This is a genomic window from Streptomyces sp. NPDC089915 (assembly GCF_040684675.1).
In the GTDB taxonomy this organism is placed as follows: Bacteria; Actinomycetota; Actinomycetes; order Streptomycetales; family Streptomycetaceae; genus Streptomyces.
This window is the reverse complement of the sequence record NZ_JBFBGN010000013.1, coordinates 1-56,104: the sequence shown is the minus strand read 5'-3', so window position 1 is coordinate 56,104 and position 56,104 is coordinate 1. Positions and strand designations below refer to the sequence as shown.

The 56,104-nt window shown below is 72.2% G+C and carries 54 protein-coding genes and 1 riboswitch (1 of these 55 cut by a window edge); of the genes, 29 read left to right on the top strand and 25 right to left on the bottom strand.

Going from position 1 to position 56,104, the window contains the following annotated elements:
* The 3 genes from AB0O29_RS06675 to def all read left to right on the top strand — a co-directional run.
* Positions 1-549: the 3' portion of an HD domain-containing protein gene (locus AB0O29_RS06675; protein ID WP_365147113.1), read on the top strand. 717 nt of this gene lie to the left of the window's left edge; the window shows 549 of its 1,266 coding nt (coding positions 718-1,266); its start codon lies off the left edge, out of view; its stop codon occupies positions 547-549.
* 105 nt (positions 550-654) lie between these two features.
* A complete protein-coding gene (locus tag AB0O29_RS06670; RefSeq protein WP_365147110.1) occupies positions 655-1,650 on the top strand; it encodes a hypothetical protein in 996 nt (331 codons plus the stop codon).
* Positions 1,651-1,708: 58 nt separating this feature from the next.
* Entirely contained in the window at positions 1,709-2,344 is a 636-nt protein-coding gene (def, locus tag AB0O29_RS06665) for a peptide deformylase (protein WP_365147107.1), read from the top strand.
* A gap of 206 nt (positions 2,345-2,550) precedes the next feature.
* On the opposite strand, the gene AB0O29_RS06660 is transcribed toward def, so the two are convergent.
* The 6 genes from AB0O29_RS06660 to AB0O29_RS06635 form a co-directional block, all read right to left on the bottom strand.
* A complete protein-coding gene (locus AB0O29_RS06660; protein WP_358899304.1) occupies positions 2,551-3,567 on the bottom strand; it encodes a ribonucleotide-diphosphate reductase subunit beta in 1,017 nt (338 codons plus the stop codon).
* Positions 3,567-5,960 (bottom strand): ribonucleoside-diphosphate reductase subunit alpha, encoded by a 2,394-nt coding sequence (locus tag AB0O29_RS06655; protein WP_365147103.1) that lies wholly within the window; start codon positions 5,958-5,960, stop codon positions 3,567-3,569. The genes AB0O29_RS06660 and AB0O29_RS06655 overlap by 1 nt, the downstream gene beginning before the upstream one ends.
* 146 nt (positions 5,961-6,106) lie before the next feature.
* A riboswitch (cobalamin riboswitch) is annotated at positions 6,107-6,241 on the bottom strand.
* Positions 6,242-6,296: 55 nt separating this feature from the next.
* Entirely contained in the window at positions 6,297-6,794 is a 498-nt protein-coding gene (locus AB0O29_RS06650; protein ID WP_365147100.1) for a GNAT family N-acetyltransferase, read from the bottom strand.
* A gap of 91 nt (positions 6,795-6,885) precedes the next feature.
* On the bottom strand, positions 6,886-7,083 hold the full coding sequence (locus AB0O29_RS06645) for a YbdD/YjiX family protein (RefSeq protein WP_365147097.1): 198 nt from the start codon (positions 7,081-7,083) through the stop codon (positions 6,886-6,888).
* Entirely contained in the window at positions 7,080-9,281 is a 2,202-nt protein-coding gene (locus tag AB0O29_RS06640) for a carbon starvation CstA family protein (protein WP_365147194.1), read from the bottom strand. The genes AB0O29_RS06645 and AB0O29_RS06640 overlap by 4 nt, the downstream gene beginning before the upstream one ends.
* Positions 9,282-9,410: 129 nt before the next feature.
* A complete protein-coding gene (locus tag AB0O29_RS06635) occupies positions 9,411-10,175 on the bottom strand; it encodes a GntR family transcriptional regulator (protein ID WP_045945891.1) in 765 nt (254 codons plus the stop codon).
* 297 nt (positions 10,176-10,472) lie between these two features.
* Here AB0O29_RS06635 and AB0O29_RS06630 point away from each other — a divergent pair, with 297 nt between their 5' ends.
* From AB0O29_RS06630 to AB0O29_RS06615, 4 genes are all read left to right on the top strand, one after another.
* Positions 10,473-11,759 carry an extracellular solute-binding protein gene (locus AB0O29_RS06630; protein ID WP_365147093.1) on the top strand — a complete coding sequence of 429 codons (1,287 nt, stop codon included), beginning with the start codon at positions 10,473-10,475 and terminating at the stop codon, positions 11,757-11,759.
* Positions 11,760-11,888: 129 nt separating this feature from the next.
* The gene (locus AB0O29_RS06625) at positions 11,889-12,908 is read left to right on the top strand and encodes a sugar ABC transporter permease (RefSeq protein WP_365147090.1); all 1,020 of its coding nucleotides are present in this window, start codon (positions 11,889-11,891) and stop codon (positions 12,906-12,908) included.
* Positions 12,909-12,943: 35 nt separating this feature from the next.
* Positions 12,944-13,780 carry a carbohydrate ABC transporter permease gene (locus tag AB0O29_RS06620; RefSeq protein ID WP_365147191.1) on the top strand — a complete coding sequence of 279 codons (837 nt, stop codon included), beginning with the start codon at positions 12,944-12,946 and terminating at the stop codon, positions 13,778-13,780.
* 5 nt (positions 13,781-13,785) lie between these two features.
* Entirely contained in the window at positions 13,786-15,270 is a 1,485-nt protein-coding gene (locus tag AB0O29_RS06615; RefSeq protein ID WP_365147087.1) for a glycoside hydrolase family 3 protein, read from the top strand.
* 63 nt (positions 15,271-15,333) lie between these two features.
* On the opposite strand, the gene nagB is transcribed toward AB0O29_RS06615, so the two are convergent.
* Together nagB and AB0O29_RS06605 are read right to left on the bottom strand one after the other, a co-directional pair.
* Positions 15,334-16,119 (bottom strand): glucosamine-6-phosphate deaminase, encoded by a 786-nt coding sequence (nagB, locus tag AB0O29_RS06610; protein ID WP_365147084.1) that lies wholly within the window; start codon positions 16,117-16,119, stop codon positions 15,334-15,336.
* Between the two features lie 226 nt (positions 16,120-16,345).
* On the bottom strand, positions 16,346-17,107 hold the full coding sequence (locus AB0O29_RS06605; protein ID WP_365147081.1) for an SDR family oxidoreductase: 762 nt from the start codon (positions 17,105-17,107) through the stop codon (positions 16,346-16,348).
* Between the two features lie 86 nt (positions 17,108-17,193).
* Between AB0O29_RS06605 and AB0O29_RS06600 the strand changes: the two genes are divergently transcribed.
* Entirely contained in the window at positions 17,194-17,787 is a 594-nt protein-coding gene (locus tag AB0O29_RS06600; RefSeq protein ID WP_365147078.1) for a TetR/AcrR family transcriptional regulator, read from the top strand.
* A gap of 433 nt (positions 17,788-18,220) precedes the next feature.
* Positions 18,221-19,690: a PAS domain-containing sensor histidine kinase gene (locus tag AB0O29_RS06595; protein WP_365147075.1), complete on the top strand. Its 1,470-nt coding sequence runs from the start codon at positions 18,221-18,223 to the stop codon at positions 19,688-19,690.
* 138 nt (positions 19,691-19,828) lie between these two features.
* On the opposite strand, the gene AB0O29_RS06590 is transcribed toward AB0O29_RS06595, so the two are convergent.
* Together AB0O29_RS06590 and AB0O29_RS06585 are read right to left on the bottom strand one after the other, a co-directional pair.
* Positions 19,829-20,086, bottom strand: coding sequence for a WhiB family transcriptional regulator (locus AB0O29_RS06590; RefSeq protein WP_003953983.1), 258 nt, complete (start codon positions 20,084-20,086; stop codon positions 19,829-19,831).
* A 319-nt stretch (positions 20,087-20,405) separates the two neighbouring features.
* On the bottom strand, positions 20,406-21,371 hold the full coding sequence (locus tag AB0O29_RS06585) for a diacylglycerol kinase family protein (RefSeq protein WP_365147072.1): 966 nt from the start codon (positions 21,369-21,371) through the stop codon (positions 20,406-20,408).
* A 175-nt stretch (positions 21,372-21,546) separates the two neighbouring features.
* Between AB0O29_RS06585 and AB0O29_RS06580 the strand changes: the two genes are divergently transcribed.
* Positions 21,547-21,939, top strand: coding sequence for a hypothetical protein (locus AB0O29_RS06580; RefSeq protein WP_365147188.1), 393 nt, complete (start codon positions 21,547-21,549; stop codon positions 21,937-21,939).
* Positions 21,940-21,969: 30 nt separating this feature from the next.
* On the opposite strand, the gene AB0O29_RS06575 is transcribed toward AB0O29_RS06580, so the two are convergent.
* From AB0O29_RS06575 to AB0O29_RS06565, 3 genes are all read right to left on the bottom strand, one after another.
* Positions 21,970-22,950, bottom strand: coding sequence for an RNA polymerase sigma factor SigF (locus AB0O29_RS06575; RefSeq protein ID WP_365147185.1), 981 nt, complete (start codon positions 22,948-22,950; stop codon positions 21,970-21,972).
* Positions 22,951-22,961: 11 nt separating this feature from the next.
* Complete coding sequence (locus tag AB0O29_RS06570; RefSeq protein ID WP_042816094.1) at positions 22,962-23,375, bottom strand: anti-sigma regulatory factor; 414 nt, start codon at positions 23,373-23,375, stop codon at positions 22,962-22,964.
* A 224-nt stretch (positions 23,376-23,599) separates the two neighbouring features.
* Positions 23,600-23,860, bottom strand: coding sequence for a UBP-type zinc finger domain-containing protein (locus AB0O29_RS06565; RefSeq protein WP_365147069.1), 261 nt, complete (start codon positions 23,858-23,860; stop codon positions 23,600-23,602).
* 65 nt (positions 23,861-23,925) lie between these two features.
* Between AB0O29_RS06565 and AB0O29_RS06560 the strand changes: the two genes are divergently transcribed.
* The gene (locus tag AB0O29_RS06560; protein WP_365147066.1) at positions 23,926-25,509 is read left to right on the top strand and encodes a Na+/H+ antiporter; all 1,584 of its coding nucleotides are present in this window, start codon (positions 23,926-23,928) and stop codon (positions 25,507-25,509) included.
* Between the two features lie 9 nt (positions 25,510-25,518).
* On the opposite strand, the gene AB0O29_RS06555 is transcribed toward AB0O29_RS06560, so the two are convergent.
* The 4 genes from AB0O29_RS06555 to AB0O29_RS06540 all read right to left on the bottom strand — a co-directional run bounded on the left by AB0O29_RS06555 (position 25,519) and on the right by AB0O29_RS06540 (position 28,859).
* Entirely contained in the window at positions 25,519-26,412 is an 894-nt protein-coding gene (locus AB0O29_RS06555) for a pyridoxal-phosphate dependent enzyme (protein WP_365147063.1), read from the bottom strand.
* A 10-nt stretch (positions 26,413-26,422) separates the two neighbouring features.
* Entirely contained in the window at positions 26,423-27,013 is a 591-nt protein-coding gene (locus AB0O29_RS06550; protein ID WP_365147060.1) for an N-acetylmuramoyl-L-alanine amidase, read from the bottom strand.
* Positions 27,014-27,104: 91 nt separating this feature from the next.
* Positions 27,105-28,295 (bottom strand): globin domain-containing protein, encoded by a 1,191-nt coding sequence (locus AB0O29_RS06545; RefSeq protein WP_365147057.1) that lies wholly within the window; start codon positions 28,293-28,295, stop codon positions 27,105-27,107.
* A 114-nt stretch (positions 28,296-28,409) separates the two neighbouring features.
* Complete coding sequence (locus AB0O29_RS06540) at positions 28,410-28,859, bottom strand: Rrf2 family transcriptional regulator (RefSeq protein ID WP_365147054.1); 450 nt, start codon at positions 28,857-28,859, stop codon at positions 28,410-28,412.
* Positions 28,860-29,048: 189 nt separating this feature from the next.
* Here AB0O29_RS06540 and AB0O29_RS06535 point away from each other — a divergent pair, with 189 nt between their 5' ends.
* The 4 genes from AB0O29_RS06535 to AB0O29_RS06520 all read left to right on the top strand — a co-directional run bounded on the left by AB0O29_RS06535 (position 29,049) and on the right by AB0O29_RS06520 (position 32,906).
* A complete protein-coding gene (locus tag AB0O29_RS06535; protein WP_365147051.1) occupies positions 29,049-30,455 on the top strand; it encodes a family 2B encapsulin nanocompartment shell protein in 1,407 nt (468 codons plus the stop codon).
* A complete protein-coding gene (locus AB0O29_RS06530) occupies positions 30,455-31,504 on the top strand; it encodes a family 2 encapsulin nanocompartment cargo protein polyprenyl transferase (RefSeq protein WP_365147048.1) in 1,050 nt (349 codons plus the stop codon). The genes AB0O29_RS06535 and AB0O29_RS06530 overlap by 1 nt, the downstream gene beginning before the upstream one ends.
* Before the next feature lie 128 nt (positions 31,505-31,632).
* Entirely contained in the window at positions 31,633-32,247 is a 615-nt protein-coding gene (locus AB0O29_RS06525) for a GNAT family N-acetyltransferase (RefSeq protein WP_365147045.1), read from the top strand.
* Between the two features lie 74 nt (positions 32,248-32,321).
* On the top strand, positions 32,322-32,906 hold the full coding sequence (locus AB0O29_RS06520) for a dihydrofolate reductase family protein (RefSeq protein ID WP_365147042.1): 585 nt from the start codon (positions 32,322-32,324) through the stop codon (positions 32,904-32,906).
* A gap of 59 nt (positions 32,907-32,965) precedes the next feature.
* Here AB0O29_RS06520 and snpA read toward each other — a convergent pair whose 3' ends face one another.
* On the bottom strand, positions 32,966-33,631 hold the full coding sequence (snpA, locus tag AB0O29_RS06515; protein ID WP_365147039.1) for a snapalysin: 666 nt from the start codon (positions 33,629-33,631) through the stop codon (positions 32,966-32,968).
* 227 nt (positions 33,632-33,858) lie between these two features.
* Here snpA and AB0O29_RS06510 point away from each other — a divergent pair, with 227 nt between their 5' ends.
* From AB0O29_RS06510 to AB0O29_RS06500, 3 genes are all read left to right on the top strand, one after another.
* Positions 33,859-34,791, top strand: coding sequence for a LysR family transcriptional regulator (locus AB0O29_RS06510; protein WP_365147036.1), 933 nt, complete (start codon positions 33,859-33,861; stop codon positions 34,789-34,791).
* A 203-nt stretch (positions 34,792-34,994) separates the two neighbouring features.
* Positions 34,995-35,918 (top strand): DUF4097 family beta strand repeat-containing protein, encoded by a 924-nt coding sequence (locus AB0O29_RS06505; RefSeq protein ID WP_365147033.1) that lies wholly within the window; start codon positions 34,995-34,997, stop codon positions 35,916-35,918.
* A gap of 1 nt (position 35,919) precedes the next feature.
* Positions 35,920-36,807 carry a helix-turn-helix transcriptional regulator gene (locus tag AB0O29_RS06500; RefSeq protein WP_365147030.1) on the top strand — a complete coding sequence of 296 codons (888 nt, stop codon included), beginning with the start codon at positions 35,920-35,922 and terminating at the stop codon, positions 36,805-36,807.
* An 8-nt stretch (positions 36,808-36,815) separates the two neighbouring features.
* Here the strand turns inward: AB0O29_RS06500 and AB0O29_RS06495 are convergent, their stop codons facing one another.
* The 4 genes from AB0O29_RS06495 to AB0O29_RS06480 form a co-directional block, all read right to left on the bottom strand.
* The gene (locus AB0O29_RS06495) at positions 36,816-37,376 is read right to left on the bottom strand and encodes a Clp protease N-terminal domain-containing protein (RefSeq protein ID WP_365147027.1); all 561 of its coding nucleotides are present in this window, start codon (positions 37,374-37,376) and stop codon (positions 36,816-36,818) included.
* Complete coding sequence (locus AB0O29_RS06490) at positions 37,376-37,585, bottom strand: helix-turn-helix domain-containing protein (protein ID WP_365147024.1); 210 nt, start codon at positions 37,583-37,585, stop codon at positions 37,376-37,378. Before AB0O29_RS06490 ends, AB0O29_RS06495 begins: the two co-directional genes overlap by 1 nt.
* Positions 37,586-37,655: 70 nt before the next feature.
* Positions 37,656-38,618, bottom strand: coding sequence for a zinc-binding dehydrogenase (locus AB0O29_RS06485; RefSeq protein WP_344164921.1), 963 nt, complete (start codon positions 38,616-38,618; stop codon positions 37,656-37,658).
* 479 nt (positions 38,619-39,097) lie between these two features.
* Positions 39,098-40,288, bottom strand: a complete 1,191-nt coding sequence (locus tag AB0O29_RS06480) for an NADP-dependent malic enzyme (protein WP_365147182.1) — start codon at positions 40,286-40,288, stop codon at positions 39,098-39,100.
* Between the two features lie 539 nt (positions 40,289-40,827).
* On the opposite strand from AB0O29_RS06480, the gene AB0O29_RS06475 reads away from it, so the two are divergent.
* The 3 genes from AB0O29_RS06475 to AB0O29_RS06465 are packed head-to-tail and all read left to right on the top strand — an operon-like array spanning position 40,828 to position 43,525.
* Complete coding sequence (locus tag AB0O29_RS06475; RefSeq protein ID WP_365147021.1) at positions 40,828-41,775, top strand: ABC transporter substrate-binding protein; 948 nt, start codon at positions 40,828-40,830, stop codon at positions 41,773-41,775.
* 32 nt (positions 41,776-41,807) lie between these two features.
* The gene (locus AB0O29_RS06470; protein ID WP_365147018.1) at positions 41,808-42,761 is read left to right on the top strand and encodes an amino acid ABC transporter permease; all 954 of its coding nucleotides are present in this window, start codon (positions 41,808-41,810) and stop codon (positions 42,759-42,761) included.
* Between the two features lie 11 nt (positions 42,762-42,772).
* Positions 42,773-43,525: an amino acid ABC transporter ATP-binding protein gene (locus AB0O29_RS06465; RefSeq protein WP_079431951.1), complete on the top strand. Its 753-nt coding sequence runs from the start codon at positions 42,773-42,775 to the stop codon at positions 43,523-43,525.
* Positions 43,526-43,595: 70 nt separating this feature from the next.
* On the opposite strand, the gene AB0O29_RS06460 is transcribed toward AB0O29_RS06465, so the two are convergent.
* Positions 43,596-44,369 carry a class I SAM-dependent methyltransferase gene (locus AB0O29_RS06460; protein WP_365147015.1) on the bottom strand — a complete coding sequence of 258 codons (774 nt, stop codon included), beginning with the start codon at positions 44,367-44,369 and terminating at the stop codon, positions 43,596-43,598.
* A 94-nt stretch (positions 44,370-44,463) separates the two neighbouring features.
* Between AB0O29_RS06460 and AB0O29_RS06455 the strand changes: the two genes are divergently transcribed.
* Complete coding sequence (locus AB0O29_RS06455) at positions 44,464-45,093, top strand: CGNR zinc finger domain-containing protein (protein ID WP_365147012.1); 630 nt, start codon at positions 44,464-44,466, stop codon at positions 45,091-45,093.
* Here the strand turns inward: AB0O29_RS06455 and sodX are convergent.
* Entirely contained in the window at positions 44,997-45,416 is a 420-nt protein-coding gene (gene sodX, locus AB0O29_RS06450) for a nickel-type superoxide dismutase maturation protease (RefSeq protein ID WP_365147009.1), read from the bottom strand. The two genes, AB0O29_RS06455 and sodX, sit on opposite strands and share 97 nt — an antisense overlap.
* Before the next feature lie 173 nt (positions 45,417-45,589).
* On the opposite strand from sodX, the gene sodN reads away from it, so the two are divergent.
* From sodN to AB0O29_RS06430, 4 genes are all read left to right on the top strand, one after another.
* Complete coding sequence (gene sodN, locus AB0O29_RS06445) at positions 45,590-45,985, top strand: superoxide dismutase, Ni (protein ID WP_007266490.1); 396 nt, start codon at positions 45,590-45,592, stop codon at positions 45,983-45,985.
* 181 nt (positions 45,986-46,166) lie between these two features.
* A complete protein-coding gene (locus AB0O29_RS06440) occupies positions 46,167-47,534 on the top strand; it encodes a helix-turn-helix domain-containing protein (RefSeq protein WP_365147006.1) in 1,368 nt (455 codons plus the stop codon).
* Positions 47,535-47,762: 228 nt separating this feature from the next.
* Positions 47,763-48,587: a hypothetical protein gene (locus AB0O29_RS06435; protein WP_365147003.1), complete on the top strand. Its 825-nt coding sequence runs from the start codon at positions 47,763-47,765 to the stop codon at positions 48,585-48,587.
* A gap of 208 nt (positions 48,588-48,795) precedes the next feature.
* A complete protein-coding gene (locus AB0O29_RS06430; protein ID WP_365147000.1) occupies positions 48,796-49,899 on the top strand; it encodes a methyltransferase domain-containing protein in 1,104 nt (367 codons plus the stop codon).
* Positions 49,900-50,051: 152 nt separating this feature from the next.
* Here the strand turns inward: AB0O29_RS06430 and AB0O29_RS06425 are convergent, their stop codons facing one another.
* Complete coding sequence (locus tag AB0O29_RS06425; RefSeq protein ID WP_010061466.1) at positions 50,052-50,237, bottom strand: DUF6104 family protein; 186 nt, start codon at positions 50,235-50,237, stop codon at positions 50,052-50,054.
* 134 nt (positions 50,238-50,371) lie between these two features.
* Here AB0O29_RS06425 and AB0O29_RS06420 point away from each other — a divergent pair, with 134 nt between their 5' ends.
* The 3 genes from AB0O29_RS06420 to AB0O29_RS06410 all read left to right on the top strand — a co-directional run.
* Positions 50,372-52,435 (top strand): trypsin-like peptidase domain-containing protein, encoded by a 2,064-nt coding sequence (locus AB0O29_RS06420; protein ID WP_365146997.1) that lies wholly within the window; start codon positions 50,372-50,374, stop codon positions 52,433-52,435.
* An 88-nt stretch (positions 52,436-52,523) separates the two neighbouring features.
* Positions 52,524-53,534 (top strand): MoxR family ATPase, encoded by a 1,011-nt coding sequence (locus AB0O29_RS06415; RefSeq protein ID WP_365146994.1) that lies wholly within the window; start codon positions 52,524-52,526, stop codon positions 53,532-53,534.
* A gap of 6 nt (positions 53,535-53,540) precedes the next feature.
* Positions 53,541-56,104, top strand: a 2,564-nt coding sequence (locus AB0O29_RS06410) for an SAV_2336 N-terminal domain-related protein (RefSeq protein WP_365146991.1), incomplete at its 3' end; no start/stop codon positions are given.

Below are 56,104 nucleotides of genomic sequence, written 5' to 3'. Positions count from 1 at the left end.
CGCACCACCTACCGCCAGACCATCACCTCCCTGGCCCGGGCCACCGAGATCGCCGGCTGCACCGCCCCCGGCCACGCCCGCCGGGTCGCCGCCCTCAGCTGCGCCGTCGGCCGGGAGCTGGGGCTCTCGCAGCGGGAGCTCACGGTGCTGGAGTACGCGGCCCTGATGCACGACATCGGCCAGCTCTCCCTCGTCGACCCCGTCCCCGGCGGGGCCACCGCCGAGCTGCCCCCGGACGAGGCCCGCCGGATCGCCGGGCTCGGCGGCGAGGTGGCCCGGCGGACCGGGGTGCCGGCGGAGGTCGCCGTGATCGTGGAACGCCAGGCTGACCCCTACCGCGAGCAGCCCGTCGCGGCCCGGATCGTGCGCGCGGTCAACGCCTACGACGACCTGGCCGGAGCGGGCCGTCACCCGGGTGGCCCACTGGCCGCCCTCGAACGGCTGCGCCTGGGCACCGGGCACGACTACCAGCCGGAGGTCGTGGAGTCCTTGGCGAGGGTTCTGGCCAGGGGTGGACGCGGCAGAGTCGTTCCCGTTCCGCCGGGGTAACCCATGGGTAATGAGCGGTCGTCCGAGCGGGCATGGTTGGATGCAGTAAGGGGTGTCCGTGAGGGTGTCCGCAAGGCTGAACCGTTGGAGCGGCAGGCGGGAATCGTGAGGATCTTCGGGAAGGTACGGCATCGGCCCTCCGCCTCGTGGCGGCAGGCCACCGACCGCGCGTTCACGCTGATCGGCGACGGTCGGTACGAGGACGCGGGTGCGCTGCTGACCAGGGCGGCGGACCTGGAGCCCTGGCTGTCCGAGTCCTGGTTCAACCTGGCCCTTCTCCACAAGTTCCGGCACGACTGGGAGCAGGCGCGGGCCGCCGGCCTGCGCGCCGTGGCCCTGCTGGACCGTGAGACCGGCGCCCCCGACTGGTGGAACGTGGGCATCGCCGCGACCGCCCTCCAGGACTGGCCGCTGGCCCGCCGGGCCTGGCAGGCGTACGGGCTGAAGGTGCCCGGAGACCCGCACAGCACGGCCGGGACGGGCGAGCCGGTGGGCATGGAGCTGGGCAGCGCGGCCGTCCGGCTCTCGCCCGAGGGCGAGGCCGAGGTCGTGTGGGGCCGCAGGCTCGATCCAGCCCGCATGGAGGTGCTGTCCATCCCGCTGCCCTCCTCGGGACGCCGCTGGGGCGAGGTCGTCCTGCACGACGGCGTCCCGCACGGCGAGCGGGTCACGGCCGCCGGGCCCTCGTACCCGGTGTTCGACGAGATCGAGCTGTGGGCACCCTCCCCGGTGCCGACCTGGGTGGTGCTGCTGGAGGCCGCCACCGAGGCCGACCGCGACGCCCTGGAGCAGCTGGCCTCGGACGCGGGCTTCGCCGCCGAGGACTGGTCCTCGTCGGTACGGCTGCTCTGCCGGACCTGTTCGGAGAGCTCGATGCCCAGCGGCGAGAACAACGGCGACCACCTCGACCCGCACGACCACAGCGAGCCCGGCCACCCCGGCCCGCTCGGCCACCGCACGGCCGGCTCCGGCGCGCTGTGGGTGCCCGAGCGCGAGTGCGGCATCGCGGCCCCGGCCGGCCTGGTGCGCGGACTGCTCGACGGCTGGGTCGCGGACAGCCCCGACAGCAGGGAGTGGCGGGATCTCGAAGAAGTCTGCTGACCCCGGGCCGTAGGCTGTACGGGCACACCACGGACTTGAGGGAAGGCGTACGGCGGACATGGCGCAGCAGGAGAACCAGGTGACCCCGATCGACGACGAGGGCTACGTCGTGGACACCGAGGACTGTGAGGCGCGCGAGCTCGCCCACCGCGAGCGCGGTACCTCCCGCCCGATCACGGTGGTCGGCAACCCGGTGCTGCACCGCGAGTGCAAGGACGTCACCGAGTTCGGCGACGAGCTGGCGCAGCTGATCGACGACATGTTCGCCAGCCAGAAGACCGCAGAGGGCGTGGGCCTGGCCGCCAACCAGATCGGCGTGGACGCCAAGGTCTTCGTCTACGACTGCCCCGACGACGACGGCAAGCGCCACACCGGCTACGTGATCAACCCGAAGCTGGTGGAACTGCCGGCCGCCGGCCGGGTCCTGGACGACTCCAACGAGGGCTGCCTCTCCGTCCCGACCGCCTACGCCCCCCTCGCCCGCCCGGACTACGCCGAGGTGACCGGCCAGGACGCCCAGGGCAACCCGATCAAGGTCCGCGGCACCGGCTACTTCGCCCGCTGCCTCCAGCACGAGACCGACCACCTGTACGGCTACCTGTACATCGACCGCCTCTCCAAGCGCGAGCGCAAGGACGCCCTGCGGCAGATGGAAGAGGGCACCCCGCGCTACCCGGTCGTCCCGAACGACTGACCCGGCCCCGCACCCGCACGAAGGCCCCGCTCCGGAACACTCCCGGAGCGGGGCCTTCGTTTGTGGGGGGTCGTCCGCGTGGGTCGCGCGGTGCGGCGTACCCGGATCACACCACCGCCGGTGAGCGACGGTCAGACCCCCACGTCCTGAATGTCAAGTCGTGGGCGATTACCGGCCGTTGCTTCCTGTGGAACACGACCGGATGACTAGAAGTCCTCGTCCAGGTCGACGGTGCCCTCGACGGCCACCTGGTAGGCCGACGGGCGGCGCTCGAAGAAGTTCGTCAGCTCCTGGACGCCCTGGAGCTCCATGAACGAGAACGGGTTCTGCGAGCCGTACACCGGCGGGAAGCCGAGGCGCACCAGGCGCTGGTCGGCGACGCACTCCAGGTACTCGCGCATCGAGTCGGTGTTCATGCCCGGCAGGCCGTCACCGCACAGGTCACGGCCGAACTGCAGCTCCGCCTCCACGGCCTCCTTCAGCATGTCGGTGACCTGCTGCTGGAGGGCGTCGTCGAAGAGCTCCGGCTCCTCCTTGCGGACCGTGTCCACGACCTCGAAGGCGAAGTTCATGTGCATGGTCTCGTCGCGGAACACCCAGTTGGTGCCCGTCGCCAGCCCGTGCAGCAGGCCGCGCGAGCGGAACCAGTACACGTACGCGAAGGCGCCGTAGAAGAACAGGCCCTCGATGCACGCGGCGAAGCAGATCAGGTTCAGCAGGAAGCGGCGGCGGTCGGCGGCCGTCTCCAGCCGCTCGATCTTCTCGACCGAGTCCATCCACTTGAAGCAGAACTGCGCCTTCTCGCGGATCGACGGGATCTCCTCGACCGCGTCGAAGGCGGCCGCGCGGTCGTCCGGGTCGGGCAGGTAGGTGTCGAGCAGCGTCAGGTAGAACTGGACGTGCACGGCCTCCTCGAACAGCTGGCGCGACAGGTACAGGCGCGCCTCCGGGGAGTTGATGTGCTTGTACAGCGTCAGGACCAGGTTGTTCGAGACGATCGAGTCGCCCGTCGCGAAGAACGCGACCAGACGGCCGATCATGTGCTGCTCGGCCGGCGTCAGCTTCGCCAGGTCCGCGACGTCGGAGTGGAGGTCGACCTCCTCCACCGTCCAGGTGTTCTTGATCGCGTCCCGGTAGCGCTCGTAGAAGTCCGGGTAGCGCATCGGGCGGAGCGTGAGCTCGAAGCCCGGGTCGAGGAGGTTCTTCTTCTCGGTGGAGCTCATTACTGGCAGGCCTCGCAGGACTCGGGGTTCTCAAGGGAGCAGGCCAGCGCCTCGGCGTCCATGGCCTGCGGCAGCTGGGTGGGGGCGGCGGCGGGAGCCGGGACGGCCGCGCCGGAGGCCGCGCGGGCGATCTTCGTCGCCGGGCGCGAGCGCAGGTAGTACGTGGTCTTCAGGCCCTGCTTCCAGGCGTACGCGTACATCGAGCTGAGCTTGCCGATGGTGGGCGTCTCCAGGAACAGGTTCAGCGACTGGCTCTGGTCCAGGTACGGCGTACGGGCCGCCGCCATGTCGATCAGGCCGCGCTGCGGGATCTCCCAGGCCGTGCGGTACAGCTCGCGGACCTCCTCGGGGATCCAGCCGAAGCCCTGGACGGAGCCGGAGGACTCGCGCAGCGCCTCGCGGGTCTGCGCGTCCCACACGCCCAGCTTCTTGAGGTCCTCCACCAGGTAGCCGTTGACCTGGAGGAACTCACCGCTGAGGGTCTCGCGCTTGAAGAGGTTGGAGACCTGCGGCTCGATGCACTCGTACACGCCCGCGATGGAGGCGATCGTCGCCGTCGGGGCGATGGCGAGGAGCAGGGAGTTGCGCATGCCGGACTCGGCGACCCGGGCGCGCAGGGCGTCCCAGCGCTCGGGCCAGTGGCGCTCGGTGTCGTAGTGGTCCGGGTGCAGGACGCCCTGGGCGGTACGGGTCTCGGCCCAGGCCGGGAGCGGGCCGGAGCGCTCGGCGAGGTCGCAGGAGGCCTCGTACGCGGCGAGCATGATCCGCTCGGCGATCTTCGTGGACAGCGCCTTGGCCGCGGCGGAGTCGAAGGGCAGGCGCAGCTTGAAGAAGACGTCCTGGAGGCCCATCGCGCCCAGGCCCACCGGACGCCACTTGGCGTTCGAGCGGCCGGCCTGCTCGGTCGGGTAGAAGTTGATGTCCACGACGCGGTCGAGGAAGGTCACGGCCGTGCGGACGGTCTCGTCCAGGCGCTCCCAGTCCATGTCCCCGTCGGCGACGAACGCGCCGAGGTTGACGGAGCCGAGGTTGCAGACGGCCGTCTCGCCGTCGTTGGTGACCTCGATGATCTCGGTGCAGAGGTTGGAGGAGTGGACCACCGTGCCCGGGAGCGCGGTCTGGTTCGCCGTCCGGTTGGAGGCGTCCTTGAAGGTCATCCAGCCCTGGCCGGTCTGTGCGAGGGTGCGCATCATGCGGCCGTACAGGTCGCGGGCCGGCATCGTCTTCTTGGCGAGCCCGGAGGCCTCGGCCTTGACGTAGGCGGCGTCGAACTCGTCGCCGTACAGGTCGACCAGCTCGGGGACGTCGGACGGGGAGAACAGCGACCACTCGGCGTCGGCGTTCACGCGGCGCATGAACTCGTCCGGGATCCAGTGGGCGAGGTTCAGGTTGTGGGTGCGGCGCTGGTCCTCGCCGGTGTTGTCGCGGAGCTCCAGGAACTCCTCGATGTCCGCGTGCCAGGTCTCCAGGTAGACGGCGGCGGCGCCCTTGCGGCGGCCGCCCTGGTTCACGGCGGCGACGGAGGCGTCGAGGGTCTTCAGGAACGGCACGATGCCGTTGGAGTGCCCGTTGGTGCCGCGGATCAGCGAACCGCGGGCGCGGATGCGGGAGTACGACAGGCCGATGCCGCCGGCGTGCTTGGAGAGGCGGGCGACCTGGTGGTAGCGGTCGTAGATGGAGTCCAGCTCGTCCAGCGGGGAGTCGAGGAGGTAGCAGGAGGACATCTGCGGGTGCCGCGTACCCGAGTTGAACAAGGTGGGGGAGGACGGCAGGTAGTCGAGGCGGCTCATCAGCCGGTGCAGCGAGGCCACCTCCTCGACGGCGCGGACGCTCTCGTCCTCTGCCAGGCCGCAGGCCACGCGCAGCATGAAGTACTGCGGGGTCTCGATCACCTGGCGGGTGATCGGGTGGCGCAGCAGGTAGCGGCTGTGCAGGGTGCGCAGGCCGAAGAAGCCGAAGCGGTCGTCCGCGCCCTCGGCGAGCGCGTGCTCGACCAGGGCGTTCAGCCGGGCGGCGTGGGCGGCGACGAACTCGGCGGTGCGGTCGGCGATCAGGCCCTCGCGGTGGCCGACGGCGACGGACTCGGCGAAGGAGGACGAGCCCTGGCCGGCGGCCTCGTCGGCGACGGCCAGCGTCAGCAGGCGGGCGGCGAGCCGGGAGTAGGCCGGGTCCTCGGAGATCAGGCCGGCCGCGGCCTCGGTGGCGAGCCCGCGCAGCTCGGCCTCGTCGGCGGCGGCGCTGCGGCCGCGCAGGGCGGCGGCGGCGATCCGGCCGGGGTCGGTGTCGGGGAGGTCGGCCGTGAGCTCGGTGAGGGTCCGCAGCAGCGCGGCCCCGGGACCTTCTGCTTCGGGGTGGTCGGACTCGGCGCGCGGTGCGGCGGGCGCGATGGTCACGGGGGAGCTCTCCCTCACTCGGCCCGGTCATCGGCGGAGCGGGGCGCGAGCGGGCGCATGCGGGCGCGCGCAGAAGCGCGTTCGGCACCGCATGGCGTCCACCGGCCCAACCGCGAGGCCCGGACGAATCGACACCCCGGCTCGGTCGATCCGGGGGCACTGCCGGCAGGTCTTCGGACTCGCGGATACGCCCGTGGGCGTACGTCACACCGTTGCGGGACAGTTCCGGATTCCCACCGGATTCCCCTGCGGCGGCAGCAGCCATGAGCATACATGTGGGGGCGACCTGATGCGGTAGCCCCCACATGTTGTGTCGGGCGCATGCGGAGCGTGTCGTCACAGCTCCAGTCGGTACGTGAGCAGGGGCAGTTCCGGGACGGGCGACCAGTCCCGTTCGGGCGTACGGGTGAACCCGAGCCGCCCGTAGATCCGCTGGGCCCCGCGCATGGCCGGCTGGGTGGACAGCACCAGCGCGGTGACCCCCTCCAGGGCCCGGGCCCGTTCCACGCAGGCCCGTACGAGGGCCTCCCCGACCCCCTGGCCGCGGGCCTCGGCGGCCACCGCGAGCATCCGGAACTCGGCGTCGTGCGGGCCGGCGATGTCCGCGAGCCGGCTCCCGGGTGCGGCGAAGGTCACCCCGCCGAGGAGCACCCCCTCGCGCACGGCGACGAGCACCTCCCCGTCCCCGGCCCGGCCGGCGACGTCGCGGAGCACGTTCAGGTAGCGGTCGCCGTCGCCCGATTCGAGCAGCCCGTCCCCGGTGTAGGCCAGCCCGGTGATCTCCCCGAGCCGCCCGTACTCGTCTTCCCTTGCCGTCCTGATCTCGAAGTCCATGCCCCCGAGTGTGCGCCACGGCCCCGGCATGCCGAAGGCCCCGCCGTCCCGGTGGGGGACGACGGGGCCCTCGGTGACCCTCGGTGGCCGTTCAGCAGCAGCGGAAGCCCTCGCGGGGGTCCGCCTCTCGGGCGTCGGTGCGGGCCCGTTCGAACGCGCGGCGGGTCAGGACCTCGGCCGCGGGGTCGTGGGAGCGGGCGTGGGCGACGTAGCGGTCGTACGCGGCCTCGCCGGAGAACTCCCGTACGTAGTACCGCGCCTTCGCCAGCGCCCCGCGGACACCGCTCACGCGACGGGGTCCTTCACCCGGCCGCCGCCCCCGTCGAGGCCGGCCGCGGCGAGCTCGGCCTTCTCCTCGGCGGTGGCGATCAGGCCCGCCGGGGCGATGATCTTCGACTCGGACCACGGGACCTCGGAGAGGCGGACCGAGTCCGGGGCGGAGGCGGCCTTGAAGCAGATCCGCGCGGCGTCCACCAGGACGATGATGATCAGGACGGCGAAGAGGGCCGAGAGGACCCCGTCGACCGTGGCGTTGGTGACCACGGTGTGCATCTCGTCCATGTTCTTGGCGGGCGGCAGCACCTTCCCGGCGTCGATGCCGGTCTGGTACTTGTCGCGCTGCGCGAAGAAGCCGATCTTCACGTCGTCGGAGAAGACCTTCTGGTAGCTCGCGGTGAGGGTGACGGCCACGTCCCAGGCCAGCGGGACGCCGGTGACCCAGGCCCACTTGAGGCGGCCGGACTTCACCAGCAGCGTGGTGCAGACCGCCAGGGCGACGGCGGCGAGCAGCTGGTTCGCGATCCCGAACAGCGGGAAGAGCTGGTTGATGCCGCCCAGCGGGTCCTTGACGCCGACCCACAGGAAGTAGCCCCAGCCGCCGACGACGACCGCGCTGGCCACCCACACGCCCGGCTTCCAGCTGATGTCCTTGAAGGACTTGTGCACGTTGCCCAGGGTGTCCTGGAGCATGAACCGGCCGACGCGGGTGCCCGCGTCCACCGTCGTCAGGATGAACAGGGCCTCGAACATGATGGCGAAGTGGTACCAGAACGCCTTCATCCCGGCCCCGCCGAACACGGAGGAGAAGATCTCCGACATCCCGAGCGCGAACGTGGGCGCGCCGCCCGTGCGGGAGAGCAGGCTGGTCTCCTCCACGTCCTTGGCGGCCTGCGCCAGCGCCTCGGGGGAGATCGCGAAGCCGAGGTGGCCGACGGCCGCCGAAGCGCTCTGGACGGTGGTGCCGATGACCCCGGCGGGGGCGTTGACGCCGAAGAACAGGCCGGGCTCGATGATGCAGGCGGCGATCACGGCCATGACGGCGACGAAGGACTCGGTGAGCATCGCGCCGTAGCCGATGACCCGGATCTGGGTCTCCTTCTGGATCATCTTCGGGGTGGTGCCCGAGGCGACCAGCGAGTGGAAGCCGGACAGGGCCCCGCAGGCGATGGTGATGAAGACGAAGGGGAACATCGAGCCGGCGAAGACCGGGCCGTCGCCGCGCGTGGCGAAGTCGGTGACCGAGGGCATCTTCAGCGTCGGCATCGCGATGACCACGCCGACCGCCATCAGCGCGATCGTGCCGACCTTCATGAAGGTGGACAGGTAGTCGCGCGGGGCGAGCAGCAGCCACACCGGGAGGACGGAGGCGAAGAAGCCGTACCCGATCATCCAGAGGACGAGGGTCTCCTTGTCCAGGGTGAAGAAGTCGGCCCAGGAGGACTCGGCGACCCAGCCGCCCGCCACGATGGCGAGCAGCAGCAGCGCGACGCCGACGACGGAGACCTCGGTGACCCGGCCCGGGCGCAGGTAGCGCAGGTAGACGCCCATGAAGAGGGCGATCGGGATGGTCATGCCGATGGAGAAGACGCCCCAGGGGGAGTGCCCCAGCGCGTTGACGATGACCAGGCCGAGCACCGCCAGCAGGATGATCATGATGGTGAACACGGCGAGCAGGGCGGCGGCCCCGCCGACGGGCCCGATCTCGTCCCGGGCCATCTGGCCGAGCGAACGGCCGTCGCGCCGGGTGGAGAAGAACAGGGTCACCATGTCCTGGACGGCGCCGGCGAAGATGACGCCCGCGACGATCCAGATGGTGCCCGGCAGGTAGCCCATCTGCGCGGCGAGGACCGGGCCGACGAGCGGTCCGGCGCCGGCGACGGCGGCGAAGTGGTGGCCGAAGAGCACGCGCCGGTCGGTGGGGTGGAAGTCGACACCGTTGTCGAGGCGTTCGGCGGGGGTGGCCCGGGTCTTGTCCAGCTTCAGCACGCGGTTCGCGATGAACCGCGCGTAGAAGCGGTAGCCGATGGCGTACGAGCCCAGCGCGGCGGCGAGCAGCCAGGCCGCGGAGATCTCCTCACCGCGGGAGAGCGCGAGCACGCCCCAGCCGACCGCCCCGATGAGGGCCACGAGCACCCACACGGCGATCGACTGCGGGGTGGCTCTCGCCGCCGGTGTCCGCTGCGTCCCTGTTGCTCCCGGTTCCGACATGATCCTCGTCCCCTCGTTGATCATCTGCGTAAGCGCACGGAATCTACGGGGGGTTACCGGTGGACGTAAGCCCCCGTCCGTATAGCGGTACGAGCGTCCACCGGGGTTCGAAGGGTCGTCAACCGTTGATCACACAGCAGGTCGCTGGAGACGGGCAACGAACTTATAACGGTCGCCGCGATATACCGATCGCACCCATTCGACCGGTTCGCCGTCGGCGTCCAGCGAGTGCCGCGAGAGCATCAGCATGGGCAGGCCCACGTCGGTGCCGAGCAGCCCGGCCTCGCGCGGGGTGGCGAGCGAGGTCTCGATGGTCTCCTCCGCCTCCGCGAGCCGGACGTCGTACACCTCGGCGAGGGCGGTGTATAGGGAGGTGTACTTGGCCAGCGAACGGCGCAGCGCGGGGAAGCGCTTGGCCGACAGGTGCGTGGTCTCGATGGCCATCGGCTCGCCGCTGGCCAGGCGCAGCCGCTCGATGCGCAGGACCCGTCCGCCGGTGGCGATCTTGAGCAGCCCGGCGAGGGTGTCGTCGGCGGTCACGTAGCCGATGTCGAGGAGCTGGGAGGTCGGCTCCAGGCCCTGGGCGCGCATGTCCTCGGTGTAGGAGGAGAGTTGCAGCGGCTGGGAGACCTTGGGCTTGGCGACGAAGGTGCCCTTGCCCTGGATGCGCTCCAGCCGGCCCTCGACCACCAGCTCCTGGAGGGCCTGGCGGACGGTGGTCCGGGAGGTGTCGAACTCGGCCGCGAGCGTCCGCTCCGGCGGTACCGGAGTGCCGGGGGGTAGCGTTTCGGTCATGTCGAGCAAGTGCCGCTTGAGTCGGTAGTACTTGGGCACACGTGCGGTTCGAGTGGCCGGCCCGCCCTCCGGCTCCGTGGTCGCCCCTTCGGTGGACATCGCCGCCCGCCTTCCCGACTCCAGTTTCGCTGCCGTCACCGGCTCCTCCGATATGTGCGGTCACATGGTGACACGGGCGGGAGGGCAGGCCTCCTCCCTCCCCCAGGTGTCGGTCCGATAACGGACCGAGCACCCGCTCATTAGACCCTTGACACCCCTAAAGGTCTAGGCCAAGCTCCCGGTACTGGTCTAAACCAATCTGGATCAGATCCCGGCCCCACGGGCAGTACTTGGTACGTACGTCACCGCGGCGGGCGAGGGAAGGTGCACAGCAGCAGCATCCCTGAGGAGGGTGGCGTGAAGCGCAAGCTCATTGCGGCGGTCGGTGTCGTGGGCATGATGGTCGGTGTCGCGGCGTGCGGCAACGGCGGCGACGACAAGCCGAAGTCCGACGCGTCGGGTGGCGCCAAGGAGATCACCGTCTGGGTGATGGACGGATCCGCTCCGAAGGCCTGGATCGAGCAGGTCAACAAGGAGTTCTCGGCCAAGCACCCCGGTGTGACGGTGAAGGTCGAGGAGCAGAAGTGGACGGGCATCCAGGAGAAGGTCACCACGGCCCTCTCCGAGAACACCCCGCCGGACGTCCTTGAGCTCGGCAACACGCAGACCGCCGGTTACGCGGTCACCGGCGGCCTCGCCGACCTCACCAAGGACAAGGCCACGCTCGGCGCCGACGCCTGGCAGAAGAGCATGCTCGCCTCCGCCGAGGTCGACGGCAAGCTCTACTCCGCCCCCTGGTACGCGGCCAACCGCGTCGTCGTCTACGACAAGAAGGCCTACGAGAAGGCCGGCGTCACCCCGCCGAAGACCCGCGACGAGTGGATCGCGGGCCTGGAGAAGCTGAAGGCGGCCGACCCGTCCGCGCAGCCGATCTACCTCCCCGGCCAGAGCTGGTACATCCTCGCCGGCTTCATCTGGGACGAGGGCGGCGACCTCGCCGTCAAGGACGGCGGCAAGTGGAAGGGCCAGCTCTCCACTCCGCAGACCGCCGCCGCGATGGACTTCTACAAGAAGCTCCAGTCGTACTCCACGGCCCCCAAGGACAAGGACGAGGCCACCCCGCAGCAGTCCACGGACATCGTCCCCAAGGGCGGCGTCTCCTCCTGGATCGGTCTCGGCTGGGAGGCCGGCGGTGCCGAGAAGGCGCTGAAGGACGCGGGCAAGGACGCCGACTTCGGCTACTTCCCGATCCCGGGCAAGACGGCCGACAAGTCCGGCACCGTCTTCCTCGGCGGCTCCAACCTCGCCGTGGCCGAGCGCTCCAAGAACAAGGAGCTCGCCAAGGAGTGGCTGGCCCTCGCCACCGGCAAGGACCAGATGACCAAGTATGCCGCCGAGGTCAAGGGCGCCCTGCTGCCCAACCAGGTCGGTGCCAACTTCACCCCCGCCGCGGGCTCCTTCGCCGAGGCCATGGCCAAGGCCGGCGCCAACGGCAAGATCACCCCGGTGACCCCGGGCTGGGCGAACGTCGAGACCGAGCCGAACCCCGTCAAGGAGTTCATGACCAAGGTCCTGAAGGGTGAGGACGCCGCCAAGGCGGGCGCGGACGCGGACAAGGAAATCGCGAACCGCATCAACAAGTAACAGCCCCACCCCGCAGTACCCGCTCGACCCAGCAGTGTGAACGCACCGGGGGGTGCGGCAGGCCCCGGCCGCCTGCCGCGCCCCCGGTCGCGCATTTGACTCCACAGTCAACCGCGAGGAAGCCAAGCCATGACCGTGCACTCCCAGGGAGCGACGACCAGCGCTCCACAGGACGCACCACAGAAGTCCGCCGGACGGCCGAAGGGGCACAGCCCCGCAGCCGGCCCCCGTCCCGCCCCTCCTCGCGGGGGCAGAAAGCAGCTCCCCTCGGGGTGGCTGCCGTACCTGCTGGTGCTGCCGGCCGTGGCCAGCATGGCCCTCCTGCTGCTCTACCCGCTGATCAAGAACGTGATCCTGTCCTTCCAGGACATCAACAAGATCGAGTTCATCCAGCGGAAGTACCCCTTCGGGGGACTCGCCAACTACACCCAGCTGCTCGGCGACTCCAACTTCTGGACCGTCGTCGTCCGCAGCTTCGCCTTCACCTTCGCCAACGTCGTGCTGATCATGGTGATCGGCAGCCTGATCGGCATCCTGCTGAACCGGCTCGGCAAGTGGATGCGCCTGGTCCTGTCGATGGCGCTGGTGATGGCCTGGGCCATGCCGATCGTCGCCTCCGTCCAGGTCTTCTACTGGCTGTTCGACGAGCAGTTCGGCGTCATGAACTGGGTCATGCGCACCCTGGGCTTCTCCGGCTACGAGCAGCACAACTGGTTCGAGACCGGCCTCTCCACCCTGACGATCGTCACCCTCCTGGTGGTCTGGGGCTCCATCCCCTTCGTCGCCCTCAACATGTACGCCGGCCTCACCACGGTCGGGGCCGAGCTGTACGAGGCCGCCCGCATGGACGGCGCCAACGGGTGGCAGACCTTCTGGAAGGTCGTCTTCCCCAACCTCAAGCCCTTCTTCCTCGTCACCACGTTCCTCGAGGTGATCTGGGTCTTCAAGGCCTTCACCCAGGTCTACGCGATGAACAAGGGCGGCCCGGACCGCGCCTCCGAGATCCTCCCGGTCTTCGCCTACGTCGAGGGCCAGAGCCAGTTCCACTACGGCCTCGCCGCGGCGATCTCCGTCCTGACGATCCTGATCCTGCTGGTCGTCATGTCCTTCTACTTCCGCCTGATCCTGAAGCAGGAGGAGGAGCAGTGAGCACCACCACCGCCCCGAACAAGCCCGCCCAGCAGCTGCGCACCCGCAAGCCGCTGCGCCCCGGGACCGTCGCCAAGAACGTCGGCGCCCTGCTCCTGGCCCTGGTCTTCGTCTTCCCGGTCTACTGGATGTTCTCCTCGGCCCTCAAGCCGAACAGCGAGATCCTCACCAAGGACCCGGTCTTCGTCTTCACCCCGACGCTCGACAACTTCAGCAAGGCCACCGGGGTCGAGAACTTCTGGAACTACGTCACCAACAGCCTCGTCGTCACCATCGGTGCCGTCCTGCTGGCCCTGCTGGTGGCCCTCGCGGCGAGCTTCGCCATCGCCCGTATGAAGTTCAAGGGCCGCAAGGGCCTCGTGCTCGGCGTGATGATGGCCCAGATGGCCCCCTGGGAGGTCATGGTCATCGCGATGTACATGATCGTCCGCGACGCCGAGATGCTGAACAGCATCGGCGTGCTCACCGCGATCTACTTCGTGATGGTCCTCCCCTTCACCATCTGGACCCTGCGCGGCTTCATCGCCGCCGTCCCGGTGACCCTGGAGGAGGCGGCGCAGATCGACGGCTGCACCCGCGGCCAGGCCTTCCGCAAGGTGATCTTCCCGCTGCTGGCCCCCGGCCTGATGTCCACCTCGCTCTTCGGCTTCATCACCGCCTGGAACGAGTTCGCGATGGTCCTGATCCTCAACAAGGACAAGACCGCCCAGACCCTGCCGCTGTGGCTGACCGAGTTCAAGACCGCCTTCGGCAACGACTGGGGCGCCACCATGGCCGCGTCCTCGATCTTCGCGATCCCGGTCCTGGTCATCTTCATCTTCCTCCAGCGCAAGGCCGTCGGCGGCATGACCGCCGGCGCCGTGAAGGGATAACGGCCGTGACGATCCTTGCGCACCACACGGACACCTTGACCCGTGACGCCCTCGCGGTGCTCCAGCCCGGCTTCGAGGGCACCACCGCCCCCGCCTGGCTGCTGCGCCAGGTCGGCGAGGGCCTCACCGCCGTCGGCCTCTTCGGCCGCAACATCGCCTCGCCCGAGCAGCTCGCGGCGCTCACCGCGCAGCTGCGCCGCGAGCGGGACGACGTCCTCGTCGCCATCGACGAGGAGGGCGGCGACGTCACCCGCCTGGAGGTCCGCGGCGGTTCCTCCTTCCCCGGCAACCTGGCGCTCGGCGCCGTCGACGACCCGGACCTCACCCGCGAGGTCGCCCGCGAGCTGGGCCGCCGCCTCGCCGAGTGCGGGGTCAACCTCAACTGGGCCCCGTCCGCGGACGTCAACTCCAACCCGGACAACCCGGTCATCGGGGTGCGCTCCTTCGGCGCCGACACCCGCCTCGCCGCCCGGCACACCGCCGCGTACGTCGAGGGGCTCCAGGCCGCCGGGGTCGCCGCCTGCACCAAGCACTTCCCGGGCCACGGCGACACCAACGTCGACTCGCACCACGCGCTGCCGCGCATCGACGTGGACCTGGACACCCTCCAGGCGCGCGAGCTGGTCCCGTTCAAGGCGGCCATCGAGGCCGGCACCAAGGCCGTCATGAGCGCCCACATCCTGGTGCCCGTCCTCGACCCGACCCGCCCCGCCACCCTCAGCCCGCAGATCCTCACCGGTCTGCTGCGCAAGGAGCTCGGCTACGAGGGCCTCATCGTCACCGACGGCATGGAGATGAACGCCATCGCCGGGACGTACGGCATCGAGCGGGGCTCGGTGCTCGCCATCGCGGCCGGCGCCGACGCCATCTGCGTCGGCGGGGGGCTCGCCGACGAGGCGACCGTGCTGCGTCTGCGCGACGCGCTGGTCGCCGCGGTACGCGAGGGCGCGCTGCCCGAGGAGCGGCTCGCCGACGCCGCCGACCGGGTGCGCGCCCTCGCCGGATGGACCCGGCAGGCCCGGCCGGACGCGCAGCCGGAGGGGAGCCGCGCGTCCGGCATCGGCCTGGAGGCGGCCCGCCGCGCGCTGGTCGTGTCGGGCACCCCGGCCCCGGTGGCCGCCCCGTACGTCGCCACGCTCGCCCCCGTCGCGAACATCGCGGTCGGCGACGAGACCCCCTGGGGGGTGGCCGCGGAGCTGGCCGCCCTGGTCCCGGGGACCGTCTCGGACGTCTACCCCGAGGGTTCGGCCGCCGGGGACGTGCTGGCGGCGGCGGGGGACCGCACGGTCGTCGCGGTGGTCCGCGACGCGCACCGGCACCCGTGGATGACCGAGGCGCTGGACGCCCTGGTCGCCGCGCGGCCGGACACCGTGGTGGTGGAGATGGGCGTACCGCGCGCCGAGCCGCGCGGGTCGCTGTACATCGCCACGCACGGCGCCTCCCGCGTCTGCGGGCGGGCCGCGGCCGAGGTCATCGCCGGGACCCGGTAGTCCATCGGGTACGGAAAAGGGCCGGGCCCCCGAGGAGGGGGGCCCGGCCCTTTTCCGTCGCCGCTACAGACCCTGCCAGGAGGGCTTGTTCGCGTAGGTGTGGCGGAAGTAGTCGGCCAGCTTCAGCTTGGAGGCGGCCGCTTCGTCCACGACGACGGTCGCGTGCCGGTGCAGCTGGAGCGCGGAGGCCGGGACCAGCGCGGACAGCGGGCCCTCGACGGTCTGGGCGACCGCCTCGGCCTTGCCCTCGCCGGTGGCCAGCAGGACCAGGTGGCGGGCGTCGAGGATGGTGCCGATGCCCTGGGTGATGACGTGGTGCGGGACCTGGTCTATGTCGTTCTCGAAGAACCGCGCGTTGTCCACGCGGGTCTGCTCGGTCAGCGTCTTGATGCGGGTGCGGGACGCCAGCGAGGAGCAGGGCTCGTTGAAGCCGATGTGGCCGTCGGTGCCGATGCCCAGCAGCTGGAGGTCCACGCCGCCGGCGTCGGAGAGGGCCTGGTCGTAGGCCTCGCAGGCGGCCTGGACGTCGGCGGCGGAGCCGTCGGGGCCCATGAAGGAGTCCTCGGTCAGGCCCAGGGGCTCGACGACCTCGCGGAGCACGACGGCGCGGTAGGACTCCGGGTGCCCGGCGGGCAGGCCGACGTACTCGTCGAGCTGGCAGATCCGGGCCCGGGAGGCGTCGACCAGGCCGGCCTTCACCTTGGCGGCGAGGGCTTCGTAGATGGGCAGCGGGGTAGAGCCGGTCGCCACGCCGAGCAGGGCGTCGGGCTTGCGGCGGACCAGGGCGGCCATGGCCTCCGCGATGAGCTCGCCGCCTGCCTTGGCGTCCGGGACGATGACAACTTCCACGCGGGGCCTGCCGATCTGAGAGGTGTGGGCGCTTGTGGTATAGACCAATCTAGCAGAGCGGCCCCGCCCGCGGAGGCCCTCCGCCGCATCCATCGTCCCCCCGCCCCCGGCCCCGCGCCCGGCCGGGGCGGGCCGCCGAGCGGGGCCCGGTCCCCCACCCGCCCTTCCCCCGTTCCCCGGGCTCTGCCCGGACCCGCGCCTCAAACGCCGGCGGGGCCGTGAACCGCTACATCAGGGCCAGCTGGAGGCCGCCCGTGGCGTTCAGGTGCTGGCCCGTGACCCAGCGGGAGTCGGGGGAGGCCAGGAAGGCCACCACGTCGGCCACCTCCTGCGCCGTGCCCACCCGGTCGAAGACGGACCGCGAGGCGGCGTGCGCCCGGGCCGCCGGGTCGGCCAGCCAGGCCGCGTTCAGCTCGGTCTCGGTGATGCCCGGGCCCACCGAGTTCACCGTGATCCCGCGCGGCGCGAGCGCGGCGGCCAGCGACACCGTCAGGGCGTTCACCGCGCCCTTGGCCATGATCGTGGCGAGGATCGCCGGCAGGGCGATGTCCGGGGTGCCCGTCACGTTCACGATCCGGCCCCCGTCGGCGAGCCGCTCCAGCCCGTGCTTGATCACGAAGAAGGGCGCCTGCGCGTTGAGCGCCTGGACCCGCTGGAAGGTCTCCTCGTCCGTCTCGCCGATGCCCGCGAAGGTCGCCGCCCCGGCGTTGTTGACGATGACGTCCACCCGCTCGGTGTGCTCCGGGTGGGCCCCGTACGCCGCCCAGAGCGCCTGCGCGTCCCCCGGTACCCCGAGCTCGGCCCCGATCGCGAAGGCCCGTCCGCCCGCCGACGCGATCGCCTCGACGGTCTCCTTCGCGGCCGCCTCGTTGCGCCCGTAGTGCACGGCGACCAGTGCCCCGTCCCGCGCCAGCCGCTCCGCCACGGCCCGTCCGATGCCCCGTCCGCCGCCCGTGACCAGAGCCGTCTTCCCCTTGAGCACGCCCATGACGCGCCCCCCCTCCATCAATTGCTAGTGGTCGCTACAGAAAGGACCGTATCAGATTCCCTAGTGAGCGCTATAGAATCGTCCGCATGGTGACAGGACAGCGCGGCAGACCCCGCTCCTTCGACCGGGACGCGGCCCTCGACAAGGCGATGCTGACCTTCTGGGAGCACGGCTACGAAGCCACGTCCATCGCCGACCTGACCCGCACCCTGGGCATCGGCGCGCCCAGCCTCTACGCGGCCTTCGGCGACAAGCGCAAGCTCTTCGACGAGGTGGTGGTGGTCTACGGCAGCCGCTACGGGGACTTCGCGGCCGTCGCGCTCCGCGAGGAGCCCACCGCCGGCGCGGCCATGGGCCGGATCCTGCGCGAGGCCGCCGAGATCTACACCGACCCCGGCCACCCGCCGGGCTGCATGGTGATCAGCGCGGCCGCCAACACCACCTCGCGGGAGGTGGCCGAGGCCCTGCGCGAGCGCCGCAACGGCAACCTGGCCGCGTTCGAGAGCCGGATCCGGGCCGACGTCGCGAGCGGGGTGCTGCCCGCGGACACGGACGCGCGGGCGCTCGCCCGCTACGCCGGGGCGGTGCTCCAGGGCATGAGCCAGCAGTCGCGCGACGGGGCGACCCGGGAGGAGCTGGAGGCGGTGGCGGAGCTGGCGCTGCTGGCCTGGCCGCGGTGATCCGGCGCGCTCCGGCGTGATCGCCGGGGCGCTATACCGGCGCTATACCGGCGTGATACCGGGGGAGGGGAATTCCGCGCGCGTCCCGCATTTCCTCTGGGCCACGGTGCAGGACGGGACCCTCAACCCGTCCGGCACCGTAGCCCGGAGTACTTACGGCCGTCAGGTGTGCGGTTCCCGGCGGCCGGTTGGAGGCGCCGTCGCGGTCAGGGCAGAACGCGCGGCCACCTCGATCCGTCCTCCTGTGCGGGGAGGACGGAAGCTTGAGTCAATTGTGGACTAGACCAATCTGTCCTGTCCATCCAAAGGGCGGGCCTACCGGCCCGTCACTTCCTCCAACAGTACGCGGAGTGGACCCTTCCTGGATACTCCCGAGTACTCGTCGTGGGGAAAGTCATCCCCGTACCCGGGGTACGCTCGCAATGTGCCCTCCATGAACGATCTCGTACGCCAGCACACCGCTCTCGGTGAAACCGACCTGGAGTGGCTCCACCTGCTGGTTTCGGAGTGGCAGCTGCTCTCCGACCTCTCCTTCGCGGACCTCGTGCTCTGGGTCCCGACCCTCGACGGCACCCGCTACGTCTCCGTCGCGCAGATGCGGCCGAACACCGGCCCCACCTCGTACCAGGACGACATGGTCGGCCACCTCGTGCCGCGCGGCCGCCGCCCGCTGCTCGACGCCGCCCTCGACGAGGGCCGGATCGTCCGCGAGGGCGACCCGGAGTGGCGCGAGGAGGTGCCCGTCCGCGTCGAGTCGATCCCGGTCCGCCGCGAGGGGCGGGTCCTCGGCGTGATCGCGCGCAACACCAATCTGCTCACTGTGCGTACACCCAGCCGGCTGGAGCTCACCTACCTCCAGTCCGCCTCCGACCTCGCGCAGATGATCGCCGCGGGCTCCTTCCCGTTCCCCGGCCAGCAGGTCGACATGGACGCCTCCCCGCGCGTCGGCGACGGCCTGATGCGCCTCGACGCCGACGGCGTGGTGACGTACGCGTCCCCCAACGCCCTCTCCGCCTACCACCGGCTCGGCCTCGCCGCCGACCTGGTCGGCCAGCACCTGGGCACCGCCACCGCCGAACTCGCCCCGTCCCGGGGCCCGGTGGACGAGGCGCTCGTCAAGCTCGCCAGCGGCTGGGCCCCGCGCGAGACCGAGGTCGAGGGCAACGGCGGGGTCATCCAGCTCCGCGCGATCCCGCTCAAGCCGAAGGGCACCCGGATCGGTTCCCTGGTCCTGTGCCGCGACGTGACCGAACTGCGCCGTCGCGAACGTGAACTGATCACCAAGGACGCGACCATCCGGGAGATCCACCACCGGGTGAAGAACAACCTCCAGACGGTGGCCGCGCTGCTGCGGCTCCAGGCCCGGCGGATGGATTCGGAGAGCGGCCGTGAGGCGCTCAACGAGGCGGTGCGGCGCGTCGGTTCGATCGCGATCGTGCACGAGACCCTCTCCCAGAACCTGGACGAGCGGGTCGAGTTCGACGAGATCGCCGACCGGGTGATCGCGATGGTCGCCGAGATCTCGCCGGGCAAGGTGCAGTGCCGGCGCGTCGGGCGGTTCGGGATCCTGGACGCGGAGGTCGCCACCCCGCTGTCGATGGTGCTGACCGAGATCCTCCAGAACGCCCTGGAGCACGCCTTCACCCAGGGGGAGGGCGGCACGGTCGAGGTGACCGCCGCCCGCAGCGGATCGGGCCGCACCGACGGCCGGCTGCTGATCACCGTCCTCGACGACGGCTGCGGCCTGCCCGAGGGATTCGACCCGCAGAAGGCCGGCAACCTCGGGCTGCAGATCGTCCGGACCCTCGTGGAGGGCGAGCTCGGCGGCACCTTCGACATGGTCCGCGCGGAGCCGCGCGGCACCAAGGTGGTCCTGGACGTCCCGGTCAGCTCGCAGAAGTAGGCCCGGTCGACCGTCACCCAGCGTGACGGGAAAAGCACTGAGCCCCGGACCGAATGGTGATCGGTCCGGGGCTCAAGAGCACGTTGCTGAGCGCTATATGGGTACTACGCGCTGCGCGTCGAGGCTCGAAAGTCGATATCAGGCGCTGGCGTTGCGCGCCCGGTTGCGAGCGGCGCGGCGCTTCATGGCGCGGCGCTCGTCCTCGCTCAGGCCGCCCCAGACACCGGAGTCCTGGCCGGACTCGAGCGCCCACTGCAGGCACTGCTCCATGACGGGGCAACGGCGGCAGACGGCCTTGGCTTCCTCGATCTGCAGCAGCGCAGGACCGGTGTTGCCGATGGGGAAGAAGAGCTCGGGGTCTTCCTCGCGGCAAACGGCGTTGTGACGCCAGTCCATGGCTGCTCCATCTCCTTGTATTGCGGGCAGGTTGCTTGTGAATGTGAACGCTTTCACGAATCCCCCCGTGAGGGAAGGGCCGACGCCCAGTTGCCTGGTGCGGTCCGAGATTCGTGGTGGGGTTCTGGCGGTCTGTGTGGGTGCCGGGTTCTGCGGGCTGTCCCGATCGCCATGTAGAGATTCGCAAACCTCGGACGGGGATACAACCCCTTCCGGAAAGTTTTTTTGGATTCGTCGGTGTCGACTAGGTCACAGCCCTAGTTCCTAGGGGTGGACCGGCGTGTAAACGTTCGACTGAAAGGACTTTGGGCTCTTCTACTCACACAATCACACGCAGTGCACGGCGAACGCCTGTGAACCGAACGCTGGTGCGCACTCCGAGGTGATCCCCGTCCATCTGGAAAGGGAGGGGAACCTTCGAATGCAAGGTGAAGTCGGTCAGATCGTGCAGAGACACGGCGTGCTTGCCGTGCGGACCGCGCTCAGGAGTCGAGGTCAGGAGCTGTGTGGCGTACCGGGCGACGGCCGGAGTTGACAAACGGTCCAGCGCCAATACGTCAAGCGCGGTGTCGAACGAGGCCTCCGGAGAGGCGTAAAGGGGCCGATTTCCCAGGTAGGTCCACGGGGAGGTGTTGCAGACTATCGACAGCACCAGATCCGTCACCGGATCCATGCCCGGCCGCTCCAGCGTGATCGTCCCGTGCCGGCGGTTGGGCTCCTCCCAGAACTGCCGCATCAGCTGTCGTACATAAAGGGCGTGCGTCGAACGCTTGCCGCGCTCCCGCTGCTGTTCGACCCGCCCCACCACTCCCGCGTCGAAGCCGAAGCCCGCGCAGAAGGTGAACCAGCGCGACGGGACCCCCTCGTCCTCCGTCCCCGGCACCCCCGCGGCCAGCCCGAGCCCCACCGTCCGCTCCCGCCGCTCCCGCAGCGCGTCCAGGAGGGCGCCCGTCGCCTCGACCGAATCGTTCGGCAGGCCGAGCGCACGGGCGAAGACGTTCGTGGAACCGCCCGGCACCACCGCCAGCCGCGGCAGGTTCTCCGGGTCCGGGCCGTCGTGCAGCAGCCCGTTCACCACCTCGTTGACGGTACCGTCACCGCCCAGCGCCACCACGAGGTCCAGCCCCTCGTGCGCGGCCTTGCGCCCCAGGTCGCGGGCGTGCCCCCGGTACTCGGTGGTCACCGCCTCCAGCTTCATCTCGCTGGCCAGGGCGTGGGTCAGGACGTCGCGCGTGCGCGCACTGGTGGTCGTCGCTGCTGGGTTGGCCACGAGAAGTGCACGCATGGTCGCCAGACTACCCACCCCCGCGCACCCGTCCCCTACCGACCGTCCCCCTCCGGGCCGGGCCCGCCGCGGCTACCCTGCTGGGGTGAGCAAGAAGCCGAGCCCCCGCACCCCCGCCGCGTCCACCGCCGGTCCCGCGACCCCCGCCGGCACCGCAGCCCCGGAGCCCGGGGCGCTGCCCGGCCGGCTGACCGCCGCCGCCGTGCTGACCGCGCTGGAGGGCCTCGCCCTCGCCGGCCTCGGCGTCTACATGCTGTTCGTCGGCATCGCCGGCCACCCCGACTCCCCGCAGCAGGCCGAGACCGGCGGGGTCACCCTGCTCGCCCTCGCCGCGCTCCCGCTGATCGCGGCGCGCGGGCTGCGCCTGGGCCGCCGCTGGAGCCGGGGCCCCGCGCTGATCACCCAGCTGATGGCCCTTCCCGTCGCCTGGACCCTGTGGACCACCGGCGGGGCGATGACCGCCGCCGCCGTGGCCCTCGCCCTGGCGGCGGTGGCCGTCACCGCGCTCCTGGTGAACCCGACGGCGACCGAGGCGCTGGGCATCGGACCCGTAGACCAGGCCCGATAACCCCACCTCCGCTCCGCGCCGCTCCCGCGCTCACTCCTCCACGAGGAGCTTGTCGCGCAGCTGCGCCAGCGTGCGGGCCAGCAGCCGGGAGACGTGCATCTGGGAGATGCCGACCTCCTGGGCGATCTGCGACTGGGTCATGTTCCCGAAGAAGCGCAGCAGCAGGATCCGCTTCTCCCGCGGCGGCAGCCCCTCCAGCAGCGGCTTCAGCGACTCCCGGTACTCGACGCCCTCCAGCGCCTCGTCCTCCGAGCCCAGCGTGTCCGCCACCGCGGGCGACTCGTCGTCCGTGTCCGGCACGTCCAGCGAGAGCGTGCTGTAGGCGTTGGCCGATTCCAGCCCCTCCAGCACCTCCTCCTCCGAGATCCCCAGCCGCTCGGCCAGCTCGTGCACCGTGGGGGAGCGGCCGTGCTGCTGCGACAGCTCCGCCGTCGCCGTGGTCAGCGAGAGCCGCAGCTCCTGAAGGCGCCGGGGCACCCGCACCGCCCAGCCCTTGTCGCGGAAGTGCCGCTTGATCTCGCCCACCACCGTCGGGGTGGCGTACGTCGAGAACTCCACCCCCCGGTCCGGATCGAACCGGTCCACCGACTTGATCAGGCCGATGGTCGCCACCTGGGTCAGGTCGTCCAGCGGCTCACCGCGGTTGCGGAACCGCCGTGCCAGGTGCTCGACCAGCGGCAGGTGCATCCGCACCAGCCGGTTGCGCAGCTCCGCCCGCTCCGGGGATCCCTCGGGCAGCTCGCGCAGCTCGAAGAACAGGGCCCGCGCGCCACTGCGGTCCCGCGGGTCCGGCAGCGCCACCTGCGCCTCGTCCGGCACCTCCGGGGCCTCCGGTGGCTGCGGTTGGTCGTGCTGGTTCTCGCTCATAGGGCCCGCCCGTCGCTCCGCCGAGTCCAAAAAGCCGTCTTCCGCATCCGCGTCAGCCGGGTGCGGCCGGGCGTGGTGCTGCTCCGGGATGCCGCCGTCGACCTCATGCCTTACCCGGGGCCGATCCCCGCCCCGCACCGGGATCTCCCCGCCGCTCACGCCGGGCCTGGCCCCGCGCCGCGCTGTTTGTAGAGGCTGATGCTCACCGTCCGGTTGTCCTCGACCGTCGCCTCGACCTTGCCGGCCAGCGCCGACAGCACGGTCCACGCGAACGTGTCCCGCTCCGGCGCGCGCCCGTCGGTGGTGGGCGCGGAGACGGTCACTTCCAGTGAATCGTCGATCAACCGGAAGACGCAGCTGAGCACGGAGCCCGGCACGGCCTGCTGGAGCAGGATCGCGCAGGCCTCGTCCACAGCGATGCGGAGGTCCTCGATCTCGTCGAGGGTGAAGTCCAACCGTGCCGCGAGACCGGCCGTGGCCGTTCGCAGCACCGACAGGTAGGCACCCGCAGCCGGCAGCCGGACTTCCACGAAGTCCTGGGTCCCGGGCTCGCCTGCGATCTGGGACACCCTCACCTCCAAGGTGGTACGAGCTCTGTTCGCCGGTGACGCTATCGCGATCCGGGCGATCGTGTCGCGGCACCCCTCGTGACGCCTCATGACGCCCGCCGTGGAGCGACCGGGCCGACCCCACCTCCGTGCAGTGACTGATGGTAAACCCATGAGTACGCACAGTGGCTAGGGGTCTGCGGGCCCAATTCGGGGGAACCGGCGGAGGGTTGAACTACCCCGCTTCAGACGATCGAACCGTCGACGAAACACCAGCGCCACGTCTCGCCCGGTTCGAAGCTGCGCATCACCGGATGGCCCGTGTCCTGGTGGTGCGCGGTGGCGTGCCGGTGGGGAGAGCTGTCACAACAGCCCACGTACCCGCACCCCAGGCACATCCGCAGCTGCACCGGATGACTCCCGAGCACCTCACATTCCGGGCAGGTCAACGCATGCGGGACGGGCTCGGGGCGCGGCAGTTCGGCAACGTGGGTGCACTCGCTCATGATGGCCAGGTTACGGGCAGGCTGCGGACGCGACATCGGCGACGACGGATGGGGATGGATCTTCGATGGAGGTATTGCCGCTGGTGGCGCTGGTGGCGGGCAGTGCCGCCGTGGCGGGTGCGGCCCGGCGCACGCCGGTGCCGGCGCCGCTGCTGCTGGTCGCCGTGGGACTCGTCGCGGCCTACGTGCCGGGGGTGCCCTCGTACGCCCTCGACCCGCACATCGTGCTGCCGCTGCTGCTCCCGCCGCTCCTGCACACGGCGGCGGTGGACAGCTCCTACCTGGACCTGCGGGCCAACCTGCGGCCGATCGCCCTGCTGTCGGTGGGCTACGTGCTCTTCGCGACGCTCGCGGTGGGCTGGGTGACGTACCTGCTCGTGCCCGGGGTGAGCCTGCCGGTGGCGCTGGTGCTGGGCGCGGTCGTGGCCCCGCCCGACGCGGTCGCGGCGACCGCGATCGCCCGGCGGCTGGGACTGCCGAACCGGGTGACGACCATCCTCCAGGGCGAGTCCCTGGTGAACGACGCCACCGCCATCACCGCCTACAAGGTGGCCCTGGCCGCCGCCGTCGGGGTCGGCGCCGGCTGGGCGGGCGGGGTCGCCGAGTTCCTGCTGGCCTCGGTCGGCGGCGTCGGGGTGGGCCTGCTGCTGATGGTCCCGATCCACCAGCTGAGGAAGCGGCTGCGGGAGCCCCTGCTCCAGAACACGCTGTCCCTGCTGATCCCCTTCGTGGCCTACGCGGCCGCCGAGCGGGTGCACGCGTCGGGCGTCCTGGCCGTGGTCGTCGTCGCGCTCTACCTGGGGCACCGGAACTGGCAGGTCGACTTCGCCACCCGGCTCCAGGAGGAGGCGGTGTGGAAGGTCGTCGCGTTCGTCCTGGAGTCGGTGGTCTTCGCCCTGATCGGCCTCCAGCTGCCGGTGGTCCTGAAGGGCCTCGGCGAGTACGAGGGGATCGCGGCCGCCTGGTACGCGGTGGCGGTCTTCCTCGCCGTGGTGGTGGCCCGGTTCGCGTGGGTGTTCCCGGCGACCTTCATGCCGAGATGGGTGTCGGAGCGGATCCGCACGCGGGAGCCCGACACCGACTGGAAGTCCCCGGTGGTCGTGGGCTGGGCCGGGATGCGGGGCGTGGTCTCCCTGGCGATCGCCTTCTCGGTGCCGATGAGCGTGCCGCACCGCAACCTGATCCTGTTCCTCACGTTCACGACGGTGATCGGCACGCTCGTGGTGCAGGGCCTGACCCTGCCGCCCCTGATCCGGATGCTGCGGCTGCCGCCGCGCGACGCCCAGGCGGAGACCCTCGCGGAGGCCCAGGCCCAGAGCGAGGCCTCCCGGGCGGCGGAGGAGCGGCTCGCGGAACTCCTGGAGGCCCCGGAGAACAGCACCCTGCCGCCGCCGCTGGCGGACCGGCTGCGCACGGTCCTGGAACGCCGCCGCAACGCGGTGTGGGAGCGGCTGGGCGAGGTCAACCCGGTGACGGGCGAGTCGGCGGACGACGTCTACCGCAGACTGGCCCGCGAGATGATCGAGGCGGAACGGGAGGTCTTCGTCACCCTCCGCGACCAGCGCCGCATCGACGACGAGATGCTGCGGGGACTGCTGCGCAGGCTGGACCTGGAGGAGGCGGCGGCCTACCGCGAGGAGACGGGCTGAGGCCCGCCCCTACGGCCGCCCCGTCACCACCGCCGCCAGCCTGGTGCCCCGGGGGAAGGCGCCCGCGCGGGTGAGGGCGGTCAGGGCCCAGAGGAGCTTCGCCACGTAGACGCGCTCCACCGGGAGGCCGTGGCGGGCCTCGAAGTCCCGGGCGAACTCCTCCAGCGGCCGGGGGACGCGGGCGTAGCCGCCGTGGTCGTGGCCCTCGGCCAGGGTCCAGGAGCCGGCCGGGCCGCCGAAGGCCCGCGCCTGGAGGGAACGTATCTCCGCCCCCAGGAAGCCCCCGGCCAGGACCGGGACGCCCAGGGCCCGCTGGGCGGGGAACAGGCCCGCGGCGAGGCCGGCCAGGGTGCCGCCCGTGCCGCAGGCCACCGCCGCTACGTCGCAGACGTCCCGCAGCTCGCGGCCCAGTTCCGCGCACCCGGTGAGGGCGAGGGCGTTGCTGCCGCCCTCCGGGACCACGTACGCCTCCTCGGCCCCGGCGGCGGTCAGCAGGCGGGCCAGGACCTCCGGGTCCGCCTTGCGCCGGTACTCCGAACGCGTGACGAAGCACAGCCGCATGCCGTCCGCCGCGCAGCGGGCCAGGGAGTCGTTGAGGGGGCGGTCCGCGAGCTCGTCGCCCCGGACGACGCCGACCGTCTCCAGGCCGAGCAGCCGTCCGGCGGCGGCCGTGGCGCGGAGGTGGTTGGAGTAGGCGCCGCCGAAGGTGACGATCCGGCCGTGGCCCGCCTCCAGGGCCGCCCGGAGGTTGGGGGCGAGTTTGCGCCACTTGTTGCCGGGCAGCTCCGGGTGGACGAGGTCGTCCCGCTTGAGGAGGAGCCGTACCCCGTGCGCGGTGAAGCGCTCGTCGGCCGCCTCGACGAGGGGGGACGGCGGGCGCGGGCGCAGTTCGGGGTGGGTCACCGGCCCATTGTCACTTGAGGCGGTCGGCGATCCGTTCGCGGAGCCAGTCCATCGTGAAGCCCCTGGGGTCGATCTTGCCGGGCTGCCATTCGAGGTGGCCGATGACCGAGCGGGCGCCCCAGTCGTGGACGCGGCACAGGGCCGCCGCCGCGCGGGTGGCGGCGTCGAGCTGGACGGGCGGCCAGGGGTCGTGGCCGTCGCCGAGGTTCTCGCACTCGAAGCCGTAGAAGTAGCGGTTGCCGTCGGTGTCCGCGTGGTGGTCCGGGGGGAGGCGGCGTTCCGCGACGACCGCCGCCAGGACGTCGGAGTCGCCGGCCCCGGCGTGGTTGGCGCGGCCGTAGCCGACGAGGTGGACGCGGCCGTCCTTGGTGATGACCCCGTGGCAGAGCGGGCCGGGCAGGGCGCGGTCCCCGTCCCGGCAGAGTTCGACGGTGTAGGCGGTGCCGTGGGTGACGGTGTGGTGGATCATCACCCCGTGTACGGGTCCCCAGGGGCCCTTGTGGTTGCGGTTGTGCGTGCGCCAGTTGCCGACCTCGACGACGGTCAGCCCTTCGGCGCGCAGGGCGTTGATGAAGCGGTCCGCGGACATGGGTGCGGACATGGCCGCCTCCCTTACGGTGCGTGCTCGGTTCGTTACGTACCGGTGTAGTGGAAGCGGCCCTTCCGCGCCTAGGGCGTGTTTCGGCCAGGCGTCACGCCGAGGCGAGCCAGAGGTCCGGGCCGAAGACCTCGTAGTGGATGTCGGCCGCGAGGACCCCCCGGGCGAGGAGCTGCTCGCGCACCGACCGCATGAAGGGGAGCGGGCCGCAGAGGTAGGCCTGGGTGCCGGGGGCGACCGGGGTGGCGCCGAGGTCGAGGAATCCGGTCGCGTCGCCCGGTTCGGCGTCCGACTCGTACCAGAAGCGGGCCGAGGCGCCGGGGAGCTTGAGGGCCAGGGCGCGGTGGTCGGTGCGCAGCGCGTGGTCCGCCGGGGTGCGGTCGGCGTGGACGACGGTGACGGGGGCGGGGTGGCCGGTCTCGGCCAGGTGCTCCAGCATCGAGAGCATCGGGGTGCAGCCGATGCCGGCGGAGGCGAGCAGGACGGGCGCGGCGGAGTCGCGCAGGACGAGGTCGCCGTAGGGGGCGGAGACGCGCAGGGTGTCGCCGGTGCGGACGTGCGCGTGGAGGTGGTGGGAGACCTCGCCGTCGGGACCGGGGCCGCCGTGGACCCGCTTGACGGTGATCGAGCGGACGGGGGAGCCGGGGGCGCTGGAGAGGCTGTACTGGCGGATCTGGCGGGCGCCGTCGGGGAGCTCGGTCTGGACGGACACGTACTGGCCGGGCTTGAAGCCCGGGGCCGGGGCGCCGTCGGCGGGGACGAGGTGGAAGGTGGTGCAGTCGGCGGTCTCCTCGACGCGCGCGGCCACGGTCCACTCCCGCCAGACGTCCCCGGCCAGGACCCGCTGTTCGGCGTAGAGGCGCTCCTCGGCGGCGATGAGGGCGTTGGCCATCAGCCAGTAGACCTCGTCCCAGGCCTCGGCGACCTCGGGGGTGACGGCCTCTCCGAGGATCTCGGTTATGGCCTCGAAGAGGTGCCGGTGGACGACCGGGTACTGCTCGCGGGTGACGCCGAGGGAGGCGTGCTTGTGGGCGATGCGGCCGAGCATCACGTCCGGGCGGGTGTCCGGGTGCTCCAGCAGGTGGGTCGCGAAGGCCGCGATGGACCCGGCGAGGGCCTGCTTCTGGAGGCCCGCGCTCTGGTTGCCCCGGTTGAAGAGGTCGCGCAGGAGCGCCGGGTGGGCCGCGAACAGCTTCTCGTAGAACAGCTCCGTGATGTCGCCGATGGCCGCCCCGACGGCGGGCAGGGTGGCGCGTACGGTCGCGGCCGACTTCTCGGACAGCATGGGGGCTCCTCGCGTGAGTGGCTAATTGGTATCTGAGGTTCGTATTAAAGGTCGTGCGGTGGGGCGCTCCGCCGGGTGCGGTGCTCCGGCCCGGGGTGGGGATCCGTCCGGGGGCTAGTCGGCCGGCGTCCGGACGGTCCCCGAGAGGCCGAGGAGGAGGGGGCCTGTCGGGGCCGCCACCAGCTCGTCCACCGTCAGCGGGTCCAGTGCGGCGAAGAAGGCCTCCTGGGCCCGGCGCAGCGCGCCGCGCAGGACGCACGCCCCGCGCAGCGGGCAGGGGGTGGTCCCGTCGCAGTCCACGACGTCGCCCTCGCCCTCCAGCTCGCGCACCACGCCGCCCACCGAGGCGGCGCGTCCGGCCGCCGTGAGCGCCAGCCCGCCGCCGCGGCCGCGCCGCGCCTCGACGAGGCCCAGGTGCTGGAGCCGGGCGACCACCTTGGCGGTGTGGGTGTACGGGACCTCCATGGTCGCCGCCACCTCGCGGGTGGTCGGGAGTTCCGTGTCCTCGACCGCCAGGCGCATCAGGACGCGCAGCGCCAGGTCGGTGAATCGGGTCAGCCGCATGGCATCAGGGTAGGAAAACTGGCATTGAAGATGCAAGTTAAGGAGCCCGCCGATTCGGGAACCCGCTGAACCTTCGATGCTGCCCAGTCCGGCCGGGAGTAGTCCCACCCTTTTGTGTAATGGTCTGACCGCATTGCGTGCTGAAAGGCTTCTCTACCGCAGACCATGGAGTGATCGAAAGGCGAAGACATGTCGGTCCAGGCGGGCTCCGAATCCGAAGCCCAGACACCGCAGCGCAGTCTCGGCACCGCGGCCGCGCGGAACTTGGCCAGCACCACCAAGTCCGCCCCGCAGATGCAGGAGATCACCTCGCGGTGGCTCCTGAAGATGCTCCCGTGGGTCTCCGTCCAGGGCGGTACCTACCGCCTCAACCGCCGCCTCAGCTACAGCGTCGGCAACGGCATCGTGGAGTTCGTCAAGACCGGCAGCCGGGTCCAGGTCATCCCCGCCGAACTCGGCGAACTGCCCCTGCTGCGCGACTACACCGACGAAGAGGTCCTCACCGAACTCGCCGCGCGCTGCCGCCAGGTCGACTTCGAGGCCGGCCAGGAGCTCACCTCCTTCGGCAGCCCCTCCGACCAGGTCTTCCTCCTCGCCCACGGCCGCATCGACCAGATCGGCCCCGGCCCCTACGGCGACGACGCCGTCCTGCGCACCGTCGCCGACGGCGCCTACTTCGGCGAGGACGCCCTCACCGACGAGGAGGCCATCTGGGAGTACACGGCGCGCGCCGCCACCCCCGGCACCGCCCTCGTCCTGACCCGCCAGGACTTCCAGCTCCTCGCCGACCGCGTCCCCGCCCTCCGCGCCCACGTGGAAGGGGTGCGGACACAGCCCGAGCGGCACGCCAACCCGTACGGCGAGGCCGCCATCGACCTCTCCGCCGGCCACCACGGCGAAGCCGTCCTCCCCGGCACCTTCGTCGACTACGAGGCGCGCCCCCGCGAGTACGAACTCTCCATTGCACAAACGGTCCTGCGCGTCCACACCCGCGTCGCCGACCTCTACAACCACCCGATGAACCAGACCGAGCAGCAGCTGCGGCTCACGGTCGAGGCGCTCCGGGAGCGCCAGGAGCACGAGATGCTCAACAACCCCGACTTCGGCCTGCTCCACAACGCCGACTACGACCAGCGCGTCCAGCCCCACGACGGCGCGCCCACCCCGGACGACTTCGACGCGCTGCTCAGCATGCGCCGCGACTCGAACCTCTTCCTCGCCCACCCCAAGGCCATCGCCGCCTTCGGCCGCGAGTGCAACAAGCGCGGCCTCTACCCCGAGACGGTCGACGTCGCCGGGACCCGGGTGCCGGCCTGGCGGGGCGTGCCCATCTTCCCGTCCAACAAGATCCCGGTCAGCGACGCCCGGACCACGTCCATCCTCTGCATGCGCACCGGCGAGGAGAACCAGGGCGTGATCGGGCTCCACCAGCCGGGCATCCCCGACGAGATCGAGCCGAGCATGTCGGTGCGCTTCATGGGCATCAGCGAGCAGGCGATCATGTCCTACCTGGTCACCGCCTACTTCTCCGCCGCCGTGCTCGTCCCCGACGCGCTCGGCGTACTGGAGAACGTCGAGATCGGCCGCTGGCGCTGATGACCGCGAACGCCATCGCCGCGAGCGAGGGACAGGAGGCGGCCGCCCTCCTGGACGGCACGAGGGAAGCGGTTGACCCGGAACTGCGCAGGGCCGTGGAGAGCCTGCCCGCCCTCACCCGGCGGGTGGCGATGTACCACTTCGGCTGGGAGCACGAGGACGGCAGCCCGGCCGCCGTCGGCGCGGGCAAGGCCATCCGCCCGGCCCTGGTCCTCGCCTCGGCGCGGGCCCTCGGCGGCCCCCAGGGCAGCCCGGAGTCCGTGGTCCGGGCGGCGGCCGCCGTGGAGCTCGCGCACAACTTCACGCTGCTGCACGACGACGTCATCGACAACGACGCCCGCCGGCGGGGACGGGCCACCGCCTGGACCGTCTTCGGGATCCCGGACGCCCTCCTCGCGGGCGACGCCATGATGGCGCTCGCCCTCAAGCTGCTCGCCGACGACCCGCACCCGGCCTCGGCGCGCGCCTCGGCGCGCCTCGCGGCCTGCATCGTCGAACTGTGCGCCGGGCAGCAGGCGGACTGCGCCTTCGAACGGCGCGCGTCCGTCTCGCTGGAGGAGTGCCTGGCCATGGCCACGGCCAAGACCGGCGCCCTCCTGGGCTGCGCGTGCGCGGTCGGCGCGCTCTACGCGGGGGCCGGGCCCGAGGAGGTCGAGGCGATGGACGCCTTCGGCCGGGAGGCGGGGCTGGCCTTCCAGCTGATCGACGACCTGATCGGCATCTGGGGGGACCCCGGGCACACCGGCAAGCCCGCCGGGGCCGACCTGCTCGCCCGCAAGAAGTCCCTCCCGGTCGTGGCCGCCCTCACCTCGGGCACCGAGTCCGGGGAGGAGCTCGCCGCCCTGTACGCCGGCTCCATGGCCGGGGACGGCGACGTGGAGCGGGCCGCCCGGGCCGTGGAGCGGGCCGGCGGCCGCGACTGGGCCCAGGCCCACGCCGGCGACCGGATGGGCCGGGCGGTGCAGGAGCTGTCCCGCGCGGTGCCGGACGTGGCGGCCGCGGGCGGGCTGCTGGCACTCGCGGAGTTCGTGACCCGCCGCACGCGGTAGCGGCGGGGGAGGAGAACGGGGGGAGGCTCGTTCCGGCACCGCGGGGTGCCGGAACGAGCCTTTCCGCGCACTGCGGCCAACTCTAGGATCACTTGCGGTAGTTGACACGTGAGTGAAGGGTGTGACCTGTGGTGCTGGAGATACGCCAGGCGGATCAGTCGGACCGGGACGCCGTCGCGCGCCTGCTGGACGAGGCCTTCCGCACCGACCCGGTCAGCTCCTGGGTCTTCCCCGATCCCGCGCACCGCGCCGCCGTCCACGGCAGGTTCCTCGGGGTCTTCGTGGACGTGGCGCTGGCCGAGGGCCGGATCGACTGCGCGGCGGACGGCTCGGCGGCCGCGCTGTGGCTGCGGATCCCGGCCGGCGAGCCCGAGGGGGACGATGAGGTGCCGGCCAGGATGCGCGCCGAGGCCGACCCCGACAACGAGCGGTGCGAGCTGGTCGGACGGCTCACCGGGGCGGTGCACCCCACCGCCGAGGAGCACGAATACCTGCTGATGATCGCGGTCGCGCCCGGCCGGCAGGGCGAGGGGCTGGGTACGGAGCTGATCCGGCCGGTGCTGGAGCGCTGCGACCGGGAGGGGGTCCCCGCGTACCTGGAGGCGAGCAGCGAGCGGAGCGTGCGGCTGTACGAACGGCTGGGCTGGGAGCTCACCGGTGAGCCGGTGCGACTGCCGGAGGGCCCGCTGATGTGGCCGATGTGGCGCAAGCCGCGGGGGTGGAGGGGGCCGGCCCTTGTCTAACCACTTCAGGTGAAGTACTTTAACTGTCACGCCCCCGGACGCCCGGCGGCGGTCCCGAACGGAAGAGATCTCGCTTGCGCAAGCTCACGTACTTCATCGCCACCACCGTCGACGGCTTCATCGGAGCCCCGGACGGAGATGCCGATTTCATGTACGCCCACGTCGACCAGGAGTTCCTCGGACACCTGATCGCCGAATACCCCGAGACGATCGCCTCCGCCGGCCGCGCCCACCTCGGCCTCGCCGACGTCGCGCCCAAGCGCTTCGACGCGGTGATCATGGGCCGGGGCACCTACGAGCCGGGCCTCAAGGCCGGTATGACCAGCCCTTACGGCCACTTCCCGGAGCAGTACGTCGTCTCGCGCTCCCTCGCCGAAGCGCCCGCCGCCGACGTGCGCCTGATCAGCGGGGACATCGCCGCCCGGGTCCGCGAGCTCAAGGAGCGCGAAGGGCTCGGCATCTGGCTGTGCGGGGGCGCCGACCTCGCGGCGCAGCTCGTCGACGAGATCGACGAGTACATCGTCAAGACCTACCCGGTCGTGGCCGGCACCGGCATGCCCATGTCCCGCGCCGGCTTCGGGGTGCGCGCGCTGGAGCTGACCGGCTGCACCGCCTTCGGCGGCGGCCAGGTCGTCACCTCGTACGACGTCAGGCGCTGACCGGGCGGACGCCCGCGGAGGGATGACCCTCCGCGGGCGCCTGCGCCCGACCCCCGGGCTCAGCCCTTGGTGCCGAGGCCCGAGGCCACCAGGCCGTTGGCCCACAGCTGGTTGACGCGCGAGCGCTCGGCGCTGTTCGGGTTCGGGTTGGTGCACGAGGTGCCCGGACCGCCGCCCGACATCAGCTCGCTGCACGGACCCGAGTAGTGGTCCGGCAGGCCCAGCACGTGCCCGGTCTCGTGCGCCGTCACGCGGGTGGAGTTGTACTGCTGGTTCTGGGCGTAGTCGAGGAAGATGTAACCCCGGCCGTGCCCGTCCGTGCTCGCGTACGAGCCGCGCGAGTCGTTGCCCTCGTAGTACGAGAAGTTCCCGCCCGAGGACACCTCCTGCAGCTTCACGTTGGCGACCGAACCGTTCCAGATGCGGGTCGAGTTGGCTATCTGGGTACGGAAGCTGGGCGCGTTGCGGGTGTTGTAGGTGACGGTGACGACGGCCGCGGCGCTCGGGTTCGCGGCACGCTGCTCGGCGACCGCGCGCTGGACGGCCTCGAAGAACGCCTTGTTCGCCGCCTGGTTCTCCGGCGAGCGCTCGTACGCGGCGTAGCTCGCCGGGCTGCCGCCCGCCGGGGTCGCGGCCGTGGCGGTGGGGACGACGCCGCCGAGCGCGGCGGCGACACCGAGGGCGACGGAGGCGACGGACAGCATGGTCCTGCGGGAGTGGCGCATGTGGGGGGCTCCTACTCATCAGGTGGTGCGGTGGGGGGTGGATGGGTCATCCGGTACCGGAGTCTGCGGGAGCGGAAGGGGCCGGCGGATGATGTCAGAGCCCGATAACACCGCCCTATCGGGAGGTTTCGGAGAGATTTACCTTGGTCAACTAGCGTGAGAATGGCGGGATTCGGGGGGCTATCGGCGGCTGGTGCGGCCCCCTGGGGCCCGCCTACCCTCAGGTCATGGAGCTCGAGGTGAGGCACCTGCGCGCGCTGTGCGCCATCGCCGACGCCGGCAGCCTGCACAAGGCCGCCCGGCAACTCGGCGTGAGCCAGCCCTCCCTGACGACGCAGCTGCGCCGGATCGAACGGGCCCTGGAAGGCGAACTGTTCCTGCGGGAGCGCACCGGCTGCCGGCCGACTCCCTTCGGGCGCACGGTACTCGGGCGGGCGCGGCCGCTCCTCGCCGAGATGGCCGCCCTGGTCGCCGAGGCGCGGGCCGCCGCGCACGGCCCCCGGCTCAGGATCGGCTCGACCGCCAGCCGGGCGCTGCCGGGGTGGCTGCGCCGGCTGCACCGGCGTGCGCCGGAGACGGAGACCACGCTGGTGGTCGACGTCTCGGCCAACGCGCTGCTGCGGATGACCGCCGCCGGACAGCTCGACGTGGCCTTCGTGCACGAGGTCGAGGGCAGCCCGCTGCGCGTGCCGGGCGGGCTGGAACTGCGGGTGCTGATGGAGCGCGAGCCGCAGTTCGTGTCCATGTCCCTGGACCACCCGGCCGCCCGGTCGCCGGTGGTGGAGTTACAGGACCTGGCCGGGGACCGCTGGACGGTGGACCCCTCGGTCGACGGCGAATGGGACGGCCTGCGGCGGGTGTTCGCCAGCGCCGGCCTGACCCCGCAGGTCCTGCACGCCGACTACCACACGGCCTCGTCGCTGATCGTCTCCGGCGAGGCGGTGGCCCCGTGCCAGCCGACGTCGGGCCCCCGCGACGACATGGCGATCCGCCCCCTCGCGGGCGACCCCCTGGCGGTGCGCCTCCTGCTGGCCACCCGCCCCGGCGAACACCCGGAGGCCTACGACGACCTCCGCGACGCCTACCGCGAGGCGGCCCTGGGCACACCTCCGTACCGTGCCTGGCTCTCCCGTCAGGGGAGCTCCCTCCTGGTGGCCTAGGGCGCGGCCGCGCCCCGCGGAATCCCGCCCCGCCCCCGCCCCGCCCTGAGAGGCGGGTGAGCGGGGCTTACCCATGCCCGCCCCCCGAAGGGACCCGACGGCGTGCCCGTGTCGTGTGCTTGACTTCGCGACACCGCGATATATCGTGTTCTTCAGAAGACGCGATATGTTGCGTGCGTCAGCCCACGAGGAGGAGCAGCACCATGCCTGAGCAGACGACCTGGTCCGTCCCCGCACCCCAGCGGCTCACCTTCGAGCAGCCCGTCACGGAGCTCCGGGTCCGGGTGGTGGGCGGCACCGTGAACGTCGTGGCCGCCGAGGACGGCCCCGCCCGGCTGGAGGTCGGCGCGGTCGACGGGCCCCCGCTGCACGTGGTGCAGGAGGGCGGCACGCTCACGGTGTCCTACGAGGACCTGCCCTGGAACGGCACCCAGGGGTTCAAGAAGTGGTTCGAGGGCAAGCCCTGGAAGGCCTGGTCCGGCTCCTCCCCCGACGGGCGCAAGGCCTGGGAGCGCAGCGTGACCGTCACGCTGACCGTGCCCGCCGCCACCGCCGTGCAGCTGGCCACCGTCAGCGCGACCGCGTTCGTCTCCGGCATCTCCGGTGCCACCGACGTCAACGGGGTCTCGGGCGACGCGACCCTGGTCGGCCTGTCAGGGCGGGTCAAGGCGCACACCGTGTCCGGCAGCGTCGAGGTGCAGTCCGTCACCGGTGAGCTCGGCTTCCACTCGGTCTCCGGCGGGCTGACCGTCGTCGACGGCGCGGGCGGCAGCGTACGGGCCGACTCGGTCAGCGGCGACATGCTCATCGACCTCGCCGCCGAGGGGGCGGACCCCAAGCCGGTGGACATCTTCCTCAACTCCGTCTCCGGCCAGGTCGCCATCCGCCTGCCGCACCCCGCCGACGCCAAGGTCGAGGCCAACACGGCGACCGGCAGCGTCTCCAACGCCTTCGAGGACCTGCGCGTCACCGGGCAGCTGGGCGCGAAGCGGATCACCGGCACCCTCGGCAAGGGCTCCGGCACGCTGCGGGCCACCACCGTCTCCGGGTCCATCGCCGTCCTGCGCCGCCCGCAGGCCGACGCCGAGGCCCCGGCCCCCCTCCAGCTCGACAAGAAGGTGCTCTGACATGCCGCCCGTCTTCGCCCACGGCCGTCTCCGCCTCTACCTCCTCAAGCTGCTCGACGAGGCGCCCCGCCACGGCTACGAGGTGATCCGGCTGCTGGAGGAGCGCTTCCAGGGGCTGTACGCGCCCTCCGCCGGCACCGTGTACCCGCGGCTGGCGAAGCTGGAGGCCGAGGGGCTCGTCACGTACGCGACCGAGGGCGGGCGCAAGGTGTACTCGATCACCGAGGCGGGGCGGGCCGAACTGGCCGACCGCGGCGGTGAACTGGCCGACCTGGAGCTGGAGATCCGCGACTCGGTCTCCGAACTGGCCGCCGAGATCCGCGACGACGTCCGGGGCGCCGCCGGTGATCTGCGGCGCGAGATGCTGGCCGCCGCCAACGCCTCGGCGACGCAGGTCGAGGACGAGTCCTGGAAGGCCGCCAAGGAGGAGCTCCGCAAGGCCCGCCAGGAGTGGAAGGAGCAGGCCCGCCGGGCCAAGGACGAGAGCCGCCGGGCCCGCGAGGAGGCCCAGCAGGCCCGCCGCCAGGCCAAGGAGGCGCAGGAGCGGGCCCGCGAGGAGGTGCAGCGGATCGCCGCGCAGCTCCAGGAGCAGTTCAGCAAGACGGGCGGGGTGTTCGGCAGCATCGCCGGGGCCTGGCTGGGCAACGGGGCCTCCGCCGCCCCCGAGGCGCCCACCGCCCCCGGGCCCTCGGGTTCGGCCTGGGCGGAGGACCTGGCGCCGACCGCCGATCCGGCGCGCGACCTGGACCGGCTGCTGGACCGCTTCCGCGACGACGTCCGTGACGCGGCCCGCGACCACGGCGTCACCCCGGCCCAGCTGTCGGAGGCCCGGGCCCATCGGGCGGCCGCGGCCGCCCGGATCGAGGCGGGCCTGCGGACGGGCGCGTAGCCGCGCCGTCAGGCCGCCAGGGCGGTCTCCACCCGCGCGTACGTCACTCCGTGGTCCGCGAGGACCTCGGAGACCGTGCCGGGGCGGGTGAGCAGGGCCAGGAGCAGGTGCGGGGTGCCGATGGAGGGGTCCTTGCGGCCCAGGGTGATGCGCAGGGCCTGTTCCAGGGTTTTCTTGGCGCCCTGGGTGAAGGGGAAGTGGCGCCGCTTGGGTCCGGGGCGGCCCAGGACCTCGCGGAGGGAGGCGCCGAGGCCCCGCCTGCGGGGCGCGGGGGCCGTGAGGGCGCCCTCGCCGTGGGTCTCCTCGATCCGGGAGACGATCTCCGAGAGGTCGATGCCCAGGCCCGCCAGGGCCTCCTCGTCGGCCCTGGAGATCCCGCCCCGGCGGCGGGTCGCCTCCAGGTCGGCGGTCAGCGCGGAGCCGTCGACGCCGAGGGCGTCGAGTGCGCCCCGATCGAGCAGGGACAGCAGCAGGTGTTCCTCGGTGACGGTGTCGGACCCGGCCGCGACGGCCTGGGCGACGGCGCCCGCCACCGCGTCGCGCGCGTCCGAGGTGAAGCGTTCGAACATCACAGCCTCCCGTGCTTCTTGTGGACGGCCTGCCGGCTGACGCCGAGTTCGGCGGCGATCTCCTGCCAGGACCAGCCCTGGGCGCGGGCGCTGCGTACCTGGACGGCCTCCAGCTGCTCCAGCAGCCTGCGGAGGGCGGCCACGGCACGCAGGCCCACGCGGGGGTCCCGGTCTCCGGCCCGTGTGGCGAGATCGGTGGCTTCGGTCATGCGTGTCAATCTAGGTTGACACGGGAGGGGTGTCAACCCTGATTGACAAGCCGGGGGCCGGGCCGCCCGCTCAGACCGTGAGGACGATCTTGCCGAACAGGTCGCCGGATTCGAGGCGTTCGAAGCCCTCGCGGGCCCGGTCCAGCGGGAGGACCTCGTCGATGACCGGGCGCACCCCGGTGGTCGCGCAGAAGGCCAGGAGGTCCTCCAGCTCGTCCTTGGTGCCCATCGTCGAGCCGACGACCTTCAGCTCCAGGAAGAAGATCCTGCGCAGCTCCCCCTGTGGAGGGGTGTCGCCGCTGGTGGCGCCCGAGATGACCAGGGTGCCGCCCGGGCGCAGGCACTTGACCGAGTGGGACCAGGTGGCCGCGCCGACCGTCTCGATGACGGCGTCCACCCGGTGCGGGAGCCGGGCTCCCGGCGGGAAGGCCTCGACGGCGCCGAGCTCCACCGCGCGCTTGCGCTTGGCCTCGTCCCGGCTGGTGGCGTAGACCCGCAGGCCCGCCGCCCGGCCCAGGACGATCGCGGCCGTGGCGACCCCGCCGCCCGCGCCCTGGACGAGGACGGAGTCGCCGGGGCGGACCCCGGCGTTGGTGAAGAGCATCCGGTACGCGGTCAGCCAGGCCGTCGGCATGCAGGCGGCCTCGGCGAAGGAGAGCTCGGCGGGCTTGCGCAGCACGTTCCAGGCCGGGACGCTGACCTGCTCGGCGAAGGTCCCCTGGTAGCGCTCGGTCAGGACCGAGCGGGGCTCGTCCGGGCCGACGCCGTGGCCGCTCTGGCCGATCACGGAGTGCAGGACGACCTCGTTGCCGTCCTGGTCGGTGCCGGCCGCGTCGCAGCCGAGGATCATGGGCAGTTTGCCGGCGTCGAGGCCCACCCCGCGCAGGGACCACAGGTCGTGGTGGTTCAGCGAGGCGGCTTTGACGTTGACGGTCACCCAGCCGGGGCGGGCCTCGGGGGCCGGGCGTTCGCCCAGCTCAAGGCCGTTCAGCGGCTGGTCTCGGTCGATTCGGGCGGCATAGGCAGCGAACATGGCGCCAGAGGCTACCGGTCGGTAGGGCCCCTGACCAGGGGCGCGGGGTCGCGGAGGGGCTGGAGCGGAAGCGGAGTGGATTGCTCCAACTACCGTCTGTGCCATGTGGTTTGCCCGGCCCATAGGGCTAAACGGAATAGATCGGCAGCCCTCGGATGGGGGTAATATTCAGGCCATGCGGTGGCTCGTCATGAGCGTGTCACGTACCCCGCACACTCCTCCCGCGTTCCCGGGGCGCCCTTCGCGCGCTCTTTCCGCGCGCGTCTGCTCGTACTCGGTCGCGCCCGGTCGTGCCCGGTCGAGCCGGTGAGGAGGCCCACGGCCGGCCGCGGCGAAGGACCCGTGACGTCCCCCTCCCCGTTCGGGGGCGGGGAGGGTGCGTCCCCCTGCGCGGCGGCCCTCCGTGTACACGAAGAGGCCCGGCCGGATCACTCCGGCCGGGCCTCACCCGTTCAGCCCCGCGGGGCCCCGCCCGTCGCTCAGACGAGGCGGGCCACCCCGTCGGCCTTCGCGGCCGCGGCGACCGCGGCCGTGACGGCCTCGGCGACGCGCTCGTCGAACGGCGAGGGGATCACGTAGTCGGCGGCGAGCTCGTCGCCCACGACGCCGGCGATGGCGTCCGCGGCGGCGATCTTCATGCCCTCGGTGATCCGGGTCGCGCGGACCTTCAGGGCGCCCGCGAAGATGCCCGGGAAGGCCAGCACGTTGTTGATCTGGTTCGGGAAGTCCGAACGGCCCGTGGCCACGACCGCCGCGTACTTGTGCGCGATGTCGGGGTGGACCTCGGGGTTCGGGTTGGCCATGGCGAAGACGAAGGAGTTCTTCGCCATCGTGGCCACGGCCTCCTCGCCGACGGTGCCGCCGGAGACGCCGATGAAGACGTCCGCGCCCGCGAGGGCCTCCTCCAGGGTGCCGCTGCGGCCCGTCTTGTTGGTCAGGCCCGCGATCTCCGCCTTGACGTCCGTCAGGTCGGTGCGGTCCGCCGAGACGACGCCCTTGCGGTCGGTGACGCAGACGTCGCCGATGCCCGCGTCCACGAGGATCTTGGCGATGGCGATGCCCGCCGCGCCGGCGCCCGCGATCACGGCGCGCAGGTCGCCGAGGGTGCGGCCGGTGAGCTTGGCCGCGTTGCGCAGGGCGGCCAGCGTCACGATGGCCGTGCCGTGCTGGTCGTCGTGGAAGATCGGGATGTCGAGCGCCTCCTGGAGGCGCCGCTCGATCTCGAAGCAGCGGGGGGCGGAGATGTCCTCCAGGTTCACCCCGCCGAAGGACGGCGCCAGACGGATGACCGTCTCGACGATCTCGTCCGTGTCCTTGGTCGCGAGCGCGATCGGCACCGCGTCCACGCCGCCGAACTGCTTGAAGAGGATCGCCTTGCCCTCCATGACGGGGAGGGAGGCCTCGGGACCGATGTCACCGAGTCCGAGCACGGCCGTACCGTCGGTGACGACGGCGACCACGTTGGACTTCCAGGTGTACTCGTTCACGAGCTCGGGCTGCTCGGCGATGGCGGTGCACACCTTCGCCACGCCGGGCGTGTAGGCCAGGGACAGGTCATCCTTGTCCTTGACGGGCACGGTGGCCTGAATGGCCATCTTGCCGCCCCGGTGCAGTGCGAACACCGCGTCGGGGTTGTTGTCCGTCGCACTGTCGCTGCGAGGGTTGACGATCTCGGCTGCCACTTCGGGTGACCCCTTAAGTCCTTGAGTTCATTGAGGGTGGCCACTCCTGGTTAAGGGGTGGGCGGGCACCGCGTCCGTACTCCGCGTCGACGGTTGACCCGTCTCCTCGGAGGGGAGGTTCGTACGCGCGGGCGCGCCGCACGCGCGCCCTGAGCCCCGGATGAGGGGTGTAAGGATCTGTTCTACCCGAAGAGCACACGCCCAGACGAGTCGATTCCGGACCGATCGTAGGTTGCTTGTCCCGGTTTTGGCCAAAAGTCCAAAGGTCTCTGTCCAGCAGGCGAGACGACCGGGAAATAGTGAGGCGAAAATGCCAGGTCACGGCGGTTTGTGCGGCTCCGAGGGGCCTTGCCCGCAGTCCTGTTGGGTAGTCGGGGGCGCCCGTTATCTGATTTTGACCTCACGGGCACCCTGAATGCGCCAGTCCGAATGGCAAGATGCCGTAATCACACAAGGTCGCGGCACTCGATGGTGCGTGCTCGACCTGTTCTCGGATGCTTTTCCACCCCCGTCGGAGGAACCAGCTCATGACCGCAAGCACCACCCGTCGTACGACCGCCGCCCGGTCCCGCATCGCCGCGGTCGGCGCGATCGCGGTCGCCGGCGCCCTGATCCTCACCGGGTGTGGCGACCAGACCGACAAGTCCTCCTCCGGCTCGGGCACGGCGGACAAGAGCGCCCCGCTCTTCTCCAAGCTCCCGAAGAAGATCCAGGACGCGGGTGTCATCAAGGTCGGCTCGGACACCGCCTACGCCCCGATGGAGTTCGTGGACAACGGCAAGATCGTCGGTGTCGACCCGGACATCGCCGAGGCGCTCGGCAAGCAGCTCGGCGTGAAGCTCCAGTTCACCTCCGGCACCTTCGACGGCCTGATCACCTCCCTGGAGACCGGCCGCCAGGACGTCGCGATCTCCTCGATGACGGACAACAAGAAGCGCCAGGAGGGCCTCGACGACAAGGGCCAGAAGATCGGCAAGGGCGTCGACTTCGTCGACTACATGTCCTCCGGCGTCTCGCTCCTGGTCAAGAAGGGCAACCCGGACAACATCAAGTCCCTCGACGACCTCTGCGGCAAGACGGTCGCCGTCCAGCGCGGCACCATCTACGAGGACACCTTCAAGGCCCAGGCCGAGAAGTGCGGGGACAAGAAGCTCACCATCGAGGCGTTCGACACCGACGCCGAGGCCCAGACCCGCGTGAAGGCCGGCGGCGCCGTCGCCGACCTGAACGACTTCCCGGTCACCTCGTACATCGCGAAGACCTCGGGCGGCGGCAACGACTTCGAGGTCGGCGGCCAGCAGTCCGACGTCGGCCTCTTCGGCATCGCGGTCTCCAAGGACAACACCCAGCTCCGCGACGCCCTCAAGGAGGCCGTGGACGCCATCATCAAGGACGGCTCCTACGCCAAGGTCCTGGAGAAGTGGAACGTCAAGGACGGCGCCGTGCAGTCCGCCTCGATCAACGCCGGCAAGTAAGACCCGAAGCGCTCCACTGAAGGGCAGTCATTGTGACTGACAAGATCGACAAGGGTCCGGCCGCGACTCCGCCGGCCGGGCCCGGCGCCTCGGGCACCACCCCCTACGAGGCCATCAAGGCAATCCCCGTACGGCACTACGGCCGCTGGATCAGCGCCGTGGTCGTCGCCGTCCTGCTGGCGTGGCTCGTCTACGCCTTCTCCCAGGGCAAGATCATCTGGGCGACGGTCGGCGACAAGGTCTTCGACTCCGCCGTACTGAGCGGCCTCGGCAACACCATCATCATCAGCATCACCTCGATGGCGCTGGGCCTCGCGCTCGGCATCCTCTTCGCGGTGATGCGCCTCTCGAAGAACCCGGTCACCAGCTTCGTGGCCTGGCTCTACATCTGGTTCTTCCGCGGCACCCCGGTCTACGTGCAGCTGCTGGTCTGGTTCAGCCTCCCGCTGATCTTCCAGTACATCAACCTGGGACCGATCTACAAGAACGAGACCGTCGACGTCATGACGCCGTTCATGGTCGCCCTCCTGGGCCTCGGCCTGAACGAGGGCGCCTACATGGCGGAGATCGTCCGCGCGGGCATCCAGTCCGTCGACGAGGGCCAGTCCGAGGCCTCCCACGCGCTCGGCATGACCCAGACGCAGACCATGCGCCGCGTCGTGCTCCCGCAGGCCATGCGCGTGATCATCCCGCCGACCGGCAACGAGTTCATCAACATGCTGAAGACCTCCTCCCTGGTCTCGGCGGTCCAGTACACCGAACTCCTGCGGGCCAGCTCCAACATCGGCAGCACCGCCGGCGCGGTCATCGAGATGTACTTCGTCGCCTCCATCTGGTACCTGGCGCTGACCAGCGTCTTCAGCGTCGGCCAGTACTACCTGGAGCGCCGCTACGCCCGCGGCTCGCTGCGCAGCCTCCCGCCCACCCCGTTCGAGCGGCTCAAGGCCAACCTGAACATGTTCCGCCGTACGGAGGTGGCGAAGTGACCGCCCAGCCGATGGTCAAGGCCGAAGGCGTCCACAAGTCCTACGGCGCCGCCCACATCCTGCGCGGCATCGACCTTGAGGTCGCCCCCCGCGAGGTCTTCTGCCTGGTCGGCCCGTCCGGCTCCGGCAAGTCCACCTTCCTGCGGTGCATCAACCACCTGGAGCGCATCAACGCCGGCCGGCTCTCGGTCGACGGCCAGCTGGTGGGCTACAAGCAGAAGGGCGACAAGCTCTACGAGCTGAAGGACAGCGAGGTCGCGGCCCAGCGCCGGGACATCGGCATGGTCTTCCAGCGCTTCAACCTCTTCCCCCACATGACGGCCATAGAGAACGTCATGGAAGCCCCGGTCATGGTCAAGGGCGAGTCCAAGGCGGTGGCGCGCGAGCGCGCCGTCAAGCTCCTGGACCGGGTCGGCCTCGGCGACAAGGGCGGGAACTACCCCACCCAGCTCTCCGGCGGCCAGCAGCAGCGCGTGGCGATCGCCCGCGCGCTGGCCATGGAGCCGAAGCTGATGCTCTTCGACGAGCCCACCTCGGCGCTCGACCCGGAGCTGGTCGGTGACGTCCTCGACGTCATGCGCGACCTGGCCGAGTCCGGCATGACCATGATCGTGGTGACCCACGAGATGGGCTTCGCCCGCGAGGTCGGCGACAACCTCGTCTTCATGGACGGCGGCGTCGTGGTCGAGTCCGGCCACCCGCGCGAGGTCCTGGGCAACCCGCAGCACGACCGCACCAAGGCGTTCCTCTCCAAGGTGCTCTGACGCTCCGCGGGAATCCGGAGGGGGCGGCACGGGAAACCCGTGCCGCCCCCTTCGCGCTGCCGGTGTGAAGTTACTGCTTCAGACCTAGGACCAGCGCGTCCGAGGGGGAGCGCCAGACCGTCCGGGCCTCGGCGAAGCCGGCCCCGCGCAGGGTGCGGGCGTGCCAGGCCTCGTCGGGGGTGTCCCCGTCGGCGTGCTCCCCGTAGATCGCGAAGCGGGCCGCCGTCGGCTCGGCCAGCACCGGGTCGGCGGCCGCCAGCGCCCACCAGTCGCGCCAGTCCAGGACCCCGTCCGCCTTCGCCCGGTCCATCCCGGCGTGCCGCTGGGCGCGGTCGGCGGCGTTGATGAGCGGGGTGGCCGGGTCGGGCATGTGGTCGGCGTTCATGAAGACCCCGCCCGGGCGGACCAGCGGCGCGATCTGCCCGTAGAGGACCGCCAGCTCCTCGCTGTGCAGCCAGTGCAGGGCCGTCGCGGTCAGGACGGCGTCGTAGGAGTCGTACGGGAGCGCGGCGCGCCAGTGCGGATCCTTGAGGTCGGCGGTGACGAAGGTGACCCGGTCGTCGCCGGCGAAGTGGCCGCGGGCGATCGTCAGCAGGGCGGGGTCGAGATCCAGTCCGGTGCTGACCGCCTCCGGGAACCGTTTGAGGAGGCGGTCCGTGATACTTCCCGTACCGCACGCGAGGTCCAGGACCCGGGGCGCGGGGCCGGCCAGCGCCTCGACCATGTCCAGCATCACCCGGAACCGCTCCTCGCGGTCGGGCATGTACCACTCCTGCTGGCGGTCCCAGCTGTCCTGCCAGGCCTGCCAGTCCGTACCGAACGAGCCAGTCGCCGTATCCGTCATCCCGAACCCCTCCACAACGTAATACCCTCGAAGCAAGAGCAGCCGTTACCAGCGGCCGTGACCCGACACTAACCCGCAGCCGTAAGGACTACAAGTGGAACTGGCCCATTACTCGGACTATGCCGTGCGCCTGGTCAACACCGAGGAGCCGGCCCGCAGCAAGGACGCCCTCACCTCGGCGGACGACGTCCGTGCCCTCTTCGGCCCCAGCACGCAGATGGCCCGCCGGGTCACCGACACCGACGTCACCCGCTTCCGCAACGTCCGCGGCCGGCTGCGCGCCGTCTTCGAGGCCGCCGACGGCGGCGACCACGTCCTCGCGGTCGACCTCCTGAACTCCCTGCTCATGGAGTTCCCCGTCAGCCCGCAGGTCTCCGGCCACGACCTCGTCGGCCCCGACGGCCGCCCCGACTGGCACATCCACCTCGCCGACCACCCGTCCAACGCCTCCGCCGGCTACGCCGCGATCGCGTCCTTCGGACTGGCCTTCCACCTCACCGCGCACGGCCCCGACCGGCTCGGCCTCTGCCAGGCCCCGCCCTGCCGCAACGCCTACCTCGACACCTCCACCAACCGCTCCCGGCGCTACTGCTCCGACCGCTGCGCCACCCGCGCCAACGTCGCCGCCTACCGCGCCCGCAAGCGCCTGGAGGCCGAGGAGTCCGCACGCAGCGGCCGCACCGCCGACAGCGCCCAGGACAGCCGGGCCCTCAGCGAACTCTGATGCGCCGGGCGCGGCCGCAGCCGCAGCACGGCCGTCGCCAGCACGAGGTCGTCGGGGACGGCGCCGTAGTCGGTGCTGTCCCCGGTCTCGTTGAACGGGTTGTCCCCGAGCATCCACCAGCCGCCCGGCCGCCGCTCCACGGCCCGCTTCACCACCAGCAGGTCCTGCTGGAGCGGATGCCGGAACACGACCACGCCACCCGGCCGCACCGGCGCCCCGTACCGGACCACCATCCGGTCCCCGTGCAGCAGCGTCGGCACCATCGACGGGCCCGACACCTCCGTCAACCCGACGCGCACCCGCGACCGCCCTCTCTCCGCCATCCGCAGCCTCCTCGTCCCTGCCCGCATGCTGCCCCACGGCGCCGTAGGTTCGCTCACCGCACCTCGGCGGAGGCTGGACTTTTGTCCTAAGCCCATGGGGGCGCCCGCGATTTCCGTCTTCTCAGCGAGTAATCTCCACCCTTGAGAAGACGATCACGAGGAGGACCCACTCCATGCTTTCCCGCTTCTTCGCCCCCAAGGTGAAGGTCTCCGCCCACTGCGACCTGCCCTGCGGCGTGTACGACCCGGCTCAGGCCCGTATCGAGGCCGAGTCCGTCAAGGCCGTCCAGGAGAAGTACCAGGCCAACGAGGACGCGGACTTCCGCGCGCGCGCCATCACCATCAAGGAGCAGCGCGCCGAGCTCGCGAAGCACCACGTGTCGGTGCTGTGGAGCGACTACTTCAAGCCCCCGCACTTCGAGAAGTACCCGCAGCTGCACACCCTGGTCAACGACACCCTGAAGGCCCTCTCGGCCGCCAAGGCGTCGAACGACCCGGCGACCGGCGCCAAGGCGCTGGAGCTCATCGCCGAGATCGACCGCATCTTCTGGGAGACGAAGGCCGCCTGATCTTGGGCGCCCCGGGGATCTCCCTGCGCTGCTGGTCAGAGCGCAAATGACAACGGCCCGACCGCTCCGCGCGGCCGGGCCGTTGGGCTCTCCCGAGATCATTCGGGAGGCGAAAACGGATCGTGCGCCGTAGCGTCGCCGTTCCCCGGGTGCCAGAGCGTGCCGTAGCGCTCATCGCCGGGTGACCCTCGGCCTGCCGCTCACCGCCCCCTCGCCCGGTCCTTCCGTCAGGAAGCAGGGCATTCTCGTCGTTCCCCTGCCCCAACAGGCCGCCGTACGCTGGCCGTACGGCGTATTCGAGAAGGGGTACATCTTCGTGGACATCCCCAGCAACCTCACCACCGGTGAGCGAATCAGGCTCCTCCGTGAATCACGCGGGATGTCCCGTCCCGTGCTGGCCGGCCTCTGCGGCCGCGGACCCGACTGGCTCAAGAAGATCGAGTCGGGTGAGCGCGACCTCCGTTCACATGCCCTGTTGATGCGCTTGGCGGGAGCGCTTCAGCTTGATGACCTCCAGCTCCTCACGGGCGCCGACGCGGAAGTGGCCGCCCCGGTCGGCGGCGGCCGCATCACTCATTCCGCCATGCCTGCCATTTGGGAGGCCGTGATGGCGAGGCCTCTCCTCTGGGACCTCCCGGAGACGCCGCCGGACCCAGCCGTTCTCCGTGCCCGGGTGGACGATGCCTGGCGGCTCTGGCACGAATCCGACCACAACAGAACGCAGGTCGGGGCCCGGCTGCCTGCCCTGATCCGGGATGCCGAAAGGGCGGTCCGCGCCCTCGAAGGGGACCGGCGCCGATCGGCCTACGTCGCCTTGTCCGAAACGTACCGGCTCACCGGCCAGGCCACCGCCTACATCGCCCCCGCCGAAATGGCCTGGGTCGTCGCCGACCGGGCCCTGGCCGCCGCGCAGGCTTCGGACGACCCCTCCGCGATCGCGGCAGCAGCGTGGAGTCTGGGGAACATCCTCCGCTCCACTGCGAGCGCTGACGAGGCCCTCGCCTTCGTCCAGGACGCCGCATCCCTGCTCCGTCCCCACCTCGACGGCGCTCCGGCCGACTGGCGGGGGATCTACGGCGCGCTCCAGCTGCACGCGGCCGTCACCGCTGCCCGTGCCGGCCGCGCCGGCGACGCCTGGCGGTACTGGGACGCCGGCGACCAGGTCGCCAAATCCCTCGCGCCCGGCTACGTCCACGCCTCCACGATGTTCGGCAAGGCGAACGTGGACTTCCATCAGATCAGCGTCGCCACCGACCTCTCTGCCTCACGCCAAGCCCATGTCCTCGCCGACGAGGTCGACCCGGATGCCATGCCGTCGCGCGAGCGACGCTCCCGCCTCTGGGTCGAGGTGGCCCGAGGCCACATCCAGCGGGGCGACCGCACGGCCGCGCTGTACGTCATGCAGATCGCCCACGAGATCAGCTCGGAGGCCGTGGCCTACACGCCTGCGGCGCGCACGGCGGTGCTTGACCTGTGGCGGGACGCCCCCCGGGCCCTCCGGCCGGAGGCGCGCCGTCTGGCCGAGGCGGTCGGACTCACGACCGCGTAGAACAGGGACAGCTTGGGGTTGGGGGACAACCTGTCCCCCAACCTCGCGCTCTGCGCCCGTACGGTGGCGATCCGTCATCGTCAGGAGGCGCAATATGGTTCGAGGCTGGTACGCCTCACCGAGTGGAAATGTTGAGCCGAACACGGATCGCGACTCGGGGGAGGTCCGGATTCCGCTCTCCTTGGAACACCTTGCCGACCCGGCGCCCGCACGGCCCAGGGGCTCCCGGTGAAGACGTTCCGGATCTTCAGTGCGTGGCTGGTCGGCAACCACGACGCGCCCGACCAGGCCCGCGAGGACTGGCGTAAGACGGGCATCACCCTCATGCCCATCGGCCGGGCCTTCGACGTCGTCCGGCTCCCCGAGCCGCTCGTCCAGGCAGCCCTCGGGACGGAAGGTCGGAGCTTCGCACACAGTGACTTCGGCCTGGAGGAGAGCCTCGGCGGCCCCGTCATCCACGACGGCCACGGCCGGAACTACTACGCGATCGTCCCGCCCGGCACCGTCACGGAGTGGCGCGCCTCCGCACCGGGCGCCGAGTGCCTCAGCCACGGCACGTACCTCGGCGTCCCGGCGACCGGCATCCTGGAGTACGACGCCACCCACCCGATCTACTGGGCGACCCTGGGCGGCGCCTCCCGCTTCTGCGACCCTGCTTCCGTCTCCCTGCTCGTCCGCGTCGGCTCCGTACGGCTCGCGGAGGCAGAGGGAGACCGGCAGGGCGCCGGCGGTGCAGCCTTCGACCTCCACCAGCTGACGCTGGAGGTCGAGGCATCCGACGCCCACCCCGAGGGCGAGTGCGCGCGAACGCACATGCTCTGTCGGACCTGCTGGAAACCCGCACCGATCGCGATCATGTACGGCGGCCCGATGGCGAACTGTCGCGTTTGCTGCTTCGCCTGGGCCGTCCACCATGACCCGGAGCTCTGTTGGGCGCGGAGTTACCCCTCCGACGGTGACGAGGAGGACATCCTCGCCGGCCGTGTGCGTGCGCTGGTGCCGCGCCTCATCGCCGCGCGCGCGGCCCTCGGCGAGATCGCCGACACCCCTTGACTCCCGCCCCCAACGAGGAGCGGGCATCCTGCACACCGAAGCGATTGGAGACCCTGATGGGGAAGCACGCTGGACCACCGCAGGACAAGCCGTGGACGCCGCCGTCTCAGCCGCCGAGCCCGGACGGGAACCGGCCGTCGCCCCAGCCTTCCACCCCGCCCCTGCCGCCGGGTAAGAAGTGAACCGGGACATCTGCCGCGAGGCCCTGGTGACCGCAGGGTTACTGCGCGAGCCATGGCTGGCCGAAGCCTTCGACAAGGTCGACCGTGAAGCGTTCGTACCGGCAGCCGTCTGGCTCCCGGTACGGGACGCCGAAGGCCTCTGGACCTTCGTGGACCGCGACGAGGAGCCGGACGTCTGGCGTCACGCCGTCTGGAACCCCCACCAGTCGGTCGTCACCCAGCTGGACGACGGCGACATGACCCCGGGGCCCAGCGCGGGCGACTTCACATCCTCCGTGTCAGCCCTGGACATTGTCATGCGGAAGCTCCAGCACCTGGACCTTGCGCCACGGTCCCGCGTGCTGGAGATCGGCTACGGATCCGGCTACCACACAGCCTTGCTGTGTGAGCGCGTCGGGTCTGAACGGGTGGTCGCCATCGAGGTGGACGAGGAACTCGCACGCGCGGGCGCCGCGAACCTCAAGGCGGCCGGATACGACCCGGAGCTGATCGTCGGGGACGGCCTCGAAGGCGCCCCCGGCGGGGAGCCGTTCAGCCGGATCATCAACACGGCCGCGCTCCGGCGCGTTCCGTACGCGTGGATCGAGCAGTCCAGGCGGAGCGGGGTGATCCTCACCCCGTTCGGGACGGCCTACAGCAATGCGGGCCTCCTGAGGCTCCGCGTCGACGCCTCGGGGACGAAGGCACAGGGATCCTTCGTCGGAGAGTCGTCGTACATGTGGATCCGCTCCGAGCGGCCGACCGTCGACCTCCAGGTCCCGGAGGAGTCGACCAGCCGGAGGTCGCCGATCGATCCCGTGCAGGTTCTGGGGGCGGGTTACCTCCAGGACTTCGCCATCGGCCTCCAGGTCCCGGACGTCTCCTACTCGCACCGCGGGGAAGGGGGCGACCGCCAGGTCCAGCTCGTGGACGAGGCCGGTACGTCGGCCACGATCGTCCGCTACGGCGACTGGTGGGAAGAGGACGCCGTTCGCACGTGGGGACCGCGCGACCTCTGGGCCGAGGTGACCGCCGCGTACACCTGGTACGAGGTGCATGGTCGACCGCACATCACCCGCTTCGGCATCACGATCGACGGGTCCGGTCAGTACGCATGGCTGGACGACCCCCGTCAGCTCGCCGGTTCCTGAGCAGTGGACCCGGCCGGAGCCCATTCCGGCCAGCAGCGCGGTTGGCCGCCCGCTCGACGCCCGGCTGAGGCGCCCTCGACACCGAGGGGCCCGACCGCACGCGGTCGGGCCCCTCGGTCGTCGCCGTCCGCGGACTGCTCGTCCTCGTCGGGCTACTCGTCCTCGTCGTCCTCGTCGTCCAGCCGGGCCAGCCAGGTGGCCAGGCGCTCGACCGGGACCTCGAAGTCAGGGTTGAGGTCCACGAAGGTGCGCAGCTGCTCGGCGAGCCACTCGAAGGTGACCTCCTCCTCGCCGCGCCGCTTCTCCAGCTCCTCGATGCCGCGATCGGTGAAGTACAAGTCGGGCTCCGTGCAGTGTCGGGGTGTGTTTCCCGCCAGGATAATGCGGGTCCCCGGCGACACCTCCCGCCTTTCGGCCCCCGGCGCTAGCGTGGACGGAGCCGCTGGGGCACGCGGGGGAGGGGGGTCTCGGGATGCCGGACGGGCGCACGGGCGGATCCGCGCGCGCCTTCGAGCTCCTGGAACCCCTGGTCCGGGCCGCCACCGTACGCGTCCACGCGGCCCCGGGCGGGTATGACAGCGCTGGGACCGGACCCACCTGGGGAAGCGGCTTCTTCATCGCCCCCGGCTGGGTCCTCACGTGTGCGCACGTCGTCGGTGAAGGGGGTGCCGGGGTGCGTCTGGCGGGGCGTGAGGTCGGCATCAGCTTCTTCCCCGGGGGAGACACCACCGCCGGCGGGACGGTCGCCGGGCGGGTGGAGTGCGTCCTGCCCGAGCGGCTGGAGGAGCGCCGGCCCGGGCGGCGGGCCCTGTGGGACCTGCCCGACCTCGCCCTGGTCCGCGTCCTGTCACCCGTCACCCACACCTGCGTCTGGCTGACCGACCGCGCCAGACCCCGGCTCGACGAGGCCGCCTACTTCGGCTGCACCGAGGAACTCGGCATCCGCGAGATCACCGGCCGCACCACCCGGCTGCGCGGCATCGCCGGCGGCGGCGCCGCCATCCGGCTGGGCGACGAGGACGAGATCGAGGCCGGGATGTCCGGCGGACCCGTCGTGGACCTCGCGCGCGGGGAGGTCGTCGGCGTGGTCAAGGCCCGCCGGAACACCGGCGGCGGCGGGCTCGCCGTGTCCGTGGCCCAGCTGCGCACCCTGCCCATGGCCGCGAGCGGACGGACCGGGCTCTACCGCCGCGTCATGCAGGCCCACGACCTGTACCACTACGACCGGCACCTGAGCGACCTCGACAACCGCCGCACCTGGACCGACGTCCACGACCTGCTGGCGGACGGGGAGGCGGACGGGTACGGCGGGCGCGGCCGGCTCACCGCCGGCGAGCGGACCACCCTGTGCGGGCTGCTCGCCGAACTGCCGCCGCCCGGCTCCTCGGAGACCGTGCGCGAGCTCGCCGAGCAGGCCCGCGGCGAGGAGCCCGACGGCACCCTCCCCGCCCCGCTCAGCTGGCGCGACGGCCTCGGGCTGCTGCACGACCCGCCCGGAGCGGGCGGCGAGGCCGCCGCGATGCTCCGCTACGCCACCGGCGTCAGCGTCGCCGACCACCGCGAACCCCCCGCGCCCGGCGCCGACGAGGAGCTGTGGGACTGGGTCCGCACCACCGCCGAGCGGCTGTGGCGCCCCCTGCGCCGGGAGCTCGCCGAGCGGCGTGAACGGGGCCTGGACGAGCGGGAGCGGCGCCGCCGGCAGGCCGCCGGCCGGGCGGCACTGGGCCGCACCCGGCGGGCCGACGCGCTGTCGGCAGGGCCTTCGGTGCTGCTGGAGGCCTGGGCGCACGGCTGGGAGGACGTCTACGACTGGCGGGTGTCGGTCCTGGCCGGCCCCGCCCGGCCCGGCCGGGTCACCCCCGTCGCCGCCGGGGTCCGGGCCCGCCTGGCGGGCCTGCCCGAGGCGCTGCGGGCCCCGCTCGCCGAGGGGTTCCGCCGCTGCGACACGCACGAGGCGGCCGCCCTGCTCGAAGTGGCCGTCGCCCCCGAACTGTTCGGGCTCGCCGTGGACGAGTGGGCCGTCTCGGGCGGGATCCCCGTCGGGGTGCAGCGGCCGGTGGTGTTCCGCCACCCCGACGCCGCCGGCGGACCGGCGGCCGAGGCGCGCTGGGCCCGGGTCCAGGAGGGGCCCCTGCTGGACCAGCGCGCCGACTGCTCGCGGGGCCGTCCCCGCAGCCCCTCCCAGGCCTGGCTGGAGGGGCTGGCCGACACCGTCGTCCCGGTCCTGTGCCGGGACCCGGCCGCCGAGCCGGCCCTGGGCGCGCTGCACTCCGTACGGGACGCCGGGTACGGGGTGGCGTTGTGCCGGCGGCCCCCGGCGGACCCGGGGGCCTCGTGCGCGCCGTTCCACCGGGGGCTGCGGGAGGAGCTCGCCGAGGCGGGCCGGGCGGCCGTCCTCCCGGAGCGCCTCCAGGCCCTGCGCCGGCGGGCCCACGGGGCGGACCCCGACGCGTACTGGGCGGCCGGGCTGGCCCTCGTCTGGGAGGACCCGGCCCGGGCCCTGCCGGAGGACGAGCCGCTCCAGGGGGACCTGTGAGGCGGGGGAGCGTCCGCCGGGAGCGGGCCGCGGCGGGCGGGTGCGGCGCGAGGCCGCGTGGCGGCGGGACGGTCGGGAGGGAGCAGCAGTGAACGACGAATGGCTCATCTACCGGGGGGTCGGCGAGCCCCACGACGGGATCGGGGCGCTGCCCGACCCGCCGCCCTGGCGGGACTTCGACGGCGGGCCCGTCGCCGAGCCCGGCGGCGCGGCCGCGGCCGCCGACGGGAACGTGGCCCGGCGCCTGGGCGCCCACCGGCAGGCCGCCGAACTGCACCGGCCCGAACCGGAGGAGCTGGAGGCCGTCAACGCCGCCCTCTACCTGCGCAGGCCGCTCCTGGTGACCGGCTACCCCGGCACCGGCAAGTCCACCCTCGCGCACGCCGTCGCGCACGAGCTGAAGCTCGGCCGCGTGCTGCGCTGGCCCGTCGTCTCGCGCACCGTGCTCCAGGAGGGCCTCTACCGCTACGACGCCCTCGCCCGGCTCCAGGACGTACAGATCGCCGCGAGCGGGGGAGGGGCGGCGGCCGCCCCCGGCATCGGGAAGTACATCCGCCTCGGCCCGCTCGGCACCGCCCTGCTGCCCACCGCCCGCCCGCGCGTCCTGCTCGTCGACGAACTCGACAAGAGCGACATCGACCTCCCCAACGACCTGCTGAACGTGCTGGAGGAGGGCGAGTTCACGCTGCCCGAACTCGAACGCGTCGCCGACTCCGAACCCGAGGTGGAGGTCCTCACCGACGACGGCACCAAGGCCGTCGTCCGCGACGGGCGGATCCGCTGCCGGGCCTTCCCCTTCATCATCCTCACCAGCAACGGCGAACGGGACTTCCCCGCCGCCCTGCTCCGCCGCTGCATCCAGCTCAAGCTCGGCCAGCCCGGCGAGAAGCGGCTCGCGACCATGGTCCGCGCCCACCTCGGGGAGGAGGCCGCCCGGCTCGGGGCCGACCTGATCCGGGAGTTCCTCAGCCGCTCCCGCTCCGAGCTCGTCGCCGCCGACCAGCTGCTCAACGCCATCTACCTCACCCACTACGCCTCCCCGCCCAGCCGCGAGGACCTCGCGGACCTGCTCATCCAGCGCCTCGACCGCCCGAGGTGAGGGCCGGTGCCCCGAGAGCACGCGGACCACGAGGACGCCGGGCCGCCCGAGGCGGGCGGGGACCCCGGGCTGCGCGTGCTCGCGGGGCTGCTGCGTGCCGCCGGGCTCGACCCGTCCCCCGAGGAGCTCGCCGACGCCCTGTGGCTGGCCGCGCGGACCCGGGAAGCGGCCCGGGGCGGCGCCCCGGCGCGGCCGGAGCCGGCCGGGGCGAGGAAGGCCCCGCCCCGGCGGCCCGCCGGCGGGAACCGCCCGCCGGACCCCGGGGAACCGCCGCCGGACCGGGTGCGGGAGGACGACGCGGCCGAGGACCCGGTCCGGCTCCACCCCGCCGGAGCCGGGGCCGCCGACGGCGCGCCCGAGGCCGAGGTCCCCGTCGCCGCCGGGGTCCCCGTACGGGTGCCGGGGGCCGCCGCGCTGCCCCGGATCCTCGACATCCAGCGGGCCCTGCGCGCCCTCCAGCGCCACCGGCCGCCCGGCCCGCCCGTCCGCACCGTCCTCGACGAGTCCGCCACCGCCGAGGCCAGCGCCCGCGCCCTTGGGCTGGTCCTGCCGGTCTTCCGGCCGGAGAGCCGCCGGGAGGCGACCGTACGGCTGGTCATGGACGCCTCGCCGTCCATGGCGGTGTGGCAGGACATGTTCGACGAACTGCGGGCGGTGTGCGAGCGGCTCGGCGCCTTCCGCGACGTCCAGACGCACTACCTGCACCGGCTCCCCGACGGCACCGCCGCCGTCGGCCGCGGCCCCTCGCCCGCCGCCGGGGTCCGCTCCGGGGAGCAGCTGCGCGACCCCACCGGGCGGACGCTGACCATGGTGGTCTCCGACTGCGCCGGGCCGGTGTGGCGGGAGGGCGAGGCGCAGCGGCTGCTGCACCGCTGGGCCGAGTGCGCCCCCTGCGTGGTCGTCCAGCCCCTCCCGCAGCGGCTCTGGGCCCGCAGCTGGCTGCCGACCGAGCGCGGGGTGCTGGAACGGGCCGCCGCCGGCGGGGCCGGGGCGGGCGGCGGGCCCCGGCTCAGGTTCCGCCCGGACCGGCCCACCCGCCCCGGGCGGCCCGCCGGCGGGCTCACGGTGCCCGTGCTGCCGCCCCACGCGACGGCCCTCGGCGCCTGGGCCCGGCTCGTCGCCGGCCTGGGATCGGGGCCCGTACCGGCCGAGGTGGGCCGGGTGCTGGCCCGCCACCCGGCTGCCCCCGTACCGCTGCCCCGGACCGCGCGGCCCCCGCAGGAGCTGGTGACCCGCTTCCGGGCCTCGGCCGCGCCCGGCGCCGTCCAGCTCGCCGTGTACCTGTCGGCGGCGCCGCTGACCCTGCCCGTGATGCGGCTCGTGCAGCGCACGATGCTGCCCGACTCGGAGCCCTCCGACCTCGCCGAGGTGCTGCTCAGCGGGCTGCTGCGGCGCAGCGGGACGACGTCCGGGCCCTGGTACGAGTTCGTTCCCGGGGTGCAGGACGTGCTGCTGGGGCCGCTGGGACGGGACGAGGCGGCGCTGGTGCTCAAGCACTGCTCGGAGTACGTCCTGGCGCACTTCGGCCGGGGCGTGCGCAACTTCCCCGCGCTCGCCGTCTCCCAGCTGACCGGCGTGCCGGCCGGGGAGCCCGGGGCGGAGGGGGAGGAGCCGCCGGCGGGGCCGCTCCCGCAGGCCTTCGCGCAGGTCTCGGCGAAGGTCGTACGCCGCTACCTGCCCGGCCCCCCGGAGGAGGAACCGGAGCCGGCGCCCGTACCCGTGCCGCCCGGGCGCGGCGCCCCGCTGCTGGCGGCGCGCGAGCGGCTGCTCCTCGCGGACGCCGACGGGGACGCGCGCCATCTGCACGACGCCGCCGCCCTGCTGCGCCGGGCCGTGGCGCTCCCGCCCGGGCCCGGGGACCCGCCGGAGGAGGCCGAGGCCGAACTGGCCGGGGTGCTGCTGCGGCTGTGGGCCGCCCAGCGGGACCCCGAGCACCTCGACGAGGCCGAGCGGGCCGTGACCGGGCTGCGGACCGCCCGGGGGCGGGCGGCGCTGGGCCGGGTGCTGTACGAGCGGGCCCTGGCGGCCGGCCCCGACGGGGAGGAGCCGCTGGCCGCCGCCGCCCGGGAGTTCGCCGAGGCCGGGGCCGCCGCCGGAGGGGACGCGGGGCTGCGGACGGACTGCGCCGTGCGCCGGGCCCGGACCCTGGTCCGGCTCGGCGGGCTCCGCGCGGACACGGCCCCGCTGCAGGAGGCCCTGGCCGCCCTGGAGCCCCTGGCCGCCGACCCGCCGGCCGCGCACCCGGACGTCCTCCTGGCCCTGGGCACGGTCCTGCTGGCCCTCCTGGCCCGCACCCCCTCCCCGCAGGACCGCACGGCCCTCGCGGAACGGGCGGCCGCCTACCTGGAGACGGCCCTGGCCCTGCTGGAGACGGACCCGGCGCCCGCGCCCCCGCCCCGCACCGGGGCCCGGGCCGCGGAAAGCCCCGCCGACGGCCCGGCACGGGAGACGGCGAGCGACGCGGACCCGGCCGCCCGTCGGGGGGCGGGCGGGCCGTCCGGCCCCGGAGCGCCCGACGGCGACCCGGCCGCCCCCGGCGGGGCCGGGGGCCGGGGAAGGATCCGTACGCG

What these genes read in the sequence shown, in the direction of transcription:
- AB0O29_RS06500 (WP_365147030.1), top strand. Translation starts at nt 35,920, where the DNA reads ATGCCGCCCGTCTTCGCCCACGGCCGTCTCCGCCTCTACCTCCTCAAG.
- AB0O29_RS06490 (WP_365147024.1), bottom strand. Translation starts at nt 37,585, where the DNA reads ATGACCGAAGCCACCGATCTCGCCACACGGGCCGGAGACCGGGACCCC.
- AB0O29_RS06530 (WP_365147048.1), top strand. Translation starts at nt 30,455, where the DNA reads ATGACCGCGAACGCCATCGCCGCGAGCGAGGGACAGGAGGCGGCCGCC.
- AB0O29_RS06495 (WP_365147027.1), bottom strand. Translation starts at nt 37,376, where the DNA reads ATGTTCGAACGCTTCACCTCGGACGCGCGCGACGCGGTGGCGGGCGCC.
- AB0O29_RS06510 (WP_365147036.1), top strand. Translation starts at nt 33,859, where the DNA reads ATGGAGCTCGAGGTGAGGCACCTGCGCGCGCTGTGCGCCATCGCCGAC.
- AB0O29_RS06550 (WP_365147060.1), bottom strand. Translation starts at nt 27,013, where the DNA reads ATGTCCGCACCCATGTCCGCGGACCGCTTCATCAACGCCCTGCGCGCC.
- AB0O29_RS06595 (WP_365147075.1), top strand. Translation starts at nt 18,221, where the DNA reads ATGAACGATCTCGTACGCCAGCACACCGCTCTCGGTGAAACCGACCTG.
- AB0O29_RS06545 (WP_365147057.1), bottom strand. Translation starts at nt 28,295, where the DNA reads ATGCTGTCCGAGAAGTCGGCCGCGACCGTACGCGCCACCCTGCCCGCC.
- AB0O29_RS06560 (WP_365147066.1), top strand. Translation starts at nt 23,926, where the DNA reads ATGGAGGTATTGCCGCTGGTGGCGCTGGTGGCGGGCAGTGCCGCCGTG.
- AB0O29_RS06605 (WP_365147081.1), bottom strand. Translation starts at nt 17,107, where the DNA reads ATGGGCGTGCTCAAGGGGAAGACGGCTCTGGTCACGGGCGGCGGACGG.
- AB0O29_RS06635 (WP_045945891.1), bottom strand. Translation starts at nt 10,175, where the DNA reads ATGTCCACCGAAGGGGCGACCACGGAGCCGGAGGGCGGGCCGGCCACT.
- AB0O29_RS06600 (WP_365147078.1), top strand. Translation starts at nt 17,194, where the DNA reads ATGGTGACAGGACAGCGCGGCAGACCCCGCTCCTTCGACCGGGACGCG.
- AB0O29_RS06475 (WP_365147021.1), top strand. Translation starts at nt 40,828, where the DNA reads ATGACCGCAAGCACCACCCGTCGTACGACCGCCGCCCGGTCCCGCATC.
- AB0O29_RS06535 (WP_365147051.1), top strand. Translation starts at nt 29,049, where the DNA reads ATGTCGGTCCAGGCGGGCTCCGAATCCGAAGCCCAGACACCGCAGCGC.
- snpA (WP_365147039.1), bottom strand. Translation starts at nt 33,631, where the DNA reads ATGCGCCACTCCCGCAGGACCATGCTGTCCGTCGCCTCCGTCGCCCTC.
- AB0O29_RS06485 (WP_344164921.1), bottom strand. Translation starts at nt 38,618, where the DNA reads ATGTTCGCTGCCTATGCCGCCCGAATCGACCGAGACCAGCCGCTGAAC.
- AB0O29_RS06625 (WP_365147090.1), top strand. Translation starts at nt 11,889, where the DNA reads ATGACCGTGCACTCCCAGGGAGCGACGACCAGCGCTCCACAGGACGCA.
- AB0O29_RS06465 (WP_079431951.1), top strand. Translation starts at nt 42,773, where the DNA reads ATGGTCAAGGCCGAAGGCGTCCACAAGTCCTACGGCGCCGCCCACATC.
- AB0O29_RS06585 (WP_365147072.1), bottom strand. Translation starts at nt 21,371, where the DNA reads ATGCGTGCACTTCTCGTGGCCAACCCAGCAGCGACGACCACCAGTGCG.
- sodN (WP_007266490.1), top strand. Translation starts at nt 45,590, where the DNA reads ATGCTTTCCCGCTTCTTCGCCCCCAAGGTGAAGGTCTCCGCCCACTGC.
- AB0O29_RS06660 (WP_358899304.1), bottom strand. Translation starts at nt 3,567, where the DNA reads ATGAGCTCCACCGAGAAGAAGAACCTCCTCGACCCGGGCTTCGAGCTC.
- AB0O29_RS06640 (WP_365147194.1), bottom strand. Translation starts at nt 9,281, where the DNA reads ATGTCGGAACCGGGAGCAACAGGGACGCAGCGGACACCGGCGGCGAGA.
- AB0O29_RS06420 (WP_365146997.1), top strand. Translation starts at nt 50,372, where the DNA reads ATGCCGGACGGGCGCACGGGCGGATCCGCGCGCGCCTTCGAGCTCCTG.
- AB0O29_RS06540 (WP_365147054.1), bottom strand. Translation starts at nt 28,859, where the DNA reads ATGCGGCTGACCCGATTCACCGACCTGGCGCTGCGCGTCCTGATGCGC.
- AB0O29_RS06565 (WP_365147069.1), bottom strand. Translation starts at nt 23,860, where the DNA reads ATGAGCGAGTGCACCCACGTTGCCGAACTGCCGCGCCCCGAGCCCGTC.
- AB0O29_RS06460 (WP_365147015.1), bottom strand. Translation starts at nt 44,369, where the DNA reads ATGACGGATACGGCGACTGGCTCGTTCGGTACGGACTGGCAGGCCTGG.
- AB0O29_RS06590 (WP_003953983.1), bottom strand. Translation starts at nt 20,086, where the DNA reads ATGGACTGGCGTCACAACGCCGTTTGCCGCGAGGAAGACCCCGAGCTC.
- def (WP_365147107.1), top strand. Translation starts at nt 1,709, where the DNA reads ATGGCGCAGCAGGAGAACCAGGTGACCCCGATCGACGACGAGGGCTAC.
- sodX (WP_365147009.1), bottom strand. Translation starts at nt 45,416, where the DNA reads ATGGCGGAGAGAGGGCGGTCGCGGGTGCGCGTCGGGTTGACGGAGGTG.
- AB0O29_RS06650 (WP_365147100.1), bottom strand. Translation starts at nt 6,794, where the DNA reads ATGGACTTCGAGATCAGGACGGCAAGGGAAGACGAGTACGGGCGGCTC.
- AB0O29_RS06505 (WP_365147033.1), top strand. Translation starts at nt 34,995, where the DNA reads ATGCCTGAGCAGACGACCTGGTCCGTCCCCGCACCCCAGCGGCTCACC.